Below are 57,035 nucleotides of genomic sequence, written 5' to 3'. Positions count from 1 at the left end.
GTTGCGCGCCTTGCTCGTCGAGTCTGCGATAGTTGTCCGGGTACCAGCTGTCGTTGCCGATCAGCACGCCGAGGCGCCCGGCCGGGGTATCGATCACATTGATCCGGGAGACATCGTTGGAGGGTGTCGTGTCATCCTGATCGAAGATCGGGCGCATCTGCCGCTGTGGCTGACCGAGCGGGGCGCCGTCACGACCGAACACCACGCTGGTGTTGTACAGCGCGCCACTGCCGACCTTGAGCCGGCCGTCGATGATGTTCGGTTCCGGCAGCACGATCGAGCCGGCCACCAGGGTGATGTGGAATTCCTTGGCCAGACCGCCGAACAGCAACTGATAGTCCTTGGCCATGTCTCGGGATTTCATCCGCAAGTGGGCGTCATCCAGACGGCTGCTGCCCCTGGCGGTGAGCCAGGCGCGGGCGAACTGCAACGGGTTGCTGGCGGCCAGCCAGTTCATCGCTTCGGCGAGGGTGGGGGCCTGGTACAGCTCGTCTTTCTCGCCGCTGATCATCAGCCAGGTGCCGACATGCTCGGGCAGCACCACGATGGTTTTTTCATTGAGCAAACCCTGATCCTGAGCCTGCTGCAAATAAGCGGCGAGCTTGCGGTGCAGGCGTTCGGAGCTTTGATAGTCGGTCGGGAACAGTTCCGGCTGAATCCCCAGCAGGTTGCCACGGTCGGCTCGGGTGCCCTGATCGACCGCCAGTTTGATCCGCAGGTCCGACAGGTAATGACCGGCCGGGCGGTCAGCCGCCCACATGGCGTAGAAGGTAAGCGCGGCGACAAGCGCCATGGAAAAGGTCAGGTACAAAAGTTTGCGCATGAAATCCAACAACAGCCGGGTACAGGGTGTGCGACTAGGGTAGGGCCCATGCCTGCGCTTGCCAAGGGGCGCTGCGCATTTGGATCAATAACTTGTCAGTTACGGTCATTGAGTGACAGCGATGCGACTCTTAGTCTGTCGAACATGACTGACGGGGGACGCAGAGCTCCCGCATTTTCCGTGATCGCTCGCTGTGGAGTTACCGATGACCGCCACTTACCCGCACCTGCTGGCCCCGCTGGATCTGGGATTCACCACGTTGCGCAACCGCACCCTGATGGGCTCGATGCACACCGGCCTTGAAGAGAAGCCGGGTGGTTTCGAACGCATGGCGGCGTACTTCGCCGAACGTGCCCGTGGCGGCGTTGGCCTTATGGTGACCGGCGGTATCGGCCCGAACGACGAGGGCGGCGTGTACTCCGGTGCAGCCAAGCTGACCACCGAGGAAGAAGCGCTCAAGCACCGCATCGTCACCCGCGCCGTGCATGAGGCGGGCGGCAAGATCTGCATGCAGATCCTCCACGCCGGCCGTTATGCCTATAGCCCGAAACAGGTGGCCCCGAGCGCCATTCAAGCGCCAATCAACCCGTTCAAGCCCAAAGAGCTGGACGAGGAAGGTATCGAGAAACAGATCAGCGATTTCGTCACCTGCTCGGTACTGGCCCAGACCGCCGAGTACGACGGCGTGGAAATCATGGGTTCCGAAGGCTACTTCATCAACCAGTTCCTCGCGGCCCACACCAACCACCGTACCGACCGCTGGGGCGGCAGCTACGAAAACCGCATGCGCCTGCCGGTGGAAATCGTTCGCCGGGTGCGTGAAGCGGTCGGCCCGAACTTCATCATCATCTTCCGTCTGTCGATGCTCGACCTGGTCGAAGGTGGCAGCACCTGGGAAGAAATCGTCACCCTGGCCAAAGCCATCGAGCAGGCCGGCGCGACCATCATCAACACCGGTATCGGCTGGCACGAAGCGCGGATTCCGACCATCGCCACCAAAGTGCCGCGTGCGGCGTTCAGCAAGGTCACGGCCAAGCTGCGGGGTTCGGTGAGCATTCCGCTGATCACCACCAACCGCATCAACACCCCGGAAGTCGCCGAGCAGATCCTGGCCGAAGGCGATGCCGACATGGTGTCGATGGCGCGTCCGTTCCTCGCCGACCCGGACTTCGTCAACAAGGCCGCCGAAGGCCGCGCCGACGAAATCAACACCTGCATCGGCTGCAACCAGGCCTGCCTCGATCACACTTTCGGTGGCAAGCTCACCAGTTGCCTGGTCAACCCGCGTGCCTGCCACGAGACCGAGCTCAACTACCTGCCGGTCAAGCAGATCAAGAAGATTGCCGTGGTCGGTGCCGGCCCTGCCGGTCTGTCCGCCGCCACTGTTGCCGCCGAGCGCGGGCATCAGGTGACGCTGTTCGATTCGGCCGGTGAAATCGGCGGTCAGTTCAACGTCGCCAAGCGTGTGCCGGGCAAGGAAGAGTTCTACGAAACCCTGCGCTACTTCAAACGCAAGTTGCAGACCACCAACGTCGAGGTGTGCCTGAACACCCGAGTCGATGTGGCGAAACTGGTAGAGGGCGGTTACGACGAAGTCATCCTGGCGACCGGTATTGCGCCGCGCCTGCCGGCGATTCCGGGTGTCGAGAACGCCAAGGTGTTGAGCTATCTGGATGTGCTGCTCGAGCGCAAACCGGTCGGCAAACGGGTGGCGGTGATCGGCGCCGGCGGTATCGGTTTCGACGTGTCGGAATTCCTCGTCCATGAAGGTGTGGCCACCAGTCAGGATCGCGCTGCGTTCTGGAAAGAGTGGGGCATCGACACCCACCTCGAGGCCCGTGGTGGTGTGGCCGGGATCAAGGCTGCACCGCATGCACCGGCCCGTGACGTGTTCCTGCTGCAACGCAAGAAGTCCAAGGTCGGCGACGGTCTGGGCAAGACCACCGGCTGGATTCACCGCACCGGTCTGAAGAACAAGCAGGTGCAGATGCTCAACAGCGTCGAGTACCTGAAGATCGACGACGAAGGCCTGCACATCCGCATCGGTGAAACCGGCGAGCCGCAAGTGCTGCCGGTGGACAACATCGTCATCTGCGCTGGCCAGGATCCGCTGCGCGAGCTGCAAGAAGGGCTGGTGGCAGCCGGGCAGAACGTGCACCTGATCGGCGGCGCCGATGTGGCGGCCGAGCTGGATGCCAAGCGTGCGATCAATCAGGGTTCGCGTCTGGCCGCCGAGCTCTGATCCACCCTAGAATGCCGGCTCTTTGCACAGAGCCGGCCTTCATGTTTCTGCCTCCCACCGACTGGCTGGCCCCAGCCCCCCTCGAACCCCTTCATTTGGACTGGCTCACTGCCGCCGGCATTGAAGTCGCGATTCTGCGTCTGGACCGGATCGATCCGCTGATCAGCGGCAACAAGTGGTTCAAACTCGTCGAACACCTCAAAGCCGCCGACCGTGCGGGCGCCGAAGGCATCATCAGCCTGGGCGGTGCGCACTCCAATCATCTGCATGCACTGGCTGCTGCGGGCAAGCGCTTGGGATTCGCAACGGTCGGTTTGCTTCGCGGGCATCCGCAGGACACGCCGACGGTCAGGGATCTACAGGACTTCGGCATGCAGCTGCACTGGCTCGGTTTTGGTGGCTACCGGGCGCGGCACGAGCCGGGGTTCTGGCAGCCGTGGCTGGCGCAATATCCGACGCTGCATCCGGTGCCCGAAGGTGGCGGCGGATTGCCTGGCGCACAGGGTTGCGCATCACTCAAGGATCAGGTCAGTGAGCAACTGGGCAAGCTCGGTTGGGACGACCATGACGGTTGGTGGCTGGCGTGCGGCACTGGCACCACGCTCGCGGGACTGGTTCTGGCGGAGGCGGGTAAACACCCGGTGTATGGCGCCATGGCCGTGCCCGACGATCACGGCGTCGCTGCAAACGTCGAAGCGATTGTCGGTGACATCGCAGGCTACGAACTGATCGACGCCAGCCGTGGCGGTTTCGCCAAAGTCGATGCGCCGTTGCTTGAGTTCATCGCACAGGCTGAACAGGCCAGCGGCATTCCCCTCGAATCGCTCTATACCGGCAAGGCTTTGCTGGCACTCAAACAGCAGATCGAGGCGGGCCGCTTTGCCCGTGGAACGCGACTGATCTTCGTCCACACCGGCGGCTTGCAGGGCCGGCGTGGATTCGATGGCTAAACCTGGTTGCGCTTGGGCATCATCCGCAGCAGTGTGTTATCGCCCACCACATAATGGTGATACAGCCCCGCCAGCGCATGCAGGCCAATCAGCCAGTAGCCGATATTGCCGATCAACACGTGCCAGTGTTCAACCTGTTTGGCGAAGGCTTTGTCCTCTTGCACCAGCAACGGCAGGTCGAAACCGTAGAACATCACTTGATGACCTTCGGCGCTGGTAATCAGCCAGCCAAGGATCGGCATGCTGATCATGAACAGGTACAGCGCCCAGTGCATCAGTCGGGCCAGTGCGGTCTGCCATTGCGGTGAAGCCGGGAAGATTTTCGGTGCCGGGCCGATGCTGCGGGCCAGCAGGCGAAACCACACCAGCACGAACACGGTCAGGCCGAGCATGTAATGCGCTTCACGGATCAGCGAGCGGCCACCACTGCCCTTGGGAAAGATGCCTCGCAATTCCATGCTGGCATACACCAGCACCAACAACACCAGCATCAACCAGTGCAACAGGACTGACACGGTGCTGTAGCGTGATTCGGAACTTGTCCACGGCATACGGTATTTCCTCACGGATCAGGGTCGAAACGTGCCGTTCTTGAGCGACGGCATGCTTTAACTGTAATCCGCTTTGGCCGATTTGCGCGTGTCTAAAAACTCTTTCATTGCGCGAAATCAGGGGTTTGCCCATAAAAAAACGCCAGTGTCGCGCAGACACTGGCGTTTCTGTTTGCCGCAGGCTGCGTTATCAGCTGCTTTGCGGCATTTCACCGTTGGCCAGACGCTTGTTGATGTCGGCGATCACTTCCGGCAGATCGGTGATGGTGTCGATCATGTAGTGCGGACGCGAACCTTCGAACAGCGCGTGAATGCGCTTGCGTTCGCTGGCCAGCGCGTCGCTGCCCAGTGCGCGGTAGCCTTCGTAATCCAGGCCCAGCGCGTTGCCGGAGCAGATCAGCGCCACGGTCCACATCCCGGCGCGACGACCTTCAAGAATCCCCGGCACGGTGTCGTCGATCTTCACGCAGGCGGCGACATCGTCGATGCCCAGCGCAATCACGTTGGCCAGGGCCTGTGCCGGCCATGGGCGGCCGTTCGGCACTTCGTCGGTGGCCACGACGTGGTCGGCGATGTAGCCGTTGCTGGCGGCCAGTGCCACGACTTTGTCCATCACTTGCTTCGGATAGCCCGAGCAGGAGCCGATCTTGATCCCTTGCTGACGCAGGTTGGCGATGGTCTCCAGTGCGCCGGGGATCAGCGCCGAGTGCTCGGCGATTTTCTCGATCTGCAGCGGCATGAAGCGGTTATAGATTGCGGTGACGTCGTCATCGGTCGGGGTGCGGCCGAACGCCTTGCGATAGCGCTCGGCAACCTGCGGCTGATCGCACAGGGTGCGGATGTGATCCCACTTGCCCATGCCCATCGGGCCGCGAGCTTCTTCGATGGAGACCTGGACGTCGAATTCGGCGAAGGCTTCGACGAAGATCTGGGTCGGTGCGAAAGAACCGAAATCGACCACGGTGCCGGCCCAGTCGAGGATGGCAGCTTGCAGTTTGCTTGGGTTGTTGTAGTTCATGGCAATCAAATTCCTGAGTGGGCAATGCAATTCAAATGGGGGAGCGGGCCGGATGAATCAGATGTCGAGCACTTCCATCTCGCGCAGCACTTCACCCACTGCCGAGACGGCTTCACGCATCTGCGCCGGGGTAACGTGGCCGATGCAGCCGATGCGGAAGGTTTCGACTTGGGTCAGCTTGCCGGGGTAAAGGATGTACCCCTTGGCCTTGACCCGTTCGTAGAAGTCCTTGAACTGGTAGCGCGGATCCTTTGGCGCATGGAACGTGGCGATGATCGGTGCCTGGATGGCGGCGGGCAGGAAGCTGCGCAAGCCGAGTTTGCCCATCTCTTCCATCAGCGCCTGGCAGTTGGCGGCGTAACGCGCATGCCGTGTCGACAGGCCGCCTTCTTCGTTGTATTGCAGCAGGGCTTCGTGCAGCGCCGCGACCACGTGGGTCGGCGGGGTGAAGCGCCATTGGCCGGTCTTCTTCATGTAGCTGTGCTGGTCGAACAGGTCCATCGCCAGCGAATGGGAGTTGCCGGCGGCTGCGGCCAGGGATTGCTTGCGGGCAAACACGAAGCCCATGCCCGGCACGCCTTCCAGGCATTTGCCGGAAGCGGCGATCAGTGCATCGAACGGGACTTTTTGCGCATCCACCGGCAAGGCGCCGAACGAGCTCATGGCATCAATGATCAGGCGTTTGCCGTGTTGCTCGACGACCTGGGCGATCTCCGGCAGTGGATTGAGGATGCCGGTGCTGGTTTCGCAGTGGATCAGCGCGACGTGGGTGATGTCGCTGTCGGCGCGCAGCAGGCGGTCGACGTCGGCGGCGGTGGTCGGTTCATCTTCAGCGGTTTCAAAGGTGCTGAACGAGCGGCCCAGCACTTCGCAGATTTTCGCCAGACGCTTGCCGTAGGCGCCGTTGATCAGCACCAGCACCTTGCCGTCGCGGGGGACGAGGGTGCCGATCGCGGCTTCGACGGCGAAGGTGCCGCTGCCCTGCAAAGGCACACAGTGGTGGCTGTCGGCGCCGTTGAGGATGGCCAGCAGTTGCTCGCACAGGCTGGCGGTCAATTGGTTGAAGCGGTCATCCCATGAACCCCAGTCGACCATCATCGCCTGGCGGGTGCGGGCCGAGGTGGTCAACGGGCCGGGAGTGAGCAGGATGGGTGCGGCAGTACTCATTCGTGTGTCCTCGCGATAGCGCTGTGGGATGAAGCTACGGGGCATACGTTGCAATTCGGCGGATCATCAATCAAATTGTTTGTTGTTATGCCAGCCATCAGTGAGGGTTATTCATGAACCTGTTCCAGCTCCGCGCCTTCGACGCCGTGGCCCGGGAAGGCAGCTTCACCCGTGCCGCCGCACGCCTGTTCATCAGCCAGCCGGCGGTCACCGGGCACATCAAGGCGCTGGAGGAGCATTACCAGATCACGCTGTTGCGACGGACGGCACGCCGGGTCGAGCTGACCGAGGAGGGCACCAAACTGGCGGCGATCACCCGGGCGATGTTCGGCATGGCCGAAGAGGCCCAGGCGCTGCTTGAAGCCAACCGGCAGTTGCTCACCGGGCGACTTGAGGTGGCGGCGGACGGTCCGCACATGGTCATGCCGATGCTCGCCAGCCTGCGGGCACGGTACCCCGGGATCACGGTGAACCTGCGGTTGGGCAACGCTCAGGAAACGTTGGCGGCGTTGTTGTCCGAACATGCGGACGTGGCGGTGCTGACCGAAGTCGAGCCGCGCAAGGGCCTGCACCTGCAAGCGCTGAGCGAATCGCGGATCTGCGCACTGGTGCCGGCCGGGCATCCGTGGGCGAAACGCAGTGGCGAAGTCAGGCTCAAGGAGCTGGATCAGGTGATCATGGTCTTGCGCGAGCCGAGTTCGATTACCCGACGCACCTTCGATCAGGCCTGTGCGCAGGCGTCGGTCAATCCACGGGTGTTGCTGGAACTCGACAGCCGCGAGGCGGTGACGGAAGCGGTGGCGGCTGAGTTGGGGGTTGGCGTGGTGTCATCGGTTGAAGTCAGCCACGACCCCCGTGTCGTCGCGATTCCCATCGCGGGAGAAGGGCTGGTGAACCGGCACATGATCGGCTGTGTGGAGCGGCGGCGGGAGTTGCGCTTGATTCAGGCGTTTTTCGGATTGGCGCCGGTCTGAACAAGACTCTCGCGCACCATCTCGAGAAACGTCGCCACCACCCGACGCGAACTCTGCTCCCGCAGGCACACCAATGTCTCGGTCAAACGCCGGGTGCAATCGGTGATCGGTAGCGCACAAACCCTTGAGTCAGCGCCAAACTCCGCCGCCGACACCACGCCCACGCCAATCCCCACGACCACCGCTTCCCGCGCGGCTTCCCGGCCCTCGACCTGGATCGCCGGGCGGATGCGGAAACCGGCGCGGGCCATTTCTTCTTCCAGGGTCTGGCGGGTCACCGAGCCGTGTTCGCGCAGCACCAGCGGCGTGTCGTCGAGATCTTCCAGGCAGATCGATTCACGCTTGGCCCACGGATGATGGCGCGAGACGAATGCCACCATCGGATCGTTGCGCAGCGGCACGCACAGCAGGCGTTCATCGCTGACATCGCGCCCGAGCAACGCCAGATCAGCCTGATAGTTGAACAGGCGAAACAGCGATTCATCGGTGTTGCCGGTTTCGATCTTCACGCTGATCCCCGGGTAGCGCTCGCAGAACCGGGCGATCTGCGGCAACACATGCACCGGCGCATCCACGGCCAGAATCAGGCTGCCGGTCTGCAGAGCCTGGGATTCCTGGAGCAGCTCCTGGGCTTCGGCCTCGACCACGAACAGGCGCTGGGTGATTGCCAGGAGGCGTTCGCCCAGATCCGTCAGGCGCACCGAGCGTTTGTTGCGATGGAACAGCAACACGCCGAAGCGCTCTTCCAACTTGCGCACTTGATCGGAAATCGCCGGTTGCGTCAGATAAAGCCGCTCGGCGGCCTTGGTGAAGCTTCCGTGCACGGCCACGGCGTGAAAGGCTTTGAGCTGGGCGTGGGAAACAGACATCGCAGACTCCATTAACAAGCTGAGCTTATGTGTGAAATACGATAAATCGATTTTATTTATTAAACAGTAATTGCTTTGATCGGCTCACGCCAACGCTGACTGCCCGGTCGGGCAGCGACGCTGGCCATGAGCCTGTGCGTGCAACACCAGGACTCATCTGACCGGTATCGCCGAAGGGACGGGGTGATATCGCAGTGCTCAACAATAAAAAACACAGGCGTTTACTTAACGATTCTGCCGGCACACTCACACCCTGAGGTCAGAACCACAATGAACAAGCACATCGGCACCCTTGCGCGTTGGCGCATGCAGATCTTCGCTGTTACCTGGCTCGCTTACGCCGCGTTCTATTTCACCCGCAAAGCCTTTTCGGTGGCCAAACTGGGCATCGCCGAAGACCCCACCTTCATGCTCGACAAAATGGCCATGGCCAACCTCGACGCGATTTACCTGGCGGCCTACGCCATTGGCCAGTTCACCTGGGGCATGCTCGCCGACCGCTTTGGTCCAAGGGTCGTGGTGCTCGGTGGGTTGCTTATTTCCGCTGCGGCGGCGTTGGTGATGGGCAGTTTTGCGACCTTGCCGATCTTCGCCACCTGCATGTTGATTCAGGGCCTGGCGCAGTCCACCGGTTGGTCGGGGTTGTGCAAGAACCTCGGCAGTTTTTTCCCTTCGGAACAGCGCGGGCGAGTGCTCGGGTTGTGGAGTTCCTGCTACGCCTTCGGTGGATTGGTGGCCTCGCCGTTCGCCGGTTGGTGGGCGTACACGCTGGTCGGCACCTGGCACGCGGCGTTCATTTCCAGTGCGGCGGTGGTCGCGGCGGTGGCGGTGTTGTTCTTCATCTTTCAGCGCAACAAACCTGAAGATGTCGGCCTGCCGGCGGTGGAACCGGAGCCGGTCATCAGTGCCGAGGAAGCCGAAGCCAACAGCAAACTCAGCGTCTGGGAACCGCTCAAGGAAATCCTCCGTAACCGCACGGTGCTGGTGCTGGGGCTGGCGTACTTTCTGCTGAAACCGGCGCGCTACGCGATTCTGTTGTGGGGCCCGGTGATCGTCTTCGAGCAGATGCCCACCGTGGGCAAGGTCGGCGCGGCGATCATTCCGACCTCGTTTGAACTGGCAGGTCTTTTAGGTCCGATCATGATCGGCATGGCCTCGGACAAACTGTTCGGCGCCCGACGCATGCCGGCCTGCGTACTGAGCCTGCTGGCGCTGACCGTAACCCTGGCGCTGTTCATGGGCGCCTTGCACACCGGCAGCGTGATGCTGGTGGTGGCGCTGCTGTTCGTGATGGGCCTGACCCTGTACGGCCCTGACTCGATGATCAGCGGCGCGGCCGCGATCGATTTCGGCAAGGCCAAGGCCGGCGCCACCGCCGCCGGATTCGTCAACGGCTGCGGCTCGGTCGGTGCGGTGCTCGGTGGTTTGCTGCCGGGCTACTTCGACTCGGTGACGGTGTTCATCGTGTTCGCCGGTTGCGCGCTGTTCTCGGCGCTGGTGCTGATTCCACACTGGAACAGCCGCCCGGTCGGCGTCATGGAACCGCGTGCCTACGTGCCCAATCGGGCCCTGGCGATCAAACCCCTGCGTAACTGAACAATCCCTGCCTCGCGGCCTGCTGCGGCATTCGCGGCAGGCTGTGCTGTGGCCGACTGACTGGAGAATTTTCATGAGACCGTTTTGGCTGGAGCAGGCCTTGCAACTCGATTCGTCCGAACCGTGCCCGCCGCTGCAAGGCGAAGTGCGCACCGACGTGTGCATCGTCGGGGGCGGTTACACTGGTTTGTGGACGGCGATCATGCTCAAGCAACAGAACCCCGAACTCGAGGTGTTGCTGATCGAGGCCGACATCTGCGGCGCCGGTGCCAGTGGGCGCAATGGCGGTTGTGCGCTGTCATGGTCGGCAAAGTATTTCACCCTCGAGCGGCTGTTCGGCGTCGAGGAAGCGGTGCGGCTGGTCAAGGAATCCGAACGCAGCATCCACGCCATCGGCGAGTTCTGCGAGCAGTACGGCGTCGATGCCGATTACCGGTTGGACGGCACGCTTTATACCGCCACCAACCGAGCGCAATGCGGTTCGACCGATGCGGTGATTGCGGCGCTTGAGCGCAACGGTATCAACTCGTTCACCCAACGTCCGGTTGCCGATGTTCAGCGCATGGCCGGTTCCGACAAGCATCTGGAAGGCTGGTTCTCGCCGGCTGCCGCCAGTGTGCAGCCGGGCAAGCTGGTGCGTGGGCTGCGGCGAGTAGCATTGCAACTGGGCGTAAAAATCCACGAGAGCACAGCGATGACCGGACTGGAGGAAGGGCGTCCGGCGCGTCTCCAGACGGCCAGCGGCAGTGTGGTCGCCGACCGCGTGGTGCTGGCGATGAATGCCTGGATGGCCCGTGCATTTCCGCAGTTCGAACGCAGCGTGGCGATTGTCTCCAGCGACATGCTGATCACCGAGCCGCGCCCGGAGCTGTTGCAGGAAATCGGCTTGACCAGCGGCGTGACCGTGCTTGATTCGCGGATTTTCGTTCACTACTACCACAACACCCCGGACGGCCGGATCATGCTCGGCAAAGGCGGCAACACCTTCGCTTACGGCGGGCGGATGCTGCCGGTGTTTGATCAACCATCGCCTTACGCCGGGTTGCTCAAGCGCAGCCTCGACGATTTTTTCCCGGCCTTCGCCGATGTGAAGGTCGACGCAACGTGGAATGGCCCGTCGGATCGTTCGGTCACCGGCCTGCCGTTTTTCGGCCAGATGAGTGCCAGCGGCAACGTGTTCTACGGGTTCGGTTATTCCGGCAGTGGGGTTGGACCGTGTCACATGGGCGGGCAGATTCTCGCCTCGCTGGTGCTAGGTCTCGACAACCCGTGGACGCGTTCGCCGCTGGTTAACGGGCCGTTGGGTTACTTTCCGCCTGAGCCTATCCGCTATCTCGGTTCGCTGATGGTGCGCAACGCCATTCGCCGCAAGGAGCGCGCCGAGGATCACGGGCGGCGACCTCGGCACCTCGATGTACGCCTGGCGAAATTCGCCGCCGCCGCCGGCAAGGCTGACAAGGGTTGAACGTCAGGACGAAGGCGGGGTGCGATTGAGCAGCCAGTCGAGCAACAAGCCGTTGTCGTGCGGTTCCGGGGTTTTGCGCGCCGGGCGAGGTTGGCTGACGTCCAGGCACAGGATCGGTCGATCCGGATCGCTGTCGAGAAAACTCACCCATACTTCGCTGCCAGCACGCGGCAGCGCTTCCCTGGCGATCCGGCCGCCCGCACCGACCATGGCAATTGCCAGCCATAAGCCGTCACTGTCGGCTTTCTGTGCCGGCCCGGGCCATAACCGGACGGCGATTCGGCCCAGATCGTCCAGCTGCGGCGGTTGCCCGGGCGAGCCCAGGACTTGCGCCGGGTGATAGCCCGGAATGCTTGGGCGCGGTTGCCGCAGCGGCGGGCGATACTCCGTCGACCAAGGCTGTGCGGTGAAGTCGTTGTGATAACGGCGAGGTGTGGACATCGGGTCGAGAATCGACGGCTGCTGCCCCTGATGGCGCAATTCGGTGATCAGCCACTGCTCGTTGAACGCACCCACCGGATGATCCGTAACCTGCAACAGATGGCCACTGAGCAATTGCGTGCAATCGCTGCGACCCTGAATGCAACGGTATTGACAGCGCTGGCGTTCCAGTTGGCGACGGCTGCGTTGATCGGCGTGGCGTTGCCCGGAGGGCGGGAATCCTCGCAGGGGGATGACGCCTGTCACCGCGTGATTGGCCGCCTCATCGTCGTTGCTCGGTTGCCCGCGTTCACGGACGGTGGGTGACACCTGCGCCGTGACGGCGTCGTGACGCAGGAACAGCGTACTGAGAGTGGGCGCGCGCGCCTCGTTCTCTGGACAGAAGGGCACGGGTATCGGGGGCTGCGGCAGGTTCAGACTGTCGTCGGCGAACACCACGACATGGCCATCCGGCCGGTGCTCGAAGTGATAGTGGATGCCTTCTTCCTCGCACAGTCGATGCAACAGTGCGAGGTCGGTCTCGTCGTACTGGATGCAGAACGCACGCGGTGGATAGTGTCCCACCGTCAGGTCGAGCCGGTAACCGTGTGCGGGCAGGCGATGTTCGGTGAGCAGTCTTTCGAGAATGTCCGGCACGCTCAACCGGGTGAACACCCGGCGCCTGGGCTGCTGCTCCAACCTCTGCAGGTGCGGCACCAGCACCACTTGGTAACCGATCCGATGGGCACCGCGATGTTCGCAACTGGCGCTATGAAGGGTGCCGTGAAGGCCATGACCTTCACTCAACTGCAGGAAGGCCGACCGATGCAACAGGGTGGCGGGGGCGAGGGCCGGGGCCAGGCCAAGGACTTCTATCTCGAAACGATAGGGCCGGTTCAGGCCTTCGTGGCCGCTGAAACGCAGTACCGGCAGGCACAGGCCACCCTCGAGGAGGGTCAGCGTAAAGGGACTTTCCTTGTCATTGAGCATTCGGACGGGCTCTGTCGGGTCATACGGGCCACAGAGGGTACGAAACCGCAGTGCGAAATGGTCATGACAAACCGGTTTTTCAGAATCGCCCTACAAGGTGTGTAGAAGATGTCGACACGTGACGGAATTTTTGGTCGATTGCCGACTTTAGGCCGTATAAACTTGGCGCCACGCGTCGGCCAATAGATGTCTCGGCGCCACAGATCAAGAGAGTGAGTAATGGGCGCACAGTGGAAGGTTAAACACAAAGAAGCGGCAGCCAACGCCAAGGGCAAGATCTTCGGCAAACTGGTGAAAGAAATCACCATCGCTGCCCGCAACGGTGCCGATACCGCCACCAACGCACACCTGCGTCTGGTGGTCGAACAGGCCAAGAAAGCCTCGATGCCCAAGGAAACCCTGGACCGCGCGATCAAGAAAGGCGCGGGCCTGCTGGGTGAGACCGTTCAGTACCATCGCGTGACTTACGAAGGTTTCGCTCCGCACCAGGTTCCGTTGATCGTCGAGTGCGTCACCGACAACATCAACCGCACCGTGGCGGAAATCCGCGTGGCGTTCCGCAAGGGCCAACTGGGCGCTTCCGGTTCGGTCGCGTGGGACTTCAACCACGTCGGCATGATCGAAGCCTCGCCGGACACCCCGGACGCCGATCCGGAAATGGCCGCGATTGAAGCCGGTGCCCAGGATTTCGAGCCGGGCGAAGAGGGCGCAACCCTGTTCCTGACCGACCCGACCGACCTGGATTCGGTGCAGAAAGCCCTGCCTGAGCAAGGTTTCACCGTGCTGTCGGCCAAGCTGGGCTACCAGCCGAAGAACCCGGTCAGCGGCCTGAGTGACGAGCAGATGGCTGAAGTCGAAGCGTTCCTCGAAGGCCTCGACAACCACGACGACGTGCAGGACATGTTCGTCGGCCTGGCCGGCTGATCCGCTGCGTCAATGATGCCGCCATCGCGAGTTCGCTCGCGATGGCGGTGTAGCGGCTACAACGCTTCCAGCTGCTGCACAACCTCACTGAATCCCGGTCGCGCCAGCACATCCGGCTGACAGCAGCGCTGTTCCAGCGCCTCCAGCACCTCACGCCGATCCGCACTCAGACCCGAGTCGATGCGTGCCAGCAATTCCCCCAGCAAAATCCCGAACGCTCGCACTTCGATGCGTTGCAGTGCGCGGGTTTCCAGGTTGTCCGTGGTGGCATGGAATGACGCCGCGCCAAAGTCCCCCAGCAGACAGTCGCCCTGATCGTTCAACAGAATGTTGTGCCCATAGAGGTCGCCATGGGTGATGCCTTGTTCGTGCAGATGCTCGGCGACCGACGCAATCCCCTTGGCGATGCGCAAGGCGACATTGGCACTGAACCGGCAGTCATCGGTGTAGATATCCCGCGAACAGGAGGCCAGGCTCGGCAAGGCGGCGAGGTTGCGATAGCTCGGATCGATCAGTTGCATCACCAGTCCTTGCTGGCCATCGGGGTGATTGCCGATGCGGCCCTCGACCCGGATCAGGTTCGGGTGCAGCCCGGCGGTGATGCAGGCGTTCATCTCGTGCAACGGCGAGCCGTCGCTGGTCATTTCGCCCTTGTAGAGTTTGACCGCCACCGAGCGCTCAGGCTGGCCGACCGGCTGCCACGACGCACGGGAAATCACCCCGGACGCGCCTTCGCCCAGCCGTTGCTCCAGGCGCAAGGTCGACCAGTCGATCAGCGGCGTGGCTTCCAGTGCGGCGGCGTCGGCCTCGGTTTCCAGCGGGTTGCCGGCGTAGGCCAGCCACGTCAGGCTCGGCAGGGTCAACAGCCATTGCGGCAGTTCCGTCAACTGGTTGGCGGCGATGCGGATCAGCTCCAGTCGATGGCACTGGCTCAACGATGGCGGCAGCGCGCACAGACGGTTACCGGCGAGCATGAGTTTTTGCAGGAGCGGGCGCTCACCCAGTTCGGCGGGCAGGGTTTCGATGAGGTTGTCGGTCAGGATCAGCCAGCGCAAGCGCGGTGGCAGGGCGGTTCCGGAGACCTGGGCAATCCGGTTGGCCTTGAAGCCGATCATTGTCAGTGCTTGGCACTGACCCATGGATTCAGGCAGTTCGGTGAACCGGTTATCGGAGCAGAACAGCACGCGCAGATGGCGCAGGCGATGCAAGTCGTCAGGCAGGCTGCTCAGCGCGTTGCCGCTGAGGTTGAGCACCTCCAGCGTGTCAGCCAGGTCGAAGATCTCGGGTGGGAACTCGGTCAAGCCTTCGACCAGGTCCAGCCGGGTGATGCCCGACAGTTCGCCGGCGCGCAATTGAGCAAGGGTGTGCATGTAATGGGTCGCTATCAAAGAGGGCGCAGTGACGCCGGGAATGGGCGGCATGATAACGGCAAATCAGGCCGGTTCACGCACTTCCGGTAATTGCCCCAGCCGGCTGCGGGTGCGGGCCAGGTCAATGGCGTTGCCGGCCAGGCTTTCGTGCAGAGGCAACTGCCCGAGCAGCGTCAGGTGTTTGTCCTGATCGTAGAGCACGTCGATCAGGTTGATGAAGCGCTGCTGGACGGCAATCGAGCATGCGTCCAGTTCCGGCAGTTCATCGATGATCCACTGGTCGAAGCGCCGGCACAGTTCCAGATAATCCATCACGGCCGTGGGCTGCTCGCAAAGGTCATTGAAGGTAAAGGCGACGCGGCGGCCTGTGCACAGACGCGCCTGTAAAACCCGGTTGCCGACCGCTAACGGCTGCGGCGCGGTATCGCGTGGCGGCAAGTCCAGCGCCAGACGTTGTGCCGGCGTGGCTGGCCAAACGTAATGGCCCTGGGTGAACAGCTGATGCGCGTGGTTGCGCGCCTGGCTGCGGTAGTCGTGGGGGCCGCCGACTTCCATGACCTGCATGCGGGCATTGATCAGGTCGATCACCGGTTTGAACCGCGCGTGGTACAGCGGGTTGGGCAACAGTCCTTCCGGCGGATAGTTGGAGGTCACCAGCAACAGGATTCCGCGCTGGAACAGGGCTTTATACAGGCGGGTGATGAGCATCGCGTCACCGATGTCATGCACATGGAACTCGTCGAAGCACAGCACCCGGCAGTCCTGCAGCAACTCATCGAGGGTGGCGCCGAGGGCGTCCTCCTGTTCGCGATGCTTGAACATGCCCTGGTGCAGGCGGGCGAAGAACTCATGGAAGTGCAGGCGCTGTTTCTGCTGGATCGGCAACGCCTGGAAAAAACCGTCGAGCAACCAGCTCTTGCCGCGCCCGACGGCGCCGTGCAGGTAAAGACTGGGCGGGGTTTGCGCCGAAGGGCCGAACAACAGGCCGGCCTGCTGTGCCATGCAGTCGATCACCCGCTGCTGGCTGTGACTGAGGGTGTAGCCCTGGCCATGGGCCTTGTGCCGGAAATAATCGCGAATCGACTGGGCGCTGGCGCAATGGCCGGCACTGGCCAGGTTTCGCTTGCCGAACAAGCGGCGTAATCCTGAAAGGCGTTGTGACAGACGCGAACGTTCGGGCGGTCGGGCGGGCACGGTGAGGTCACTCCGTCATCGTCAGGCCGGCTCCCCCCGAGCGCGGCGGCGTAGTGTAACCAGACGGATAGTTTTCCTTCCACTGCGCTTTATCGGCCGGCGACTTTTCTGGACAGCATTCTGCGGCGCGTACAGGTTTTTTCAGCGTCCTGGCGTGCCGGATCGCCAATCTTTCGAAACAAATCCCGCCCGATCAGTGGATCCAATCGACTGGCGCAATCGGCGTCCGTTGCTAACCTGAAACACTGTAACGACACAGACGCTGTCGCCATCAAGGAACGGGCAGTGAATGCAGGGATGGTCTGGGCATTGCTGGGCGGGTTCGCAACAACGGTGCAGGCGGCTGACTTGCAGGTTGAGGTGCGCGTCGATGTGCAGCGCGGTTGCCAGTTGATCGGCCAGCAGCGCGAAGCCGGTATCGAGCAACTGGGCGTGCTCGACTTCGGCAGCACGGCGCGCCTCGACGATCCGGCCGGGCCGCTCGGGGCGGCGCTGATCAATTCGCGATTGCCGCGCCTGGAATGCAACCCGGACACGCCGTATCAGTTGCGCGTCGATGGCGGCCTGCACGGCGGGACGGGCGAAGTGCGCTACATGGCAGGCGAAGCGGGTGGCAAAGCCATTCCTTACCGTTTGTATCAGGACGCCGCGCGGCGAGTGCCGCTGGTGGTGGACGTGCCGGTCACCGGGAGGGTGCCGGACAGCGGTTCGGTTGAGTTGCCGCTTTACGGGCGGATCGAGCGGATGGCCGAAGTCCCGCGTGTCAGCCGGTATTCGGATCTGGTCAAGGTAACGGTCACCTGGTGATCGAGCCGGATGCAACAGGAAATCGACGTTCAATGACGAACGCAGAGGTCGAGTGATGCTGAAGGATCAGAAGGAGTAGGGACGCAATGACAGGCAAGCACTGGCTGGTAGTCGCCACAGGCGCATTGCTGTTGCTCACCGAGGACGCGCAAGCCGCGATCAACGGGCAGATTCATGCGCGGCTGATTCTGATCGCCGGCTGCGAGGTGACCAATTCGTCCAGCATCGCCAGCCCGGTGGGCGATTTCGGCAAACTCGATTTCGGCCAGCAGGGCCCGACCTGGAATGCGCCGATCAAGGCCAGCCTGGCCAATGACAGCAGCGGCCGGCTCAACGTGGCCTGCAATCCGTCGGTGACCGGTTTCACCGTGACCATCGACGGTGGCGCCCATGGCGACGGCAGCACCCGGCGCTTGAGCAACGGTCGCCAGACCATTCCCTATCAACTGTTTCTCGATGCCTCGGGCAGCCAGAGTTACAGCATCGGCCAACAACACAATTTCGCTGTCACCAGCGGCGCGCAGATACCCATCCCGGTATTTGGCTCGGTGGTGGCGAACACCCGTGCGGTACCGGTGGGTGTCTACACCGACACCCTGACGGTGACGCTCGATTGGTAAACCGTAGAGGAAGGACACCATGCGTACGATTGCATCAAGGATAGGTTTGTCGTTGCTCGGCCTGACGCTGGCCTCCAGCGTCAACGCCGCTACCACGGTCACCGGTCAGATCACCTCCAGCCTGATCCTGATCAGCAGTTGCCAGGTCAATGGTTCCGGCGGGTCCTCCGGCCTGAACTTCGGTGCCTTGAACTTCGGCACCGCCAACAGCCTGTTCACTACGGCCACCGGGCAAGTGCTGGGCGGCGGTGGCGGGGCGTTGTCGATTCTCTGCTCTGCCGGCACCACGCCGACGGTCAAGGTGCGGGCTGGTGCCCATGACGGGTTGTCGCCCGGTGGCACCCGCGCGCTGTACGACGGTGTCGCCAACTATGTGCCTTACGACTTGTACACCGATGCCGGGCACTCGCAATTGCTGGCCATCGACGGCGTGATCAACCTCGCCGCCAGCACCGGTGTGGCGCAGACCGTGAACATCTACGGTCAGGCGGTGGGCAAGGCCGGCCTGCCGGCGGGCACTTACACCGACACCATTTCCGTTGAACTGACGTTCTAGTGCCATGGGCCGGCATGGCTGTGCGGCGCTGCTGGTGCTGTGCGCGGGGGCTGTGCCGTTGCCGCTGGCGGCGGTGACCAGCCAGAGCTTTCAGGTCAGCGCGACGATCACACCGGGCTGCCTGGTGGTGGGGGGCGTGTCGAACTATGGCGGGCTGAATTTCGGCTCGAGTTCCGCCCTGGCCACCGGCACGGTGCAAGTGGCATTGACCGGTGGCGTGCAGTTGCAATGCACGCCGGGGGTGACGCTGAACATGACGGTCGATGGCGGTCAGTACAACAGCGGCGGGCGACGAATGCAGATCAGTGGCGGCAGTGCGAAGGTGGCGTATGCGCTGTTTCGCGATGCGGCCTACAGCCAGAGTCTGGGCATCGGCCAGACCGTGGCGGTGGCCTATAGCGACGCCAACAACATCAGCCTGCCGATCTACGGTCAGGTGCAATTGCCGGGCAATCAGCCTGGGGGGACATACAGCGACGTGTTGCAGGTGCAGCTGTCGTGGTGATGCAAGGCACAAGGAGCGGGTTTATGGGGTTTATCACGTCACGGCCATGGCTCGTGCGTTGCGCGATGTTGATGTGGGCTCTGCTCGCTGCGGTCAAGGCGCAGGCGGCCAGTTCGGTGCTGATCTGGCCGATCGATCCGGTGCTCGAAGCCGATCAGCAGGCCAGTGCGCTGTGGCTGGAGAATCGTGGCAGCGAAACCGCCAACCTGCAGATCAGGGTGTTCGGCTGGAGCCAGAACGGTTTCCAGGAGCAATACCAGAACCAGCGTGACGTGATCGGCAGTCCACCGGTGGCGAAGATCGAGCCGGGGCAGAAGCAACTGGTGCGCCTGACCCGGACCAGAGAAGTCCCGCCCGGCCAGGAACTGGCCTACCGGATCATCATCGACGAAATTCCCTCGGCCCAGCCTCCTGCCGCCGACGCCGGGAAAACCGCCGCCGCGATCCGCTTCCAGATGCGCTATTCGGTGCCCCTGTTCGCCTACGGCGCGGGGCTGTGGAGCAAGGAAGACACGACCCGTCAGCGTGATCCCAAAGGCATCGGCCTGCCGCAATTGAGCTGGCGCACGGTGGCGGTGGATGGCCGGCCTTATGTGGAGGTGCGCAATCAGGGCGCGGTGCATGCGCGCTTGACCGATGTTGCGCTCAAGCAGGGCGGGCAGAGCAAGCCGCTGGCGGAAGGGCTGTTGGGTTATGTGTTGCCCGGCGCGGTGATGCGCTGGCCGGCGCCGGGACCTGTGGCGGGGGAACTGGCGGGACGGATCAATGGCGCAGCACAAGTGCAGAGCATCGCTCCGGCGAAGTAGCGATGGCGGCCTGCGGGTCGGGTAGTGCGGGGCCGCCAGGCAAGCGATTGGCCGGCGGGCAACAGCGGTTTCAGGAGGAACCAGTCCATTGACGGACGAAACACGCTAATGAGTCCGGGATGGGCTCGCCGTATTCAGCGTCCGTTGTGGCTTGTCACCGGCGCGTGTTGCCTGATGTTCATTCATCCATCCGGGGCCGGCGAACTGCCGCCGCCTCCCAGCGGCATGGAGGCCGTCAGCGATGCTCAGTTGTTTCTGGAACTGGTGGTCAACCAGATGAATACCGGTCGGGTGGTGGCGGTGGAGCAGCGCGGCGGGCGGTTGTTCCTGCCGGCCAGTGTGTTGCGTGACACCGGTATGAAACTGCCCGAGAGTGCGGGGGCTGAAGTCGATCTCGATGGTCTGCCGGGGCTGCACAGCGACTACGACAGCGTCAGCCAGCGACTGCTGCTCGACGTGCCGCCGGACTGGCTGCCGGAGCAATTCATCGGTAACCGTCAGGTCTACCCGCGCACCCCGGCGCTGAGCAGTTTCGGCGCGTTGTTCAACTATGACCTGTACCTCAACGACACCGATGACGCCGGGACTTATCTGGCGGCATGGAACGAGGTGCGGGTGTTCGACAGTTGGGGCACGCTGTCCAACACCGGGCAGTACCGGCGCACCTTGTCGGGGGATTCGGTCAGCACGCTGAGCAACGGGTATCTGCGCTACGACACCACATGGCGCTTCTCCGATGATGAGCGGATGCTGACCTACGAGGCGGGGGACGTGGTCAGCGGCGCCTTGCCGTGGAGCAGCTCGGTGCGTCTGGGCGGCGTGCAGTTCTCCCGGGATTTTGCGGTGCGCCCGGACCTGGTGACCTACCCGTTGCCGCAGTTCGCCGGTGAAGCGGCGGTGCCGTCCTCGGTGGACCTGTTCATCAATGGCTACAAGTCCAGCAGCACCGATTTGCAGCCGGGGCCGTACACGCTGACCAACATTCCGTTCATCAACGGTGCGGGCGAAGCCGTGGTGGTGACCACCGATGCGCTGGGTCGGCAGGTATCGACCACCGTGCCTTTCTATGTCACCAGCAGCCTGTTGCAAAAGGGCTTGAGCGATTTCTCGGTCAGCGCCGGTACGCTGCGACGTGATTACGGGTTGAAGGATTTCAGCTACGGGCCGGGCGTGACGTCGGGCAGCCTGCGTTATGGCATCAGCGACAGCTTCACGTTGGAAAGCCACGCCGAAGCGGCCGATTCACTGACCCTCGGCGGGCTCGGTGGCAATCTGCGGCTGGGCAATTTCGGGGTCCTTAACAGTGCGATCAGCCAGAGCCGTTTTGACGGTGACGGTGGTCAGCAACTCAGTCTCGGTTATCAGTACAGCGCTCAGCGTTTCAGCTTTTCCTGGCAACGGTTGCAACGCCGCGACCAGTACGCCGACCTCACGGTGGTCGACAGTCCTTACACCAGCCTCAGCAAGCGTAGCGAGCAGGCGACCCTGAGCCTGAACCTTGAGCGGTGGGGCAGTCTGGGTGTCGGTTATTTCGATATCCGGGCGGCGGACGAAACCCGCACGCGGTTGCTCAACCTGAGCTGGAGCAAGCCGTTATGGCACAACAGCAGTTTCTACCTGTCGGCCAACCGCGAAATCGGCGATGCCAACTGGGCGGTGCAGGCGCAACTGGTGATCCCGTTCGATCTGCGCGGCAGCCTGGCCATCAGCAGCGAGCGCAGCAAGACCGGGCAGACGCAACAACGCGTCAACTACAGCCGTGCCGTGCCGTCCCAGGGCGGGGTAGGTTTCAATCTCGGTTATGCCAACGGCGACGGGCCTGATTACCGTCAGGCCGATGTGACTTGGCGTCTGCAATCGGTGCAGTTGCAGGCCGGTGTCTACGGCACCTCGGATGCGGAAACCCGCTGGGCCGATGCCAGCGGTTCGCTGGTGTGGATGGATCATCAAGTGTTTGCGGCCAACCGCATCGACGATGCCTTCGTGGTGGTCAGTACCGATGGTTATGCGGATGTTCCGGTGCGTTACGAGAATCAGCAGGTCGGTCAGACGGATCGCAACGGCCACTTGCTGGTGCCGTGGAGCAGTGCCTACTACCGCGGCAAATACGAAATCGATCCGTTGAACTTGCCGGCCAACGTGCGCAGCCCGAATGTCGAACAGCGCATTGCCGTGCGCCGTGGCAGCGGTTATCTGCTGGAATTTCCGCTGAGCCGGGTGATTGCCGCGAGCATCGTGCTGGTGGATGCGCAGCAGCAGGAACTGCCGCTGGGCAGCGGCGTATTGCACGAGGAAAGCGGCGCGCGGACGGTGGTGGGCTGGGATGGGCTGGTCTATCTGGAAAACCTGCAAGCACAGAACTCATTAAGGGTGACCCTGGCGGATGGCAAGACCTGTCAAGCGCAGTTCAATGTGGATCTGCAACAGGATCAGGTGCCGCTGATCGGTCCGTTGGTGTGCCAATGACGAGGGTTCGGCTCTGTCTGTGGCTGGTGCTGACGTTGCCGGGGGCGGCGCAGGCGCTGTGTTCGGTGGTCACCACCACACCGGCCGCGTTCGGCACGATCAGTTCGATTGCAGTTCGCACGACCTCGCAACCCAGTTCCACGCTGAACGGTGGTTTGAGCTGTACGGGCTCGCTACTGTCCTTGCTGAGCACCAGCGACCACTTCTGGGCCACGGTGACTTCGACCCAGAGTGGTTTGCTCGGGCCGACCGGCGACGTCATCGGCTACACGATCTACGCCAATAACAGCACCAGTTACCCGCTGACCCGCGGCACGGCCTACGACTTCGCCCGCAACGGCATCATCGATGCGCTTGGATTGCTCGGTGGTACGGTGCCGAAAACCGTGCCGCTGTACTTCGGCACCACCATCGGCAGCAACGTAGCAGCCGGGGTGTATACCGAAACCCTGAGCATTTTCTGGAACTGGAACTACTGCTCCGGGATTGGCATCGGCTCGGTGTGTCTGGGGCGCGATATCGGTAGCGGCACCACGACGCTGACGGTGAACCTGACCGTGGCCAACGATTGCACCATCACTGCGCCCAACATCGCCTTCGGCAGCGCTCCGGTGATCAGTGCGTTTACCCCGGTGACCGGTCAGACCATCAACCTGGCCTGCACCAAGGGCAGCGCCTATACCGTGGGTTTGAACGACGGACAGAACGCGATCAGTGTCGGCGGTCGACGACGAATGATTTCCGGCAGCAATTACCTGGCCTACGACATTTTCAAAAGCGCCGGCACCACTCGCTGGGGCAGTGTCGGTGCGGAGCGACGGGCCAGCAGCGATGCCGAGGTCAATCCTGGCAATGGTTTGGGCACCGGCAGCCAGATCTTCAACTACAACGCGAAGATCTACACCGATCAGACCACGCCGCCCGCCGGCACCTATCTGGACAACGTGGTACTGGATGTCGGCTTCTGATCCGATCAGAAGCGCACGGTCTGCTTGAGGAGCTGCGCTGCCGGGGTGTCGGTCGGGCTGACCATCGCGTAGTTGTAACCTTCGCCGGACCAGTATTCGGCCTGCAAATCCCCGTCGAGTCGGCTACCGCGTGGCAGGAAGGTGTTTTTCGGCCCGGGCGGGCGCACGTAGAAACTCACTTTGTGCCCGGCGCGATCCTCATACATCACCATCGCCGCCGGACCTTCTTCAGTGCTCAGAAGGCGTCCGCTGACCGGTCGGAAACCCGCCGCCGTCAGGTCCGGCAGGCGATTGGCCTGGGTGAAGTAACGGTCGAGCCAGCGCTGCATGTCACCTTCGCCGCCGACCTTGTAGTCCGCCGGCAGAATCCCTTGCTGGGCGATCAAACGGTACGCCTGCAAGGCATCGGTCATGGGCGCAACCGTGCGTACAAAGGTCATTTCCCGGGCTTGCCAGCCACTGATACCGCCGATGCTGACCGCTATCAGCAGCACGGCTGCGCTGGCCCATTGGCGGCGTGATCGATGCTTGAGCCGTTGGCGGATCAGTGCCGGGTCCAGATCCGGGTTGACCGGTTGTTGCAGGGCGCCACCGAGGGCGGCGCGCAGGTGCTGGGCATCCTGTTGCCAGGCGCGGATCAACGCAGCGTCGTCGGGGTGGCTGGCCAGCCAGTTTTCCAGCACACGCCGGTCGGCGTCGCTGAGCTGGTGGTCGATGTAGGCGTGCAAATCACGCTCGCTGGGGGGCAGGCTGATCATTTGAGTATCCGCAAGGAAGGGCTGCTGATTTCGCCGTCGCTGAGCTGGCGCAGAGCCTGGCGGGCGCGGGACAGGCGCGACATCACGGTGCCGGTGGGGACGTCGAGGATCTCGGCGACCTCCTTATAGGTCAAGCCTTCCACCGACACCATCAACAGCAGGGCGCGTTGCTCGGTGGGTAGACGATCGAAGGCTTGCAGGGTCGATTGGGCAATCACGGTGCGTTCTACCGAGGGTTCGGCGTCATCGCGGCCAGTGAAGAATTCGAGCATCCGCGCGTAGCGCCGAGAGCGTCGGTGCGCATCAAGGAACTGGCGATACAGAATCGAAAACAGCCACGCGCGCAGATCGCCCTCGGCGCGTTTGTCACCCCAACTGGACAGGGCGCGCTCCAGGCTGGCCTGCACCAGGTCATCGGCGCTGCTGCTGTTGCGCGTCAACGACACGGCAAAGCGCCGCAATCTGGGAATGATTTCTCTCAGTTGTTCGTCGAATTCGCTCATGAAGTTCTGCTAGTCACTACGCTGTGGACTAGGAAGACGCCCGGCATTCGAGGTTATTCCACGCTCGGAAAAATAAATACCGGGCCGTGGAATAAATCCTGATGGCGTGCGTCTTGCTGATTCTTCCTACTTGTGGCCGATGGCCCTGGAGTCTTTCATGGTTGATCGCAGCTCACCGCCCGGCGGGCCACAACGCCCGCCACTGAGTGCCGCGAGCCTGGTGTTGCGTCTTGGCGGTATCGCCGTGGTGGTCGCAGCAGTGGCCGGGGCGTTTGCCTACGTTCATGGCTCGTTTGACCCACAACGCCTGACGCCAAAGGCGTTGGTCGATGTGCTGGAAAAGAACAACGGCGTGCATCCCGGGTTTCGCCGCAACCACGCCAAGGGCGTGTGCGTGATCGGACATTTCGAGAGCAGCGGTGAAGCGCGGCCGTTCTCCGTTGCGCAGGTGTTCAACGAGCCACGCACACCGGTGGTCGGGCGATTTGCGTTGCCGGCGGGCAGTCCTTATGCACCGGACAGCGCCGTACCGATTCGCAGCCTGGCGCTGCGTTTCACTCAGGCCAACGGCCAGCAGTGGCGTACCGGGATGAACAGCATGCCGGTGTTCCCGGTCGGCACGCCCGAGGCGTTCTATCAATTGCAGCAGGCGCAATCGCCGGATCCGGCGACCGGCAAACCGGACCCGACCAAGGTCCCGGCGTTCTTTGCCTCGCACCCGGAAGCCGTACCGTTCCTGACCTGGATAAAGGGTGCCAAGCCTTCGGCCAGCTATGTCACGGAAACCTACAACAGTGTCAACGCGTTCTATCTGGTCGATGCCAGTGGCAAGAAGCAAGCCGTGCGCTGGAGCATGACGCCATTGGCGCAGGATCCCGCCGGGGCCACGGCGCCGGAGGGCAGCGACTTTCTGGAGAAGGATCTGGTGCAACACCTGGCCGAAGGACCGCTGCGTTTTCAGTTGAACATCACCCTGGCCAATGCCGACGATCCGGTGAACGACGCGAGCAAGGCCTGGCCTGCCGGTCGCAAAGTGCTGAACGCCGGCACCCTGGTGCTGGAAAAGACTCAGCCGCAGCTCAGCGGCGAATGCCGTGACATCAACTACGACCCACTGGTCCTGCCCGCCGGGATTGAAGGTTCCGACGACCCGCTGCTCGCCGCTCGTTCAGCCGGTTACGCCGATTCCTACCTGCGTCGCACCAGCGAAGTCAGCCAACTGCCCGCCGCCAAACAGGAGGCTCGCCCATGAGAACGCCACCGACGCATTTCAATCCGCTGGCGCGACTGCTGCACTGGCTGATGGCGCTGATGATCATCGCCATGCTGTTTATCGGCGCCGGCATGGTGACCTCGGTATCGGCGCGGCATGAATGGCTGATCAACCTGCACAAACCGCTTGGCATTGCGATTCTGTTGCTGGTGATCGTGCGCATTCTGGTGCGACTGGGCACGCGTCAGCCGCCGCTGCCGGAGGACTTGCCGGGTTGGCAGGTGATGGCGGCCAAGGCGTCGCATGTGTTGTTGTACGCGCTGATGCTGGTGTTGCCGCTGCTGGGTTGGGCGATGATCAGCGCGGCGGGGGATCCGGTGATGCTTGGCCATTCGTTGCAATTGCCGTCGATCCTGCCGGCGGATGCCCAGGTGTTTGCGCTGTTGCGCAAGGCACACGGTTATCTGGCGTATCTGTTGTTTCTGACTGTGTTGCTGCACCTGGCGGCGGCGCTGTTCCATGGTTGGGTGCGCCGTGACGAGGTGCTCGACAGCATGCTGCGGGGACGGAGTCGCGACTGACCACGGACGTTAATCTGGCGTGGCGAGGGAGCAAGTCTGCTCGCCACGTTTTTGCGGTGCGAGCGTTCGCCACCAGTACAACAACGCGACCATGTTGATTCCGGCACCCAACCAGCAGACACCCGGCCATCCTGCCCAGGCGTACATGGCCGTCGAGGCGATGGAGCCCACGGCGCTGCCAATCGAGTAAAACAGCATGTAGCCGGCGGTCAGTCGGCTCTGTGCCTGCGGGCGGACGCTGTAGATCATGCTCTGGCTGGTGACGTGCACAGCTTGCAGGCCCAGATCCAAAGTGATCACGCCGAGCAGCAGCGCCCACAACGAGGATTGGGTAAAGGCAATCGGCAGCCATGAGCCGAGCATCAGCAGCAAGGACAGGCCGCTGACCCATTGGCCGAACCCTCTATCCGCCAAGCGCCCAGCTCTTGCAGCCGCCAGTGCGCCAGCCGCGCCGGCCAGTCCGAACAATCCGATTTCACTGTGGGAAAGCGACAGCGGCGGGGCGGCGAGCGGTAGAACCATCGGCGTCCACAGGACCATGGCGCTGGCGAAGGTCAACAGGGCCAGAATCGCCCGTTGTCGCAGTATCGGTTCCTCTTGGAATAACCGGAACACCGAGGCGATCAGCACTGTATAGGATGTTGCCGGTTGCGGGCTCTCGTCCTTGGGCAGCACGCGAAACAGTAGCAACGCCATGACCAGCGTCAGCCCTGCGGACAACAGATAAATCGCCCGCCAACCGGCCAGATCCGCCATCCCGCCGGCCACAGTGCGCGCGAGCAAAATGCCGACCACGATGCCGCTGGTGATGATGCCGACGACGTGTCCGCGTTGCGCCGGGATGGCCAGGGTTGCGGCATAGGCCACCAGCACTTGAGTGACGACGGCGAGCAGACCGGTCAGGGTCATGCCGATCAGCAGCCAGGTGCTGCTGGTTGCCAGCGCGATCATCAGCAATGCCGCGGCGGACAACAGGGTTTGCGTGACAATCAAGCGCCGACGGTTGAGCAGATCGCCGAGCGGCACGAGCAGTATCAGCCCGACGCCGTAGCCGACCTGGGTCAGCGTGATGACGATGCCGATACTGGCGGGCGACAGGTTGAACGCTTCGGCCATGGCGTCCAGCAGCGGTTGAGCGTAATACACGTTACCCACCGCCAGACCGCAGGCAATGGCGAACAGCAACACCACGCCGCTGCCGAGTGTTTGAGCTTTCATGTCCCGGTTCCTTTTCAGGTTTTAAATTAAAACTGGATTGACGGTAAGTAATCTAGTTTTGTTTTGCAACCTGATTGGGTAAAAGTGCAGCGCAAAAAAAAGATCGCAGACACGCTGCGATCTTTCATGTGGCGAAAAATAGGGGGGGATCAGCGCAGGGTGTCGACCATGTCGGCGATGGTGGTCAGCACGTCTTTGCCCAATTGTTTCGAGCGTTGGCCCGACCAGCCGGTGAGCGGGTTCGGTGCGTCATCATGATCTTTGAACGGCATTTCCAGGGTCAGCGACAGGCAGTCGAACTTCTGGCCGACGCTGTTGCACGCCAGGGTCATGTTGGCCTGGCCCGGTTCGTCGCGGGTGTAGCCGTACTTTGTCTGGAAATCTTTGGTGGTGTGTTTCAGGTGGCTGCGGAAGTGTTCTTCGAGTTTCTCGATCCGCGGGGTGTAGCCCGGATTGCCTTCGCAGCCGGCAGTGAACACGTGGGGGATTTCTTCATCGCCGTGTACGTCGAGGAACAGATCGACGCCGTACTTTTCCATTTGCTGCTGTACGAAAAGGACTTCAGGGCTGACTTCCTGACTGGCGTTCTGCCAGGCGCGGTTCAGGTCCTGCCCCATGGCGTTGGTGCGCAGGTGGCCGTGGAAGGCACCGTCCGGGTTCATGTTCGGCACCAGGTACAGATCGGCACTTTCCAGCAACTTGTTCAGCACTGGATCGTTGTGATGCTCCAGACGTTCGATCACGCCTTCCATGAACCACTCGGCCATGTGCTCGCCGGGATGCTGCTGGGCGATGATCCAGATCTTGCGTCGACCTTCAGCGCCAGTGCCTTTGCGCAGCAGTTGAATGTCACGGCCTTCGACGCTTTTGCCAGTGGCCAATAGTTCGGTGCCGGCCTTGGTCAGCGCTTGCTCGATCAGCCAGTCATGACGGCCACGGCTGTAGGGTTCGAAGTAGGCGAACCAGGCGTGGGTCTGCTCGGCTTCAAGGCAGAAGCGCAGGCTGTCGCCTTCGAATTGGGTTGGAATGCGGAACCAGTTGACGTGGTCGTAGGAAGCGACGGCCTGATAGCCGGTCCAGGCTTTGTTGTAGGAGGACTGGCTGGCGTTGACCAGGCGGAACCAATGTTCCTGATGAACATGCAGGCCGCTGGCCTTGAAGTGGAACCACTGGAAGTGGGCGCTGCGGGTATCTGGCCGAATCGCCAGAACCGGGCTGAGCGGGTTGCTGATGTCGATGACTTGGATGTTGCCGCTGTCGAAGTTGGCGCTGATGTCGAACGAAGATTTGGCCACGGTCATAATCGGTTCCTGAATATGATTTTTATGGCGGCTACTTTACACGCAAGACAGGGGTGAAACCGAGGGAAATTGCGGGGTGTGGCGGGGGGCGTCCTCCATGACGCGGATGCAGCTTAGTAGCTGTGCGATTGATTCTCAAGTGCTAATTGGCATTACTTTTCCCTAACGCGGGCGGGGTTCTCTTGCCAAGCGATATTCTTTTGATATTATCCGCGCCATCGAATTTGCAGCACCCAAAGACTTCATTAGCCTGAAGCCACAAGCCAGAAAACTGGCAAAAAAAAAGACCCGGCAAAAAGCCGGGTCAAAAACCGTGATTAGCCTGATGAGGAGATAGTCCAGAAGACCGACCTAAGGTCTCTGGTCCATCGACTGATCTCGCGACCAGCTGCTTGCAATAATAATCATTATCATTTGCAAGTCAAACGTTTTTATCTGCGCGATTGGAAAATTCTTTCCCGTCCGTCTTCAGCGAACACCGCCATCGAGCGAGTGATCGACCATCGCTCGTGCCATGTCCACCATGTGCACGACCGAAAAAGCCAAATCCCGACTGACACCCTGCAAGCCGTCTGCTGCCTTGAATGCCGTGGCCGCTGCACATCGCAGCAAATCCGAGGCGTGGACCAGGGATTCTTCGCCACTCAGGTTGCTGTTCACGCCGAAAAAGCGTTCTTCCACATCCGGTTCTGAAACAGCCGGTTTCAAGTAATAGTCCAATGCCCGCTGCGCAGCGGCGCATCCTTGCGCAGACGTGAACGTGGTGTCCATTTGCAGGTCGGGCAGGTCTTTGCTGGTGATGTTCATGGTGAAAGGTCACTCCTTGGTCGATTCAAATCCGTGATCCAAGAATAGTACCTAGAGTATTTGTGACCAGAATTTAAATACTACAATATGTGTTTTGATGGCCCGGGACGGGCACGTATGGTGCCGCACATGGATAAATGGATTGAGTTGGTCAAGGCCAAAATGAGTGAACTCAACGTCACTCAAGTCGAACTCGGCGAGCGCGTCGGCATGTCTCAGGGCGGTATCGGCCATTGGCTGAACAAACGCCGTGAGCCCGGCATCACGCAGATGAACCGCGTGCTGAAAGCGCTGGGTATGGAGTTTCTCGAAGTCGCGGTAGTGATCCGCGAACCGCAAGTCGACAAGGACGACGAAATGCCTCTGGCGCAGAAGTACAACCCTTACTTCCGCTATCCGGTCAGCGACTGGAAAACCCCGATCGAGGCCCGTGAAGCCCAACCGGCCTATTCGAGCGGCAAGGACAAGCGACGTTTCGAACTGACGGATTACCACGCCCGTGGCCCGGCATTCTGGCTCACGGTAATGGGCAACTCGATGACTGCGCCCACCGGGCAGAGCATCGGTGAGGGCATGCTGATCCTGGTGGATCCGGCGGTGGAGGCGGAGCCCGGCAAACTGGTGATCGCCCAGTGGCAGGACAGTGATGAAGCGATTTTCCGCAAACTGATCGAAGAGGGCGGCCAGCGTTACCTGATGCCGCTCAATCCGACCTGGCCGAAAGCCGTGTTTACCGACGAGTGCCGAATTATCGGTGTCGTGGTTCAGGCATCGGCCAAGTACTAGTCAGATCGATCCTCACAATGTGTAGGATCGATCCACCTTTCAAGCCTCTTCCAGCTCGACCAGCGCGCAGCCTTCGCTGACCATTTCGCCTTCCTGGCAATACAGCGCCTTGATCACACCGGCATGGGGTGCGCGGATGCTGTGTTCCATCTTCATTGCTTCCAGCACCACCAATTGAGCGCCGGCTTCAACCGATTGCCCGGCCTCCACCAGAACCCGCACGATGCTGCCGTTCATCGGCGCAGTCAGACCGCCCTGATGGCTGTGACTGGCTTCGACAGCGCTGATCGGGTCGTACGTTTCAATGCGTCGTAACTCGCCATCCCATTGCAGATACAGAACTTCTCCACGACGAATCGCACGCAGTTGACGACGCAAACCATCGCGCTCGATCACCAGTTGCTCGCCGATCAATTTTGCATGGCCGCCAGCACCGAGCGTGAGCGCCCGATCCTGCCCCTCGCAACTCAAATGCAGAGTGATTTCACGTGGCAACCCCGCGCGCAAGCCGCTGTGAAGCGCCCAAGGCGAGGCCGGATCATCTTCCCGAGTCATCCCCGGCAAACTCTGCGCAAAAGCCTGCGCCGCCGCATCCCAGAATTCATCGCTCAGCGCGACAGGCGCTGGCAGTAGCTGTTCCTGATAGCGAGGAATGAACCCGGTATCCAGCTCGGCAGATGCAAATGCTGGATGACCGATAATCCGCCGCAGGAAGTTGATGTTGGTCTTCAACCCGCCAATCGCGAACTCATCGAGCATGCTCAGCAGCCGCAACCGCGCCTGCTCACGATCCTCGCCCCAGGCAATCAGCTTGCCGAGCATCGGGTCATAAAACGGCGAAATCTCATCGCCTTCCTCAACGCCCGCATCAACGCGGCGCCCCGGTCCAACGGTGGATTCGCGATACAGATCGAGGCGTCCGGTAGCCGGCAGGAAATCATTGGAAGGATCTTCCGCATACAGCCGCACTTCAATCGCATGCCCGTTCAGCGGCACCTGATCCTGAGTGATCGGCAACGCTTCGCCACGGGCGACGCGAATCTGCCAGGCCACCAGATCAAGGCCGGTGATGGCCTCGGTGACCGGGTGTTCGACTTGCAGCCGCGTGTTCATCTCCATGAAGAAAAACTCGCCGCGAGCGTCCAGCAAAAACTCCACCGTGCCGGCGCCGACGTAACCGATAGCCTGCGCCGAACGTACCGCCGCTTCACCCATCGCCCGACGCAGTTCCGGATTCAAGCCCGGTGCCGGTGCTTCTTCGACGACTTTCTGGTGCCGACGCTGAATCGAGCAGTCGCGCTCATTCAAATACAGGCAATTACCATGTTGATCGGCGAACACCTGGATTTCCACGTGGCGCGGCTTGAGCAGGTATTTCTCCACGAGCATCCGCGAATCGCCGAACGACGACTGCGCTTCACGCTGGGCCGAAGCCAGCGCTTCAGCCAGTTGGCTGACGTCTTCAACGACCTTCATGCCCTTGCCACCACCGCCGGCAGTGGCCTTGAGCAGCACTGGATAGCCGATGCGCTCGCAAGCATCGCGGAAGGTGTCCAGATCCTGGGCTTCGCCGTGATAGCCCGGCACCAGCGGCACGCCGGCCGTTTCCATCAGAGCCTTGGCAGCGGACTTGCTGCCCATCGCATCAATGGCCGAGGCCGGCGGGCCGAGGAAGATCAGGCCCGCCGCTTCGATGGCGCGGGCAAACCCGGCGTTTTCCGAAAGAAAACCATAACCCGGATGAATCGCCTGGGCGCCGCTGGCCTTGGCCGCCGCGATCAGTTTGTCGATTTGCAGATAACTGTCGGCCGCTTTGCTGCCGCCCAGATCGACGCGGATATCCGCTTCACGGCTGTGCCGCGCTTCCCGGTCGGTGGCGCTGTGCACGGCAACGGTGGTCAGGCCCAGCGCCTTGGCGGTACGCATGACCCGGCAAGCGATTTCGCCACGGTTGGCCACCAGCAGGGTGGTGAGAACAGGTGCGCTCATCAACGCGGCTCCTTGGTGGTGGTTGCGGCTTGCCAGTTCGGCGGACGCTTCTGCAGAAAGGCCCGCAGACCTTCCTGGCCTTCCGGGCTGACGCGGATGCGGGCGATGGCGTTTTCGGTGTAGCGGCGCAGGGCCGGGGTCAGGGCGCCGTTGCCGACTTCACGCAGCAGATCCTTGCTGGCACGCATGGCGGCGGGGCTGTTGAGCAGCAGGTTGTCGATCCATTGTTCGACGTTCTGCTCGAGTTCGGCCGCCGGATAGCTTTCCGACAATAAACCGATTTCCCGCGCCCGCTGACCGCCGAAACGCTCGGCCGTCAGCGCATAACGCCGCGCCGCGCGCTCGCCGATGGCTTGCACCACGAACGGGCTGATCACCGCTGGCGCCAAGCCAATGCGCACTTCCGACAGGCAGAACTGCGCGTCATCGGCGCCAATTGCCATGTCGCAGCAACTGATCAGACCCAGCGCGCCACCGAACGCCGCGCCTTGCACCACGGCCACGGTCGGGATTTTCAGTTTGGCGAGGTTGTACATCAGCTCCGCCAGTTCCCGGGCGTCGTCGAGGTTGGTGTGGTAATCGAGTTCGGCCGATTGCTGCATCCAGGCCAGATCCGCGCCGGCGCTGAAGTGCTTGCCGCGTCCGCGCACCAGCAGGAAACGCAGGCTGGCGTCGCTGGCGACTTTGTCCAGCGCCAGGATCAGTTCGCGGATCATCTCGGCGTTGAACGCGTTGTTCTTTTCTTCGCGGCTCAGCCACAGGGTCGCGAAACCCCGTGGATCGCTCTGTAATTCGAGGGTGTTGAAGTCGCTCATGAGGTTCTCCCGATCACATCCGGAACACGCCGAAGCGGCTCGGTTCGATAGGCGCGTTCAACGACGCGGACAAGGCCAGGGCGAGCACATCGCGGGTCTGCGCCGGGTCGATGACGCCGTCGTCCCACAGCCGTGCGCTGGAATAGTAGGGGTGACCCTGCTCTTCGTACTGGTCGAGAATCGGTTGCTTGATCTCGCTTTCCTGCTCGGCGCTGAACGCCTGGCCGCTGCGTTCGGCCTGCTCGCGCTTGACCTGAACCAGCACGCCGGCCGCCTGTTCGGCGCCCATCACGCCGATCCGCGCGTTCGGCCACATCCACAGGAAACGCGGATCGTAGGCCCGCCCGCACATGCCGTAGTTACCGGCGCCGAAACTGCCGCCGATGATCACGGTGAATTTCGGTACCTTGGCGCACGCCACGGCGGTCACCAGTTTCGCGCCGTGTTTGGCGATGCCGCCGGCCTCGTATTTCTGGCCGACCATGAAGCCGGTGATGTTCTGCAGGAACAGCAGCGGAATCCCGCGCTGGCAGGCCAGTTCGATGAAGTGCGCGCCTTTTTGCGCGGCTTCGGCGAACAGGATGCCGTTGTTGGCGAGGATCGCGATCGGGTAGCCGTGCAGATGGGCGAAACCGCAGACCAGCGTGGTTCCGAACAGCGCTTTGAATTCATCGAACACCGAACCGTCGACCAGTCGTGCAATCACTTCGCGCACATCGAACGGTTGCTTGGCATCCGCCGACACCACACCGTACAACTCGTCGCTGGCGTACAGCGGCGCAATCGGCGCGCGCTGCTGCACTTCGCCGAGCTTGCGCCAGTTGAGGTTGGCGACGCTGCGGCGGGCGAGGGCGAGGGCGTGCTCATCGCTTTCGGCGTAATGGTCGGCGACCCCGGAAGTCTTGCAGTGCACATCGGCCCCGCCGAGGTCTTCGGCGCTGACCACTTCACCGGTCGCAGCTTTCACCAAGGGCGGGCCGGCGAGGAAAATCGTCGCCTGATTGCGCACCATGATCGCTTCGTCGGCCATCGCTGGCACATACGCGCCGCCCGCAGTGCACGAGCCCATGACCACCGCAATCTGCGGAATGCCCATGGCGCTCATGTTGGCCTGGTTGAAGAAGATCCGCCCGAAGTGCTCGCGATCCGGAAACACTTCGTCCTGGCGCGGCAGGTTGGCGCCGCCCGAGTCCACCAGATAAATGCATGGCAGACGGTTCTGTTGGGCGATGGTTTGGGCGCGCAAGTGTTTCTTTACGGTCAGCGGATAGTACGAGCCGCCTTTCACGGTCGCGTCGTTGGCGACGATCATGCACTCGACGCCTTCCACACGGCCGATGCCGGCAATCACGCCAGCGGCCGGCACGTCTTCGCCATACACGGCGTGGGCGGCCAACTGGCTGATTTCCAGAAACGGCGAACCTGGATCGAGCAAGCGGTTGATCCGCTCACGCGGCAGCAGTTTGCCGCGCGAGGTGTGACGTTCCTGAGCTTTCGCGCCGCCACCCTGAGCCACTTGGGCAAGCAGGGTGTGCAGGGCGTCGACCTGTTCGAGCATCGCCGCGCTGTTGGCGGCGAACTCCGCTGAACGGGGGTTGAGCTGGGTATGCAGGATAGCCATGGACAGCTCCGTTTAGCGGGTTTCGTTGAACAGTTCGCGGCCGATCAGCATGCGACGGATCTCACTGGTGCCAGCGCCGATTTCGTACAGCTTGGCGTCACGCAGCAGACGGCCGGCCGGGAATTCGTTGATGTAACCGTTGCCGCCGAGAATCTGGATTGCGTCCAGGGCCATTTGCGTGGCGCGTTCGGCGGTGTAGAGGATCACGCCGGCGGCGTCCTTGCGCGTGGTCTCGTTGCGCTCGCAGGCCTGGGCCACGGCGTAGAGGTAGGCGCGGCTGGCGTTAAGCTGGGTGTACATGTCGGCGACCTTGCCCTGGATCAGCTGGAATTCGCCGATGCTCTGGCCGAACTGCTTGCGGTCGTGGATGTACGGCACGATCAGGTCCATGCACGACTGCATGATCCCGGTCGGGCCACCGGACAGCACGACGCGCTCGTAATCGAGGCCGCTCATCAGCACTTTCACGCCGCCGTTGAGCACGCCGAGGATGTTTTCTTCCGGCACTTCGACGTCGTCGAAGAACAGCTCGCAGGTGTTGGAACCGCGCATGCCGAGCTTGTCGAACTTGTTGCTGCGGCTGAAGCCTTTCCAGTCGCGCTCGACGATGAACGCGGTGATGCCGTGGGGGCCTTTTTCCAGGTCGGTCTTGGCGTAGATCACGTAAGTGTTGGCGTCGGGACCGTTGGTGATCCAGGTCTTGCTGCCGTTGAGGACGTAGCGGTCGCCGCGTTTTTCGGCGCGCAGTTTCATCGAGACCACGTCGGAACCGGCGTTCGGTTCGCTCATCGCAAGTGCGCCGACGTGTTCGCCGCTGATCAGTTTCGGCAGGTACTTGGATTTCTGTTCGTGGTTACCGTTGCGGTTGATCTGGTTCACGCAGAGATTGGAGTGGGCGCCGTAGGACAGCGCCACGGAAGCGGAGCCGCGGCTGATTTCTTCCATCGCCACGACGTGCGCCAGGTAACCCAGGCCAGCGCCGCCGTACTCTTCCGGCACGGTGATGCCGAGCAGGCCCATGTCGCCGAACTTGCGCCACAGATCGGCGGGGAACAGGTTGTCGCTGTCGATCTGCGCGGCGCGCGGAGCGACCTCCTTGGCGACAAAGGACTGAACCTGATCGCGCAGCATGTCGATGGTTTCACCGAGGGCAAAGTTCAGGGATGGGTAGCTCATGGGTCACCTTTTGGCTTTTTTGTAGGGTGGGGAGAAGGGCGTTTCAGTTCTCACCTTTACGTTAACGTAAGCCTGTGACGAATGGCTGTCAATCACCCTTTACGTTAACGTCAACTTGAGCGAGAGTAGGGCCAGTTCTGAATGGTCGGAGCTCATATGGCTCCGGTCCAACACCCACTAATAAAGACAATAGGGGTCGTCATGGATCAACCCAGTGCAAACCCGCAGCGCAGCTACACCCGTGGTTCCCAGGACAAAGCCTTGCTGGCGATGACCATCGGGCAGAAGTTCGACGAGACCGTCGCGCAGTACCCGGACGGCGAGGCGCTGGTGGTGCGCCATCAGCAGCAGCGTTACACCTGGCGGCAACTGGCCGACGCGGTGGACGTGCATGCCAGAGCCCTGCTGGCGTTGGGTTTGCAGGCCGGCGACAGGCTCGGCATCTGGGCACCGAACTGCGCGCAGTGGTGCATCACTCAGTTCGCCACCGCGAAGATCGGCGTGATCCTGGTCAACATCAACCCGGCCTACCGCAGCTCCGAACTCGAATACGTGCTCAAGCAATCCGGTTGCCAATGGCTGGTCTGCGCGGGCGCGTTCAAGAGCTCCAACTATCACGGCATGTTGCAAGGCTTGCTGCCGGAACTGGCCGGGCAATCCATCGGCGAACTGCGCAGCGAGCGCCTGCCGGAGCTGCGCGGTTTGATCAGCCTTGATCCCCAGCCGCCTTCGGGTTTTCTCCCGTGGTCGCAACTGGCAGATCTGGCCGCCAGTGTCTCTCCAGAACAATTGCGTGAACGCAGCGACAGCCTGCACTTCGATCAGCCCGTCAACATCCAGTACACCTCCGGCACCACCGGTTTCCCCAAGGGCGCGACCCTCAGTCACTACAACATCCTCAACAACGGTTACATGGTCGGCGAAAGCCTCGGCCTGACCGCCGCCGATCGCCTGGTGATCCCGGTTCCGCTGTATCACTGCTTCGGCATGGTCATGGGCAACCTGGGCTGTATCACCCACGGCAGCACCATGATTTATCCCAACGATGCCTTCGATCCGCTGCTGACCCTGGGCACCGTGGCTGAAGAAAAAGCCACCGCGCTGTACGGCGTGCCGACCATGTTCATCGCCATGCTCGATCAGCCGCAGCGCGCCGAATTCGACCTGTCGACCCTGCGCACCGGGATCATGGCCGGCGCGACTTGTCCGATCGAAGTGATGCGCCGGGTCATCAACGAAATGCACATGAGCGAAGTGCAGATCGCCTACGGCATGACCGAAACCAGCCCTGTCTCCCTGCAGACCGGGCCATCGGACGAGCTGGAACTGCGCGTCACCACCGTCGGCCGCACCCAGCCGCAACTCGAAAGTAAAATCATCGACGAGGCTGGCAACCCGGTGCCACGCGGCACCATCGGTGAACTGTGCACCCGTGGCTACAGCGTGATGCTCGGCTACTGGAACAACCCGAATGCCACCGCCGAAGCCATCGACGCGGCGGGCTGGATGCACACCGGCGACCTGGCGAGCATGAACGACGAGGGTTACGTCTGCATCGCCGGCCGCAACAAGGACATGATCATCCGTGGCGGCGAGAACATTTACCCGCGTGAACTGGAAGAGTTCTTCTTCACCCACCCGGCGGTGGCGGACGTGCAGGTGATCGGCATTCCCTGCTCACGCTACGGCGAGGAAATCGTCGCCTGGATCAAATTCCATCCCGGCCACAGCGCCACCGAACAAGAGCTGCAAGCGTGGTGCAAGGAACGCATCGCCCACTTCAAGACGCCGCGTCATTTCAAATTCGTCGAGGAGTTTCCGATGACGGTGACGGGCAAGATCCAGAAATTCCGGATGCGCGAGATCAGTATCGAGGAGTTGCGCGGTAACGAGGGCTGACAGAACCAATCTGTGGGGGCTTGGCTCCCACAGTTTCAACTTTCTATATCGATCAGAGCCTTCGAAGCCAGGGCGCGGACCCTGGCTTCGAAAGCAGCGCTTATTGCTTTACCTCTACATTTTCCAATGCCTGATTCACCGCCAATTCCCCCAACATCACCACTTGCGCAATGCCCAGCAGGGTCTTGCGGTTCGGCCCTTCCAGCATCCCGGCAAAGTCACCGAGCATGACCGTGGCTGACGCGAGGGATTCGCAGGCGTTGGCCAGCAAGGACTCCGTGTCGGTTTGCGGGTTGACCATGAACATGTCGTTCGGGGTGTAGGGCGTGGCCATGATCCGGGCTGCGGGAGTCAGGTAATAGTCGAGGGCGCGTTCGGCCGCGTCGTGGAGTTTTCTTGAATCGGGAAATTCGTAGGGGGACACCGGATCTTCTAACGGTGGAATGACGGTCTTGGACACCAAACGATGGGTGGCGGCCATACGCGGGTTGGTAGACCGGCTGCAATAGGAACCCGGCGCTCACGAATGAGCCCCACGCATGACCACCATAAAACAGAGCCCCAAAAAGGGACTGCATACGGTGTTGCCATACAGCTATTACAGACGGGCTACCAAACCCGATCACTGTTTTTCAGTGACAGGGAAACGATATAGCCCACCCCATAGCCGCGTAAGCCGGCGGATTCTGGCGTACGCGTAGGCAACGACGCAAGGTGTTGTAGCCCTTATGGCGTAACGGTTCGTGTACTTTAAACGCCCATGCGGCGTCGTGTTTACACACAGCGAAAGCCGTGAACCCTACGTGTTTTTGTTGGGATTACTTGTATGTGGGGGGCTGGATGTTGAGGCACAAGATCAATTGCCTCACTGAGATCTTGCCGAGTGAGCGCTTGCAGGAAGATCGAGATGGGGGGAGGAGATCAGTCGCGGACAATTTCAGAACGCCAGACAGCACAAAGGGGAGCCGAAGCTCCCCTTTAATTTTGTCGTCGCGTGCTCTTTTTTATTATTGAGGGGCGGTCTGTTGTTGTTTTTGGCAACCGTGGCCCTTTACCGCTGTTTTTGGCGACCCCCATCCGGGGTCAAGAGCAAACGTATTTTTTTGAGCGCTGATCTGCTTTCTCGCTAGGCGATCCAACCGATTCGGGAGCTACCTGAAGGTAGTTTTATTGTTCTCTGCCCGGTTGCGGGTCATTCCGAGGAACACCCTGAAAAGCACACCTTCTCCAAAAAAATCTGTTAGCTGCGTCTCTGCCGTGTTGTTTTTGTTATGTCAGAGTCGGTACGTCTTATTTTTATTGGTTTGCTGCTTTTTATTCTTGTTATGCCATAGAGATAGCAGAAGCCGTGCCAACTTTTCAAAACCCTTGTAAATCAAGGGTTTGAGATTTTTGAAGGATTTTTCCTTCAGGCAAAACCAGACAATTTGTTTCCGTGTTACTCGCTTGTGCCCACGTTTCGCGCTCGGCGGTAACACCATCCCCTCACTGTGCGCTACGAGCCTTGGCCACGCGCGAACCGGTTGGGCGACCCAGCACTGCACTGATCTGTTGGCCGGCAGCAATCAAGGCGTCGAGGTCGATACCGGTCTCGATGCCCAGGCCGTTGAGCAGGTACACCACGTCTTCAGTGGCGACGTTACCGCTGGCGCCTTTGGCGTACGGGCAGCCGCCGAGGCCGGCGATCGAGCTGTCGAACACCGCGATGCCTTCCAGCAGGCTGGCGTAGATGTTGGCCATGGCCTGGCCATAGGTGTCGTGGAAGTGGCCGGCGAGTTTCTCGCGAGGCACATACTTCGACACTACTTCGAACAGCCGGCGGGTGGCGCCAGCAGTGCCGGTGCCGATGGTGTCGCCCAGCGAAACTTCGTAGCAGCCCATCGCATACAACTCGCGGGCGACCATGGCGACTTGTTCCGGGGCGACCTCGCCTTCATAAGGGCAACCCAGCACGCAGGAAACGTAACCGCGCACGGTAACGCCGTGCTGTTTCGCCGATTCCATGATCGGTGCGAACCGCGCCAGGCTTTCGCTGATCGAGCAATTGATGTTGCGCTGCGAGAACGCTTCGGATGCCGCAGCAAACACCGCAACTTCCTTGACCCCGGCGGCCAGCGCATCTTCGAAACCGCGCAGGTTCGGCGCCAGTGCGCCATAGGTCACGCCGGGCTTGCGCTGGATCTGCGCGAACACGTCGGCGGAGCCGGCCATCTGCGGCACCCACTTGGGCGAAACGAAACTGCCGACTTCTATATAGCCGAGACCGGCAGCGCTCAACGCGTCGACCAGTTGCACCTTGTCGGCAACGCTGATGGGCTGGGCTTCGTTCTGCAGGCCGTCACGCGGGCCGACTTCGATCAGGCGTACTTGGGAGGGGAGGGACATGGCGTTGACCTGTTGTAATTGTCGGGAGACTACTGCGCGACTTGCTGACTCTTGAGCGTCTGCTCCAGCGCCTGCACGCAGCGTTCTTCGGCGGTGTCGAGCTCCAGTTTCATCTGTTCGATGTCCAGAAGTTGCTGCTCGAGCTGTTCCCGGCGTTCGCTGATTTTCGCCAGCATGCTGTTGAGTTGTTTGGTGTTACCGCTGGAAGGGTCGTAGAGCTCGATCAGCTCGCGGCACTCGGCCAGGGAAAAACCGATGCGCTTGCCCCGCAGGATCAGCTTCAGGCTGACCTTGTCGCGCGGCGAATAGATGCGTTCCTGGCCTCGGCGCTCGGGGCTGAGCAGGCCTTGTTCTTCATAGAAGCGGATCGCCCGGGTGGTGATGTCCAGCTCGCGGGCGAGATCGGAAATGCTGTAGGTCTGGCTGCTCATGAAAGCGCTCGAAATAAGGTCTTGGCGCTAAGCTAATGGCAGGTTGACGTTTACGTCAAGTGGCGGGCGTCTGCAGCTTGTCGAGCTTCTTCTCGTGCGCTGTCACTTGCTGGCACAGCTCGATCATCTGCTCGCGCATCCAGCGGTTGGCCGGGTCCTGATCGGTGCTTTCGTGCCAGTACAAATGGGTTTCCACCGGCGGCACATCGTTGACCGGCAGATTGAACGCATGCAGGTCATGGCGACGGGCAAAACGCTCCGGCACGGTCATCACCATGTCGGTCTGCTGCAACACCTGGGACGCCATCAGATAGTGCTGCGAGCGCAGCGCGATCTTGCGCTGGATGCCCATCTTGCCCAGCGCCAGATCGACATGGCCCAGACCACTGCGACGGCTGGAAATATGAATGTGGGTCAGCGACAGGTAATCGTCGAGGGTGAATTTTTCCTTGGTCGCCAGCGGATGACCCTTGCGCATGGCGCAGACGTAACGGTCTTCCATCAGCTTGACGTGGCGCACCTGCGGGTCGGTGTTGAGCGGCGCATCTACGGCAAAGTCGAGACGTCCGGCAGCCAGTTCCTTGGTGGTTTCCCGGCGTTTGGACAGGAAACTTTCGATGATCACCGTCGGCGCCAGGCGACGCAGGCGCTGGAACAGCGGCGGCAGAATCACCGCTTCGGTCAGGTCAGTCATGCTGATGCGGTAAGTCTTGACCGCTTGCGAGGGGTTGAAAATGCGGCTTTCCTGAACCGATACCCGCAACAGCGACAGCGCGTTGCGTACCGGGCCGATGATGTTCTGCGCCATGGGCGTCGGCACCATGCCCTGGGCCGTGCGTACGAAGAGCGGGTCGTTGAAGGTCTCGCGCAACCGCGCCAGGGCGTTGGACACCGCAGGCTGGGTGATGCCGACAATCTGCCCGGCGCGGGTCAGGTTGGCTTCGGTGTAGATCGCGTCGAAGACGATGAAAAGGTTGAGGTCGACCTTGCTCAGATTCATTACGCGGCTCTCTTGTTATAGGTGGAGGGTACAGGTCAGGGCTGCCCGGAAAATCAACCAATCATATATCGGTGATGAATGTTTATACACGCCGAGAATAGGCTAGGTAAATTATCAACGCTGTTCTAGCATCGATTGCATGACTTAAACAACCTGCCGAAAAAAGGTAATTGCTCATGGATTTCGCTTATTCGCCCAAGGTGCAAGAACTGCGTGAGCGCGTGACCGCGTTCATGGACACTTACGTTTACCCGGCCGAAGCCGTGTTCGAACGGCAGGTTGCCGAGGGCGACCGCTGGCAGCCGACCGCGATCATGGAAGAACTCAAACTCAAGGCCAAGGCTGAAGGGCTGTGGAATTTGTTTCTGCCTGAGTCGGAGCTCGGCGCCGGCCTGACCAACCTCGAATACGCGCCCTTGGCGGAAATCATGGGCCGTTCGCTGCTGGGCCCCGAGCCGTTCAACTGCTCGGCACCGGACACCGGCAACATGGAAGTGCTGGTGCGTTACGCCAACGAAGAACAGAAACAGCGCTGGCTCGAACCGCTGCTGCGCGGCGAGATTCGCTCGGCGTTTGCGATGACCGAACCGGACGTCGCATCCTCCGACGCCACCAACATGGCTGCTCGTGCCGTGCGTGATGGCGATGAGTGGGTGATCAACGGCAAGAAATGGTGGACTTCCGGCGCCTGCGATCCGCGCTGCAAGATCCTGATCTTCATGGGCCTGAGCAACCCTGACGCTCCGCGCCACGCCCAGCACTCGATGATTTTGGTGCCGGTCGACACCCCCGGCGTGAAGATCGTCCGTCCGCTGCCGGTGTTCGGTTACGACGACGCACCCCACGGCCACGCCGAAGTGCTGTTCGACAACGTGCGAGTGCCGTACGAAAACGTCCTGCTCGGTGAAGGACGCGGCTTCGAAATTGCTCAAGGTCGCCTTGGCCCAGGCCGGATTCACCACTGCATGCGTTCGATCGGCATGGCCGAGCGCGCACTGGAACTGATGTGCAAACGTTCGGTGAGCCGTACTGCATTCGGCAAACCGCTGGCGCGCCTGGGCGGTAACGTCGACAAGATCGCCGACTCGCGGATGGAAATCGACATGGCACGTCTGCTGACCCTGAAGGCGGCGTACATGATGGACACCGTGGGTAACAAGGTTGCCAAGAGCGAGATCGCGCAGATCAAGGTCGTCGCACCGAACGTCGCGTTGCGGGTGATCGACCGGGCGATCCAGATCCATGGCGGGGCTGGGGTGTCGAACGATTTCCCGCTGGCCTACATGTACGCCATGCAGCGCACCCTGCGCCTGGCCGACGGCCCGGACGAAGTGCACCGCGCGGCGATCGGCAAATTCGAGATCGGCAAGTACGTGCCGAAGGAAATGCTGCGCAGCGAGCGCTGATCCAGCACTTCACCCCTGATCGTTCCCACGTCTAGGCGTCAAGCCGGTGATCGTTCCCACGCTCTGCGTGGGAATGCATACCGTGACGCTCCGCGTCACAGTGGACGCGGAGCGTCCATGGCTGCGTTACCACGCAGAGCGTGGGAACGATCACTGGTTCGACGCTCAGTAAACCCACACCTCGACCCGCCGATTCTTGATCCTGCCTTCATCCCCGCTGTTGGTCGCCACCGGCATCAGCGCGCCAAACCCGCGCACCTCGCGCAACACCACGCCGTTCTTCACCAGCTCCCGACGTACCGCCATCGCCCGCAGCTTCGACAGCAAATCCGCCCGCGCCGGATCGTCCTTGGCGTCGCCGAACCCCACCAATGTCACTGCACGGTCGGTCTTCTCGTGGTGCTTTATATAGTCGAACACCCGGGCCAGATCCTGGCGGGCCTTGTTGTCGAGGCTGGCGCTGCCTTCTTCGAAGCGGAAGTTCACGGTCAGACGCTGGGCGTGCCGGCTGAGGGATTGATACCCCTCGGGCATCAGCGCATTCGGCGTAACCGAGATGGCGTGCACGGTTTGGGCGATAAAGCCATTGGCCGCAACAATCGCCTGGCCCTGACGGCTTTGCGCAAAATCCACCAACGCCCGGGCCCACGGGTTCAGGCTGTCGGGTGGCAAATAGAAGAACAACCGTCGCGACAGTGGATAGTCTTCGGTGGCGATCAGGCTGGCCAGCGGCAACATCGCCAGGGACTGTCCATCGACAATCGCCACGGCTTTGGCCTGGCGCACATAGGGCAGGCCGATAAAACCGATGGCTTGCGGATCGGCACTGACCGCGTCGGACAATTGCTCGCTGGATTCGAAACGTTTCGCCGAGTTGTTCAGAGTTTTCCCACGACGGCTGAGGACAAGTTCCTTGAACGTGTCGTAGGTGCCGGACTGATCATCCCGCGCATACAGATGAATCGTCCCACCCTTGCCACCGAGCTCTTCCCACGTCTTCGCCTCGCCGCTGAAGATGCGCGCCAGTTGTTCGGTGTTCAACTGATTCAGCGGATTGGCGGGGTGAAGGATGATCGCCAGGCCATCGATGGCGATGACTTGTTCGGCGCCGGGGCTTTTCAGGTCGCCGAGGGGTTGCAGGCTGGCGAGTTCGCTGTCCTTGATCGGACGAGAAGAGGCGGCCAGATCGGCGCTGTTGCTTTTGAGTGCCGTGAAACCGGTGCTGGAGCCATGGGCGGCGATTTCCACCACGACCCGTTTACCTTGAGCCGTCAGGCCGACGACTCGCTGTTCGTTGGCGGTGTCCGGGGTTTCGCTGTGGACTTTTGACAGTCCCTGTTCTTTGAGCAGGCCTTCCACCAGTGCCGGGCCGAGGGCCGCGCCGATGGTGTTGGAACCCTGGATACGCAGGACCGGGCCGTTCTCGGGAATGGGCAATGCAGCGGCCGAAACCTGCAGCCAGGCACTCAGGAGAAAGACGAACAGAACGCGCAGGGTCATGCCGGCACCGAATGCAGCCAAGGGGATTGCCGGGGAGATTAAGTCAGTGAGGTTTCTGAAAGATGACAAGGCAGAAGATCACAACCGCTGGCTGTGATCTTCTGCTTCAGGCTGGTCAGCTCAATTCAAGCCAGATCGGCGCATGGTCCGAAGGTTTTTCCATCCCGCGCAGTTCATAGTCCACGCCGGCCGCTTTCACCCGTGGCAGCAAGCCATGGGACGCCAGAATCACGTCGATGCGCAGACCACGCTTCGGCTCGTCTTCAAAACCACGGCTGCGATAGTCGAACCAGCTGAAGGTGTCAGTAACATCTGGGTTCAGGTGACGGAAGCTGTCGGTCAGGCCCCAGTTTTTCAGGCGGGCCATCCACTCGCGCTCTTCCGGCAGGAAGCTGCATTTGCCGGTTTTCAGCCAGCGCTTCATGTTGTCCGGGCCGATGCCGATGTCGCAGTCTTCCGGGGAAATGTTCACGTCGCCCATCACCACCAGCGGCTGTTCATTGTTGAACTGGCTTTCCAGCAGTGCTTGCAGATCGCTGTAGAAGCGTTGCTTGGCGGGGAATTTGGTCGGATGGTCGCGGCTTTCGCCCTGTGGGAAATAGCCGTTCATGATCGTCACCGGCACGCCGTTGGCGTCGGCGAAAGTGCCCCAGATAAAGCGCCGCTGAGCGTCTTCTTCATCGGTGGCGAAGCCTTTGTGCACGGCAATCGGCTCCTGGCGCGAGAGCAGCGCAACGCCGTAATGGCCTTTCTGTCCGTGGAAATACACGTGATAACCCAGGGCCCGCACTTCTTCCAGCGGGAACTGGTCGTCGTGGACCTTGGTTTCCTGCAGGCCGATGACGTCAGGCTGATGCTTTTCGATCAGCGCCGCCAGCTGATGCGGGCGGGCCCGCAGTCCGTTGATGTTGAAGGAAACGATCTTCATGGTCGGCAGTCCTGGCAAAAGGGCGATGCTAGCTGACATGTAGGATCTGGGCCAGCGTGGCGGTAGTCCATATGCGCTGCTAATGTCTTTCGGGTGTGGGAACGATCCCTTCAGCCCAAGGCTCGTATAACAAGAACGGGGCCTGTTGAGTCCCGTCCAGGGAGAATCACCGTCATGCCTGAAACCTCGACCGCCATCGCCGACATCCACATGCTCGACCGCGGCTATTCCCGTGAAGCGCGATCCTTGCTGTATCAGGCTTACCGTCATGAGCCGACCTTCGCTTATCTGTTCGAGGCCGAACGTCCGGGCTACGAACAACGGGTGCGTGCCACGGTGCGGGAACTGGTCAAACAGCATTTCCTGCAGGATCTGCCGGCCATCGGCCTGTTGGTCAATGATCGCTTGATCGGCATCGCCCTGATCGCACCGCCGCAACGTCGTCTGGGCGTCACCGAGAGTTGGGCCTGGCGTCTGCGCATGGTGTTGAGCACCGGTTTCCGCTGCACCCGGCGTTATCTGGAATATCACGCCGCCGTTGAAGCCTGCGTGCCGACCGATTCGGTACACATGCTGCCGCTGCTGGGTGTGCATCCACAATTTCAGGGCAAACACTTCGGCGAACAACTGCTGCAAGCGGTGCACAACTGGTGCGCGGTGGACGAAAGCTCCCAAGGGGTGATCCTCGATACCGGCAACCCGCGCTACCTGGAGTTTTACAAGCGTCAGGGCTATGAGGAAATCGGCGAAGTCGCCGTCGGACCGGTGCGCGAGCACGTGTTTTTCCACGCCAACCCGCAGGTGTTACAAACTGCAACGGGATAACCATCGAACTTTTTGGGAAATTTCCTGTTCTATCACGCTCCCAAGCCCGTGATAGCATCCGCGCCTATGAAGTTTCCAGGAAGATTTACCAGTGGCGTGCTCATGCTGTTAACCAGCTGTGCGGCGCTGGCGCAAAGTGAATTGGATGTGCGGATCAAACCGTCCAACGATGAACTCAAAGCCAATATAGAAGGCTATATCGGCAGCCTCGGCGATCGTGACGAAGAAGCCTTGCAGCGCTTCAGTCGCGGCGCCGAAGAGCAGGCGCGCAAGGCCGCCCAGGCTTTGGGCTACTACCAGCCGCACATCGAGAGTGACGTGAAGGGCGGCGAAAAACCGCGCCTGGTGCTGAACATCGATCCCGGCGAGCCGATTCGCCTGCGCAATGTCACCGTGCGGGTCGACGGACCCGCTGCCGCCCTCAAAGCCTTTCGTGTACCGAAAAGCGACGTGCTCAAGCCCGGCGCCGTGCTCAACCATGGTCGTTACGAAGACGCCAAGCGCTTGATCCAGAATCAAGCGTCGCGCTATGGCTTCTTCAGTGGCCGCTTCACCAGCCAGAAATTGATGGTCGATCCCCGCGCCGGGGTCGCCGATGTTGAATTGATCTATGAAAGCGGCCCGCGTTATGCGCTGGGCAAAGTCAGCTTCGCGGGCGACACGCCGTTCGACGAAGACTTGCTGCAACGCATGGTGCCGTTCAAGGCCGGCGAACCGTATGACTCGGAGCTGATCGCCGAACTCAATCGAGACCTGCAATCGAGCGGTTATTTCGAAGGCGTGCGGGTCGACGCCGCACCGACCGCCGCGAAAAACGACGTGATCCCGGTGGACGTCAAACTCGAAACCCGCAAGCCGCGCACTATGGGCCTGGGTCTCGGTTATTCCACCGACGTCGGCCCGCGAATCAAGGCTAACTGGACTCGCCATTGGGTCAACCCGCAAGGCGACAGTTATGGCTGGGAAGCCGAACTCTCGGCGCCACGGCAGAACGTCGGTCTGTTCTACGACATTCCGCTGGACCCACCGTTGACCGACAAGTTGCGCTGGGCCGGTGGTTATCAGTACGAAAACATCGACGGCTCCGACACCCTCAGCAAACTGCTGACCTTCGGCCCGGAATGGCACAGCAAGTTGCCCAGCGGCTGGCAGCGGGTGATTTCGCTGAAATGGCAGCGTGAGGAATATCAACTGGGCGACGACTCCGGTCTCAGCAACCTGTTGATGCCCGGCGTCAGTTATTCCTACCTCAAGAGCGACAACCGCATCGACCCGCACAATGGTTATCGCCTGACGTTTGAATCCAAGGTGGCCAAGGAAGGTCTGGCTTCGGACACCAACCTTTTATATGGCACCGCATTGATCAAAGGCCTGACCACGGTGTTCGACAATCACCGCTTCCTCGGGCGGGTGCAGGTCGGCGGCAGCGCCACCAACGGTTACAAATCGGTGCCGCCGTCGCTGCGCTTCTTCGCCGGTGGCGATCAGAGCGTGCGCGGTTACGACTATCAGAGCCTGTCCCCGGAAAACGCCGAGGGCGACCGCATCGGCGGGCGCTACATGATTGCCGGCAGCGTCGAATATCAATACTCGATCGCTGAAAAATGGCGGATCGCGACCTTCGTCGACCAGGGCAACTCCTTCAACAAACTCGAACTGCCGAACCTCAAGACCGGGGTCGGTATAGGTGTGCGCTGGGTTTCGCCGGTGGGGCCGATCCGCCTCGACCTGGCTCACGCGCTGGACGACGATGGCGGCATCCGGCTGCACTTTTCCATGGGGCCTGAGCTGTGAAGCGTGGTTTGAAAATTTCGGCGCTGGCGTTGTTGTCGCTGGTGCTGCTGATTGTATTGAGCATTACCGTTGTGCTCGGCACCCAGGCTGGCAGCCGTTGGGTGCTGGGGCTGGTTCCGGGATTGAGTGTCGATAATTTCCAGGGGCGTCTTGGCGGGCAGTGGAGCGCCGATCATCTGTTGTGGCAGCAGGACGGCAGCCGCGTCGAGCTGAGCAAGCCGATCTTCGAATGGTCGCCACTGTGCCTGACGCGCATGACGCTGTGCATCGAACAGCTCAAGGCCGATCAGGTCAGCCTGCAATTCCCGCCCGGCGAAGAAACCACCGACAGCGGCCCGATCAAGTTGCCGGATCTGCAATTGCCCGTGGCCATCGAGTTGGGCGACGTTCAGGTCGGCAGCCTGTTGTTCAATGGCAGCGAACAGCTCAAAGGCCTGCAACTCGCGGCGCACTGGACTGCCAAGGGCATGCAGATCGACAGCGTGAAACTGCAACGCGACGACCTGAGCCTGAATCTGTCCGGCCTGCTGCAACCGACCGGCAACTGGCCGCTGAACATCGCCGGCGATCTGACCCTGCCGTCTCCGGGCACCGGCCCATGGACGCTGGCACTCAAAGTCGACGGCGATCTGCTCAAGACCCTGAACCTGCACGCCGACAGCCGTGGCTACCTCGACGGCCAGTTGACTGGCGAGCTGCAACCGCTGGCGGAAAACCTGCCGGCCAAGGTGCGCATCACTTCGGAAGCGTTCAAACCGAGCGCCGACCTGCCGGACACTCTGCAACTCAATCAACTGGTATTGACCGGCGAAGGCGACCTGAAAAATGGTTACCAACTCCTCGGCAATGCGACGTTGCCGGCCGATAAAGGCCCGGTAGCGCTGTTGCTCAAAGGCAAGGTTGACGCCAAGGGTGCGCAAATCGCCGGCCTCGACCTGACGGCCAATGACAAACAAAGCCTCAAGCTCACTGGCAATGTCGATTGGAGCAAAGGCCTCAGCGCCCAGGCCAACATCAATTGGCAGGATTTCCCGTGGCATCGGCTCTATTCCGAGATCGACGAGCCGCAAGTCGCCTTGCGCACGTTCACCGGCGAAGTCTCCTACACCGACGGCCAATACCTTGGCAATTTCGCCGCCGCGCTGGATGGCCCGGCCGGGGCGTTCAGCCTGAGCAGCCCGTTCAGCGGCAATCTCAAACAGATCTTCCTGCCGCAATTCAAACTCGAAGCGGGGCAGGGCAAGGCCGAAGGGCACGTGAACGTGCAGTTCGCCGACGGCATTGCCTGGGACACTGCGCTGGAGTTGTCCGCGCTCAACCCGGCGTACTGGATGGCGGAGCTGCCGGGCACCCTGGCCGGGCCACTGAAAAGCACGGGCGAAATGAAGAACGAGCGCCTGAGCCTCAACGCTGACCTCGACCTCAAAGGCAAACTGCGTGGGCAACCGGCGGTGCTGCAAGCCAAGGCTGACGGCGCGGGCGAGCAGTGGAATCTGAATGCCCTGCAAATCCGCCTCGGCGACAACAGCATCAATGGCAAGGGCAGCCTGCAACAGAAGCTCACGGGGCAGATCGACATCAAGCTGCCGCGTCTGGCCCAGCTCTGGCCGCAGCTGCGCGGGCAGGTCAACGGTCGGGTCGATGTCGCCGGCACCCTGAAAGCACCGCAAGGCAAGCTCGATCTGCAAGGCTCGCAACTGGTGTTCCAGGACAATCGCCTGCAAAGCCTCAACCTCGACGCCACCCTCGACAGCGCGCAACGGGCGAAAATCGACCTCAAGGGCAGCGGCATTCAGGCCGGCGACACGTCGCTGGGCACCCTGACCGCCAGCGCTCAGGGCGATATCAAAAATCAGAAGCTCACTCTCGACCTGCTCGGGCCGAAGCTGAAACTTGCGCTGGGCCTGGACGGCAATCTGGACAAAGGCAACTGGCGCGGGCGTCTGGCCAGCGGCGACATTCAGGCCGGCGGTCAGGACTGGAAGCTGCAAAACCCGGCCAAACTCGAACGTCTGGCCGACGGCAAGATCAACTTCGGCGCCCATTGCTGGATGTCCGGCAATGCCAGCCTGTGCGGCGAAGACCAGCGGTTGATGCCGGAGCCGAAGCTGCGTTACCACCTCAAGCAATTCCCGATCGAAAGCCTGGCGCAGTGGCTGCCCAAGGATTTCGCCTGGCAGGGCAAGCTCAATGCCGACCTGCAACTGGACCTGCCGGCCAGCGGCCCGAACGGCCAGATCAGCGTCGACGCCAGCGGCGGCACCTTGCGCATGAAGGAAAAGGATCAGTGGCTGGACTTCCCGTACCAGACCCTCAAGCTCACCAGCAAACTCACGCCGAAACGCATCGACACCGACCTCAACTTCGTCGGTGGCAAGCTCGGTGAACTGATGGTGCAGGCGCAGCTCAATCCGCTGCCGAAGAACAAACCGCTGAATGGCTCGTTCCGCCTCAGCGGGCTGGACCTGTCGGTGGCGCGGCCGTTTGTGCCGATGGTCGAGAAACTCACCGGACGCCTGAACGGCAGCGGCACGATTTCCGGTGGATTGCTTGCGCCGCTGGTCAACGGCACTGTGCAGCTCAGTGACGGCGAAGTGTCCGGCCCGGAACTGCCACTGGAGTTGCAGGCACTGCAACTGCAAGCGGTGATCGCCGGGGAAACCGTGCAATTGAACGGCGGCTGGAAAAGCGGCAAGGCCGGGCAGGGCAGCCTCAGCGGCAACGTCGCCTGGGGTCAGGCGCTGGTGGTGGATCTGGCGCTCAAGGGCACGCAATTGCCGGTCACCGTCGAACCCTACGCCAAGCTTGAAGTGGCGCCGGACTTGAAGATTTCCATGGCTGGCGATGAGCTGGCGATTGCCGGCAAGGTGCTGGTGCCCAGAGGCGAAATCACCGTGCGCGAATTGCCGCCATCGACGGTGAAAGTCTCCGATGACACGATCATCGTCGGTGCGCAGACCGAAGAGGGCAAACCGCCGATGGCTATGAAGATGGACATCGATGTGGTGGTCGGTGAGGACAAGCTGAGCTTCGCCGGATTCGGCCTGACCGCCAACCTGCAAGGTCATGTGCACATCGGCGACAACCTGGACACCCGTGGCGAGCTGTGGCTCAACGACGGTAAATACCGCGCCTACGGCCAGCGCCTGACAGTGCGCCGCGCGCGTCTGCTGTTTGCCGGGCCGATCGATCAGCCGTATCTGGACATCGAAGCGATCCGCCAGACCGACGATGTGATCGCCGGTATTCGCCTGAGCGGCAGCGCCGAGCAGCCGACCACGCAGATCTTCTCCGAGCCGGCGATGAGCCAGGAGCAGGCGTTGTCCTATCTGGTGCTGGGGCGTCCGCTGAGTACCACCGGCGAGGACAACAACATGCTCGCGCAAGCGGCGCTCGGTCTGGGCCTGATGGGCAGTTCCGGGGTCACCAGCGGTCTGGCCAAGGACCTGGGGATTCAGGATTTCCAGCTCGACACCCAGGGCAGCGGCAACACCACCAGCGTGGTGGCCAGCGGCAATATTTCTGAGAAGCTCAGTTTGCGTTACGGCGTCGGCGTGTTCGAACCGGCCAACACCATCGCCTTGCGCTACAAGCTGAGCAAAAAGGTCTACCTGGAAGCCGCCAGCGGCGTGGCCAGTTCGCTGGATATCTTCTACAAGCGGGACTTCTAGACCGCATTCCTACAGAGCCGGATCGTGTCACCACGATCCGGCTCTTTTTTGATGTATTAGACTGACCTCAGCTTGATGGCTGCAAAGTGCGGCTGCCCGAAACGCCCCGGGGGCGCCTATGGTCCGTTTGAGTATGGTCTTGCTCGGTAACGACTTTGTCCGCCGGCGCTGGTCAGCACTGGCGCTGACCGGCGTTGTCTGGGGCGCGGCCGGCGTGGCCATTTTCATCGATGCGCTGGACGGCGTTCTGTATTTCCCGCTGCATGTGTTCGGCTATCTGTTGTTGCTCGAAGCCCTGATCATTCTGCTGGTGCCGGCCCCGCAAGCTGGCACCGCGGCGGTTTTGCGCAGGGCGCGGGGCCTGGCTTTTCTGCTGCTGGGGCTGCTGATCGTCGACCGGCAACATGTCGCCGGGGTGATTCTCGCGGTGCTGTTCGGTGTGGCTTTTCTGCTCGACGGCGGTTTTCGTCTGGCGGCTGCGGTGGTGGTGCGCTTTGTCGGTTGGCAGGTGTCACTGCTGGTGGCGCTGTTCGAGATTGGCTTCGCGTTGTTCCTCCTCGAACCGTACCCGACGCTTTACAAGGGGACAGTGCCGTTCTGCATTGGCATGAGCATCTTTCTCTCGGGTTGTGCCTTGTTGCAGCAGGCATTGCGGTTCAAGAACGGGCATACGCCGGTGACGCCGTCCCCGGTGTGCAATCCGGCCTACGGTGACGCGTTGGTCATCCATGTCTGGACACCCAGCGGCACCGTTGACGACACACTGGTGCGCAACCGGCTGCTCAACCGTTATATCGCCGCAGTCGACATCAACGGCGTCATCTCCGCCGGCCACGCGGCACTGGAATGTGGGCCGGACCTCTACATCAGCCATTACCCGCTGGACGACATCGATCGCTCGGCGGGGGATTTCGTGCGGTTGCTGCGGGCCACGCCGAACAACGATGTCCCAGGCAGGTTTCTGCAGGACTATGCGAGCGAGGTTGCCGACTGGTGTCCGTCCTCGGCTCAGGTCAGTTTCGTGCATTTCGACGCGGCACGGCTTCATGCGTTCTGGACGGATTATCGGCAGGACACCACCTACAACCTCACCAGCCGCAATTGTTCGAGTGCCGTCGCGCATAGCCTGGAAGCGGCGCTGGAAGGCGCGATGAACCGGGGCCATTCGAGCATGCTGGATTTTGCCCGGGTCATCATCAGCCCGGAATTCTGGGTCGCGGCCCAGGTGCGCAAGCGCGCCGAGGCGATGGCCTGGACGCCCGGGCTGGTGCTCGATTATGCGCTGGCATTGCATGCCGCCATCGAGCCGGCGCCGCCGGGCTGGCACGGCATTTACGCGGGAGCCAGGCGCGCCTGCGGGTATGTGGCGACCGCGTTGCGTGGGCGCGAAGTTCATCCCGTTCAGCCGCCATCGATGAATCATCCCACTGACAAATCTTGAGCGTAATCGGCGTGCAATGCGCCCTAGTTCAGCCACGCTCGCCCAGCCATTTATCCGCCAATTACAAAGCAACCTAACTATTACGTTGACATTCGCTGCCTAGGCAGTAACATCTCGACATACATTCACTGCCTAGGCAGTTATTAGGTGAGCACATGAAGCATTTCACCCCAGACGAATTCAAGCATTGCCATCTCGGCCTGTTGCTCGGCCGTGCGGCCTTGCTCAAGGACAAGATCATCGACACCCACATGGAACCCCACGGCATCACTGCCGCGCAGTTCAAGGTGTTGATCATCATGGCCCAGTTCGGCGTCGATACCCCGGCCGAGCTGTGCCGGCACCTGTCGCTGGACAGCGGTTCGATGACCCGCATGCTCGACCGCCTGGAACAGAAAGGTTTCCTGATTCGCCAACGCAGCGAAGGCGATCGCCGTCAGGTGCAACTGAAACTCACCGAACAAGGCCAGCAACTGGCCGATCGCCTGCCGCACATCGGTGCCGACGCCATGAACGAACTGGCCGGCGCCGTGACCCCGGACGAGTTGAAAACCCTGGAATACATCCTCAAGAAAATTTTGCTGGCGGCCGGTGACCCGATCACCATCCAGCGGTTAGGTGAACACAATGAGCGGTAAAACCTTGCGCAGCAGCCTGACACTGGTGCTGTCGGCGATGATCCTCGCCGGTTGCGCCAACTACAGTGGCCTCGATACCCAAGGCGCCAGCCTCGATGCGAAAACCCTGAAGACCGGGCAATCGCTCAATGGCGTCACTCTGTCCCAGGCCGCGTGGCCGAAGAGCGACTGGTGGACCAGCCTCGGCGATCCGCAGCTTGACGGTCTGATTCGCGAAGCCCTGCACGACAGCCCGGACATGCAGATCGCCGACGCCCGCGCCCATCAGGCCAGCGCCGCCGCGTATGCCGCCGATGCCGAGCGCTACCCGACCCTCGACGCCAGCGCCGGCATTACGCGCTCGCGCCTGGCCAAGGATCAGGACCCGCGAGGGCAGGGCGACGCCTACGCCACTACGCGCAATATCAGCGCCGGCTTCAATTACAACTTCGACCTCTGGGGCGGTCAGCGTGACGCCTGGGAAGCCGCACTCGGCCAGGCTCGCGCGGCTGAAGTCGACCGTCAGGCCGCGCAACTGACCCTCGCCGCCGACGTGGCCCGGGCCTACAGCGATCTGGGTCAGGCGCACATCGTTTATGACCTGGCGACCGAAGATCTCAAGCGCACCAAGCAGATGCTCGATCTGAGCCAGCGCCGTTTGAGCTCCGGGATCGACAGCCAGTACCAGTTCCAGCAGACCCAAAGCCTGGAAGCCAGCTCCGAAGCCAGCCTGATCGACGCCGAAAAGCGCCTGAACAGTGCCAAAATCGCTCTGGCCGTGTTGCTCGGCAAAGGCCCGGATCGCGGCAACGAAATCGCCCGACCGAAAGTCCTGCAAGCCAGTGCCGTAGCGCTGCCGTCTGTTCTGCCGGCGGAACTGCTGGGTCGTCGCCCGGATCTGGTCGCCGCGCGCTGGCGTGTCGAGGCCGCGAGCAAGGACATCGACTCGGCCAAGACCCGCTTCTATCCCAACCTGAACCTTACGGCGTCCGCCGGTGCCGAATCGTTATTGGGTGACGCGATGTTCGGGTCCGCCAGCCGCTTCTTCAACATCGCTCCGACCATTTCGCTGCCGATCTTCGACGGTGGACGCTTGCGCGCCAACCTCGATGCACGCGACGCCGACTACGACCTGGCCGTGGCGCAGTACAACAAAAGCCTGGTGAAAGCCTTGGGCGATGTCAGCGACACGATCAACCAGTTGCGTGACATCGGCCGGCAGATCGGCGCCCAGCAGCACGCGACCGACATTGCCCAGGATTCTTACAACACCGTGGTCCAGCGTTACGGTTCCGGCATCGGCAACTACCTGGACGTGCTCAGCATCGAGCAGCAATTGCTGCAGGCCCAGCGTCAGCTGGCCAACCTGAATGCCGAGCAGATCGACCTGTCGATTCAACTGATGCAAGCGCTGGGTGGCGGCTTTCAGGGGCAAACCCTGACCACCGCCAACGCCAGCCCAGCCACCACGCACAACTAATTCAAGGTATTTGTCATGGCCACTGCCGAAAACACTCAAGCTCAAGACAACACCCCCGACACCGGCAATCCGCGCAAACGCAAAGTGATGCTGGTGGTGTTGGCCGTTGTGGTTGCCCTCGCCGGTGCCGGCGTCTGGGCGTATCACGAATTCGTCGGGCGCTGGAACGAAAGCACCGATGACGCCTACGTCAACGGCAACGTCGTTGAAATCACCCCTTTGGTGACCGGCACCGTGGTCAGCATTGGTGCTGACGACGGCGATCTGGTTCACGAAGGTCAGGTGCTGATCAACTTCGACCCGAACGACGCCGAAGTCGGTCTGCAAAGTGCCCAGGCCAAACTGGCGCGCACCGTGCGTCAGGTTCGCGGCCTGTACAGCAACGTTGACGGCATGAAAGCCCAGGTCAACGCGCAACAGGCTAACGTGCAGAAAGCCCAGGACAACTTCAATCGCCGGAAAAACCTCGCCGCCGGCGGCGCGATTTCCCAGGAAGAACTGTCCCACGCTCGCGACGACCTGACCTCGGCGCAAAACGCCCTGGCCAACGCCCAGCAGCAACTGAAAACCACCAGCGCACTGGTCGATGACACCGTGGTCTCGTCGCACCCGGACGTGATGTCGGCCGCTGCCGATCTGCGTCAGGCTTACCTGACCAACGCTCGCAGCACGCTGATCGCGCCGGTTACCGGTTACGTTGCCAAACGCACCGTGCAACTCGGCCAGCGCGTGCAGCCGGGCACCGCGCTGATGGCAGTGATTCCGCTGGATCAGCTGTGGATCGACGCCAACTTCAAGGAAACCCAGCTGCGTGACATGCGCATCGGTCAGCCGGTGGACATCGAATCCGACATCTACGGCAGCGACGTGAAATTCAGCGGCACCGTGGACAGCCTCGGTGCGGGCACCGGCAGCGCGTTCGCACTGTTGCCGGCGCAGAACGCCACCGGTAACTGGATCAAGATCGTGCAACGAGTACCGGTGCGGATTCACGTCAATGCCGAAGAACTGGCCAAGCACCCGCTGCGCGTCGGTCTGTCGACCAATGTCGAGGTCAACCTGCATGACCAGAGCGGCCCGGTACTGGCCCAGCAACCGCCGCAACAGGCCTCGTTCAGCACCAGCGTCTACGACCGCCAACTGGGTGAAGCCGACGCGATGATCGCGCAACTGATCCACGACAACAGCGCTGCGGTCAGCAAGACCGCGCAACGCTGATTCGCCAATCCTTTCGCCGCGCTCCCTGACGGGCGCGGCGCCTGCCCTCGCTCCAAAAAATTCAGCTCCAAAGGATTCGCGATGAGCAATAACGCCTCTTTTTCGCCGCCCAGCCTGTTGCTCAGCACCATCGGCCTGTCGCTGGCGACCTTCATGCAAGTGCTCGACACCACCATCGCCAACGTGGCGCTGCCGACCATTTCCGGCAACCTCGGCGTGAGTTCGGAGCAGGGCACCTGGGTCATTACCTCGTTTGCCGTGAGCAACGCCATCGCGCTGCCGCTCACCGGCTGGTTGAGCCGGCGTTTCGGCGAGGTGAAGCTGTTTCTCTGGGCCACCATGCTGTTTGTGCTGGCCTCGTTCCTCTGCGGTATTTCCACCTCGATGCCTG

49 protein-coding genes (2 of these 49 running past the window's edge) are annotated in these 57,035 nt (G+C 61.7%); 26 read left to right on the top strand and 23 right to left on the bottom strand.

What is annotated here, in order from left to right; genetic code table 11:
• Window positions 1-823, bottom strand: the 5' portion of a protein-coding gene (locus AC07N4_RS05940) for a nitrilase-related carbon-nitrogen hydrolase (protein WP_493065161.1). 308 nt of this gene lie to the left of the window's left edge; only the first 823 of its 1,131 coding nucleotides appear in the window; it begins with the start codon at window positions 821-823; its stop codon lies beyond the left edge, outside the window.
• Between the two features lie 205 nt (window positions 824-1,028).
• On the opposite strand from AC07N4_RS05940, the gene AC07N4_RS05935 reads away from it, so the two are divergent.
• Both AC07N4_RS05935 and AC07N4_RS05930 read left to right on the top strand, forming a co-directional pair.
• A complete protein-coding gene (locus AC07N4_RS05935) occupies window positions 1,029-3,065 on the top strand; it encodes an oxidoreductase (protein WP_493065160.1) in 2,037 nt (678 codons plus the stop codon).
• 41 nt (window positions 3,066-3,106) lie between these two features.
• Window positions 3,107-4,015, top strand: a complete 909-nt coding sequence (locus tag AC07N4_RS05930; protein WP_493065159.1) for a 1-aminocyclopropane-1-carboxylate deaminase/D-cysteine desulfhydrase — start codon at window positions 3,107-3,109, stop codon at window positions 4,013-4,015.
• Here AC07N4_RS05930 and AC07N4_RS05925 read toward each other — a convergent pair.
• The 3 genes from AC07N4_RS05925 to AC07N4_RS05915 all read right to left on the bottom strand — a co-directional run bounded on the left by AC07N4_RS05925 (window position 4,012) and on the right by AC07N4_RS05915 (window position 6,751).
• Window positions 4,012-4,566 (bottom strand): cytochrome b, encoded by a 555-nt coding sequence (locus AC07N4_RS05925; protein WP_096822327.1) that lies wholly within the window; start codon window positions 4,564-4,566, stop codon window positions 4,012-4,014. The genes AC07N4_RS05930 and AC07N4_RS05925 overlap by 4 nt on opposite strands.
• 190 nt (window positions 4,567-4,756) lie before the next feature.
• Window positions 4,757-5,584 carry a phosphonoacetaldehyde hydrolase gene (gene phnX, locus AC07N4_RS05920; protein WP_493065158.1) on the bottom strand — a complete coding sequence of 276 codons (828 nt, stop codon included), beginning with the start codon at window positions 5,582-5,584 and terminating at the stop codon, window positions 4,757-4,759.
• A 57-nt stretch (window positions 5,585-5,641) separates the two neighbouring features.
• Window positions 5,642-6,751: a 2-aminoethylphosphonate--pyruvate transaminase gene (locus tag AC07N4_RS05915; RefSeq protein ID WP_493065157.1), complete on the bottom strand. Its 1,110-nt coding sequence runs from the start codon at window positions 6,749-6,751 to the stop codon at window positions 5,642-5,644.
• Window positions 6,752-6,864: 113 nt separating this feature from the next.
• Between AC07N4_RS05915 and AC07N4_RS05910 the strand changes: the two genes are divergently transcribed.
• Window positions 6,865-7,725 carry a LysR substrate-binding domain-containing protein gene (locus tag AC07N4_RS05910; protein ID WP_102621726.1) on the top strand — a complete coding sequence of 287 codons (861 nt, stop codon included), beginning with the start codon at window positions 6,865-6,867 and terminating at the stop codon, window positions 7,723-7,725.
• Here AC07N4_RS05910 and AC07N4_RS05905 read toward each other — a convergent pair.
• The gene (locus AC07N4_RS05905) at window positions 7,695-8,594 is read right to left on the bottom strand and encodes a LysR family transcriptional regulator (RefSeq protein WP_096822323.1); all 900 of its coding nucleotides are present in this window, start codon (window positions 8,592-8,594) and stop codon (window positions 7,695-7,697) included. The genes AC07N4_RS05910 and AC07N4_RS05905 overlap by 31 nt on opposite strands.
• A 270-nt stretch (window positions 8,595-8,864) precedes the next feature.
• Between AC07N4_RS05905 and AC07N4_RS05900 the strand changes: the two genes are divergently transcribed.
• Both AC07N4_RS05900 and AC07N4_RS05895 read left to right on the top strand, forming a co-directional pair.
• Window positions 8,865-10,190, top strand: a complete 1,326-nt coding sequence (locus AC07N4_RS05900) for an MFS transporter (protein ID WP_493065156.1) — start codon at window positions 8,865-8,867, stop codon at window positions 10,188-10,190.
• A 67-nt stretch (window positions 10,191-10,257) separates the two neighbouring features.
• Window positions 10,258-11,655, top strand: a complete 1,398-nt coding sequence (locus AC07N4_RS05895) for an FAD-dependent oxidoreductase (RefSeq protein WP_493065208.1) — start codon at window positions 10,258-10,260, stop codon at window positions 11,653-11,655.
• 3 nt (window positions 11,656-11,658) lie between these two features.
• Here the strand turns inward: AC07N4_RS05895 and AC07N4_RS05890 are convergent, their stop codons facing one another.
• Window positions 11,659-13,065 carry a type VI secretion system Vgr family protein gene (locus tag AC07N4_RS05890; protein ID WP_493065155.1) on the bottom strand — a complete coding sequence of 469 codons (1,407 nt, stop codon included), beginning with the start codon at window positions 13,063-13,065 and terminating at the stop codon, window positions 11,659-11,661.
• A 219-nt stretch (window positions 13,066-13,284) separates the two neighbouring features.
• On the opposite strand from AC07N4_RS05890, the gene AC07N4_RS05885 reads away from it, so the two are divergent.
• Entirely contained in the window at window positions 13,285-13,989 is a 705-nt protein-coding gene (locus AC07N4_RS05885; protein WP_007951538.1) for a YebC/PmpR family DNA-binding transcriptional regulator, read from the top strand.
• A 56-nt stretch (window positions 13,990-14,045) separates the two neighbouring features.
• On the opposite strand, the gene AC07N4_RS05880 is transcribed toward AC07N4_RS05885, so the two are convergent.
• Window positions 14,046-15,359, bottom strand: coding sequence for a protein kinase (locus AC07N4_RS05880; protein ID WP_493065154.1), 1,314 nt, complete (start codon window positions 15,357-15,359; stop codon window positions 14,046-14,048).
• Window positions 15,360-15,422: 63 nt separating this feature from the next.
• Window positions 15,423-16,553, bottom strand: a complete 1,131-nt coding sequence (gene zapE, locus AC07N4_RS05875; protein WP_493065153.1) for a cell division protein ZapE — start codon at window positions 16,551-16,553, stop codon at window positions 15,423-15,425.
• Between the two features lie 297 nt (window positions 16,554-16,850).
• Here zapE and AC07N4_RS05870 point away from each other — a divergent pair, with 297 nt between their 5' ends.
• The 7 genes from AC07N4_RS05870 to AC07N4_RS05840 all read left to right on the top strand — a co-directional run bounded on the left by AC07N4_RS05870 (window position 16,851) and on the right by AC07N4_RS05840 (window position 23,281).
• Entirely contained in the window at window positions 16,851-17,360 is a 510-nt protein-coding gene (locus tag AC07N4_RS05870) for a Csu type fimbrial protein (protein WP_493065207.1), read from the top strand.
• A gap of 86 nt (window positions 17,361-17,446) precedes the next feature.
• The gene (locus tag AC07N4_RS05865) at window positions 17,447-17,980 is read left to right on the top strand and encodes a Csu type fimbrial protein (RefSeq protein WP_102621734.1); all 534 of its coding nucleotides are present in this window, start codon (window positions 17,447-17,449) and stop codon (window positions 17,978-17,980) included.
• A 19-nt stretch (window positions 17,981-17,999) separates the two neighbouring features.
• Complete coding sequence (locus AC07N4_RS05860) at window positions 18,000-18,536, top strand: Csu type fimbrial protein (RefSeq protein WP_102621735.1); 537 nt, start codon at window positions 18,000-18,002, stop codon at window positions 18,534-18,536.
• A gap of 4 nt (window positions 18,537-18,540) precedes the next feature.
• A complete protein-coding gene (locus tag AC07N4_RS05855) occupies window positions 18,541-19,041 on the top strand; it encodes a Csu type fimbrial protein (RefSeq protein ID WP_096822314.1) in 501 nt (166 codons plus the stop codon).
• Window positions 19,042-19,064: 23 nt separating this feature from the next.
• A complete protein-coding gene (locus tag AC07N4_RS05850; RefSeq protein WP_192558441.1) occupies window positions 19,065-19,847 on the top strand; it encodes a fimbrial biogenesis chaperone in 783 nt (260 codons plus the stop codon).
• A 108-nt stretch (window positions 19,848-19,955) separates the two neighbouring features.
• Entirely contained in the window at window positions 19,956-22,313 is a 2,358-nt protein-coding gene (locus tag AC07N4_RS05845) for a fimbria/pilus outer membrane usher protein (RefSeq protein WP_102621738.1), read from the top strand.
• Complete coding sequence (locus AC07N4_RS05840; RefSeq protein ID WP_493065152.1) at window positions 22,310-23,281, top strand: Csu type fimbrial protein; 972 nt, start codon at window positions 22,310-22,312, stop codon at window positions 23,279-23,281. Before AC07N4_RS05845 ends, AC07N4_RS05840 begins: the two co-directional genes overlap by 4 nt.
• A 5-nt stretch (window positions 23,282-23,286) precedes the next feature.
• Here AC07N4_RS05840 and AC07N4_RS05835 read toward each other — a convergent pair whose 3' ends face one another.
• Window positions 23,287-24,039 (bottom strand): anti-sigma factor family protein, encoded by a 753-nt coding sequence (locus AC07N4_RS05835; protein WP_102621739.1) that lies wholly within the window; start codon window positions 24,037-24,039, stop codon window positions 23,287-23,289.
• Window positions 24,036-24,542, bottom strand: coding sequence for an RNA polymerase sigma factor (locus tag AC07N4_RS05830; RefSeq protein ID WP_096822309.1), 507 nt, complete (start codon window positions 24,540-24,542; stop codon window positions 24,036-24,038). Before AC07N4_RS05830 ends, AC07N4_RS05835 begins: the two co-directional genes overlap by 4 nt.
• 157 nt (window positions 24,543-24,699) lie before the next feature.
• Here AC07N4_RS05830 and AC07N4_RS05825 point away from each other — a divergent pair, with 157 nt between their 5' ends.
• Together AC07N4_RS05825 and AC07N4_RS05820 are read left to right on the top strand one after the other, a co-directional pair.
• Window positions 24,700-25,794, top strand: coding sequence for a catalase family peroxidase (locus tag AC07N4_RS05825; protein WP_493065151.1), 1,095 nt, complete (start codon window positions 24,700-24,702; stop codon window positions 25,792-25,794).
• The gene (locus tag AC07N4_RS05820; RefSeq protein WP_096822307.1) at window positions 25,791-26,336 is read left to right on the top strand and encodes a cytochrome b; all 546 of its coding nucleotides are present in this window, start codon (window positions 25,791-25,793) and stop codon (window positions 26,334-26,336) included. The genes AC07N4_RS05825 and AC07N4_RS05820 overlap by 4 nt, the downstream gene beginning before the upstream one ends.
• Before the next feature lie 9 nt (window positions 26,337-26,345).
• On the opposite strand, the gene AC07N4_RS05815 is transcribed toward AC07N4_RS05820, so the two are convergent.
• The 3 genes from AC07N4_RS05815 to AC07N4_RS05805 all read right to left on the bottom strand — a co-directional run bounded on the left by AC07N4_RS05815 (window position 26,346) and on the right by AC07N4_RS05805 (window position 29,662).
• Entirely contained in the window at window positions 26,346-27,554 is a 1,209-nt protein-coding gene (locus AC07N4_RS05815; RefSeq protein ID WP_493065150.1) for an MFS transporter, read from the bottom strand.
• A 149-nt stretch (window positions 27,555-27,703) separates the two neighbouring features.
• A complete protein-coding gene (locus tag AC07N4_RS05810; protein WP_096822305.1) occupies window positions 27,704-28,855 on the bottom strand; it encodes a M14 family metallopeptidase in 1,152 nt (383 codons plus the stop codon).
• Window positions 28,856-29,323: 468 nt separating this feature from the next.
• Window positions 29,324-29,662, bottom strand: a complete 339-nt coding sequence (locus AC07N4_RS05805; protein ID WP_096822304.1) for a DUF6124 family protein — start codon at window positions 29,660-29,662, stop codon at window positions 29,324-29,326.
• Window positions 29,663-29,791: 129 nt separating this feature from the next.
• Between AC07N4_RS05805 and AC07N4_RS05800 the strand changes: the two genes are divergently transcribed.
• The gene (locus AC07N4_RS05800) at window positions 29,792-30,448 is read left to right on the top strand and encodes a LexA family protein (RefSeq protein WP_102621757.1); all 657 of its coding nucleotides are present in this window, start codon (window positions 29,792-29,794) and stop codon (window positions 30,446-30,448) included.
• Between the two features lie 39 nt (window positions 30,449-30,487).
• Here AC07N4_RS05800 and AC07N4_RS05795 read toward each other — a convergent pair whose 3' ends face one another.
• From AC07N4_RS05795 to AC07N4_RS05780, 4 genes are read right to left on the bottom strand one after another with little or no spacing between them, the layout of a single operon-like run.
• Window positions 30,488-32,437 carry an acetyl/propionyl/methylcrotonyl-CoA carboxylase subunit alpha gene (locus AC07N4_RS05795; protein WP_493065149.1) on the bottom strand — a complete coding sequence of 650 codons (1,950 nt, stop codon included), beginning with the start codon at window positions 32,435-32,437 and terminating at the stop codon, window positions 30,488-30,490.
• Window positions 32,437-33,252, bottom strand: a complete 816-nt coding sequence (locus tag AC07N4_RS05790; protein WP_493065148.1) for a gamma-carboxygeranoyl-CoA hydratase — start codon at window positions 33,250-33,252, stop codon at window positions 32,437-32,439. The genes AC07N4_RS05795 and AC07N4_RS05790 overlap by 1 nt, the downstream gene beginning before the upstream one ends.
• A 13-nt stretch (window positions 33,253-33,265) precedes the next feature.
• The gene (locus AC07N4_RS05785) at window positions 33,266-34,873 is read right to left on the bottom strand and encodes a carboxyl transferase domain-containing protein (RefSeq protein ID WP_074689008.1); all 1,608 of its coding nucleotides are present in this window, start codon (window positions 34,871-34,873) and stop codon (window positions 33,266-33,268) included.
• A gap of 12 nt (window positions 34,874-34,885) precedes the next feature.
• Window positions 34,886-36,049, bottom strand: a complete 1,164-nt coding sequence (locus AC07N4_RS05780) for an isovaleryl-CoA dehydrogenase (RefSeq protein ID WP_102621744.1) — start codon at window positions 36,047-36,049, stop codon at window positions 34,886-34,888.
• A gap of 201 nt (window positions 36,050-36,250) precedes the next feature.
• On the opposite strand from AC07N4_RS05780, the gene AC07N4_RS05775 reads away from it, so the two are divergent.
• Window positions 36,251-37,948: an AMP-binding protein gene (locus tag AC07N4_RS05775; RefSeq protein ID WP_493065147.1), complete on the top strand. Its 1,698-nt coding sequence runs from the start codon at window positions 36,251-36,253 to the stop codon at window positions 37,946-37,948.
• Window positions 37,949-38,048: 100 nt separating this feature from the next.
• Here the strand turns inward: AC07N4_RS05775 and AC07N4_RS05770 are convergent, their stop codons facing one another.
• The 4 genes from AC07N4_RS05770 to AC07N4_RS05755 form a co-directional block, all read right to left on the bottom strand.
• A complete protein-coding gene (locus AC07N4_RS05770) occupies window positions 38,049-38,429 on the bottom strand; it encodes a DUF6124 family protein (protein ID WP_493065146.1) in 381 nt (126 codons plus the stop codon).
• A 1,004-nt stretch (window positions 38,430-39,433) separates the two neighbouring features.
• The gene (locus AC07N4_RS05765; protein ID WP_273538127.1) at window positions 39,434-40,333 is read right to left on the bottom strand and encodes a hydroxymethylglutaryl-CoA lyase; all 900 of its coding nucleotides are present in this window, start codon (window positions 40,331-40,333) and stop codon (window positions 39,434-39,436) included.
• A gap of 29 nt (window positions 40,334-40,362) precedes the next feature.
• Complete coding sequence (locus tag AC07N4_RS05760; protein WP_007951507.1) at window positions 40,363-40,764, bottom strand: MerR family transcriptional regulator; 402 nt, start codon at window positions 40,762-40,764, stop codon at window positions 40,363-40,365.
• Window positions 40,765-40,819: 55 nt separating this feature from the next.
• Window positions 40,820-41,764: a LysR family transcriptional regulator gene (locus tag AC07N4_RS05755; protein ID WP_064380747.1), complete on the bottom strand. Its 945-nt coding sequence runs from the start codon at window positions 41,762-41,764 to the stop codon at window positions 40,820-40,822.
• Window positions 41,765-41,940: 176 nt separating this feature from the next.
• Here AC07N4_RS05755 and AC07N4_RS05750 point away from each other — a divergent pair, with 176 nt between their 5' ends.
• Window positions 41,941-43,170, top strand: coding sequence for an acyl-CoA dehydrogenase (locus AC07N4_RS05750; RefSeq protein WP_102621748.1), 1,230 nt, complete (start codon window positions 41,941-41,943; stop codon window positions 43,168-43,170).
• Between the two features lie 165 nt (window positions 43,171-43,335).
• On the opposite strand, the gene AC07N4_RS05745 is transcribed toward AC07N4_RS05750, so the two are convergent.
• Complete coding sequence (locus tag AC07N4_RS05745) at window positions 43,336-44,670, bottom strand: substrate-binding domain-containing protein (protein WP_273538139.1); 1,335 nt, start codon at window positions 44,668-44,670, stop codon at window positions 43,336-43,338.
• 115 nt (window positions 44,671-44,785) lie between these two features.
• The gene (gene xthA / locus AC07N4_RS05740; protein WP_096822294.1) at window positions 44,786-45,598 is read right to left on the bottom strand and encodes an exodeoxyribonuclease III; all 813 of its coding nucleotides are present in this window, start codon (window positions 45,596-45,598) and stop codon (window positions 44,786-44,788) included.
• A gap of 174 nt (window positions 45,599-45,772) precedes the next feature.
• Here xthA and AC07N4_RS05735 point away from each other — a divergent pair, with 174 nt between their 5' ends.
• From AC07N4_RS05735 to AC07N4_RS05700, 8 genes are all read left to right on the top strand, one after another.
• On the top strand, window positions 45,773-46,423 hold the full coding sequence (locus AC07N4_RS05735) for a GNAT family N-acetyltransferase (protein ID WP_085732178.1): 651 nt from the start codon (window positions 45,773-45,775) through the stop codon (window positions 46,421-46,423).
• A 66-nt stretch (window positions 46,424-46,489) separates the two neighbouring features.
• Window positions 46,490-48,217 carry an autotransporter assembly complex protein TamA gene (locus AC07N4_RS05730; RefSeq protein ID WP_096822293.1) on the top strand — a complete coding sequence of 576 codons (1,728 nt, stop codon included), beginning with the start codon at window positions 46,490-46,492 and terminating at the stop codon, window positions 48,215-48,217.
• Window positions 48,214-51,888, top strand: coding sequence for a translocation/assembly module TamB domain-containing protein (locus AC07N4_RS05725; RefSeq protein ID WP_493065145.1), 3,675 nt, complete (start codon window positions 48,214-48,216; stop codon window positions 51,886-51,888). Before AC07N4_RS05730 ends, AC07N4_RS05725 begins: the two co-directional genes overlap by 4 nt.
• A gap of 118 nt (window positions 51,889-52,006) precedes the next feature.
• Window positions 52,007-53,329, top strand: coding sequence for a hypothetical protein (locus AC07N4_RS05720; protein ID WP_493065144.1), 1,323 nt, complete (start codon window positions 52,007-52,009; stop codon window positions 53,327-53,329).
• 155 nt (window positions 53,330-53,484) lie between these two features.
• On the top strand, window positions 53,485-53,967 hold the full coding sequence (locus tag AC07N4_RS05715) for a MarR family winged helix-turn-helix transcriptional regulator (RefSeq protein WP_096822290.1): 483 nt from the start codon (window positions 53,485-53,487) through the stop codon (window positions 53,965-53,967).
• Window positions 53,957-55,426, top strand: coding sequence for an efflux transporter outer membrane subunit (locus AC07N4_RS05710; protein WP_102621751.1), 1,470 nt, complete (start codon window positions 53,957-53,959; stop codon window positions 55,424-55,426). The genes AC07N4_RS05715 and AC07N4_RS05710 overlap by 11 nt, the downstream gene beginning before the upstream one ends.
• A 15-nt stretch (window positions 55,427-55,441) precedes the next feature.
• Window positions 55,442-56,644, top strand: a complete 1,203-nt coding sequence (locus AC07N4_RS05705; RefSeq protein WP_096822288.1) for an HlyD family secretion protein — start codon at window positions 55,442-55,444, stop codon at window positions 56,642-56,644.
• A gap of 81 nt (window positions 56,645-56,725) precedes the next feature.
• Window positions 56,726-57,035, top strand: the beginning of a protein-coding gene (locus AC07N4_RS05700; protein ID WP_096822287.1) for a DHA2 family efflux MFS transporter permease subunit. The gene runs 1,220 nt beyond the window's last position; the window shows 310 of its 1,530 coding nt (coding positions 1-310); its start codon is at window positions 56,726-56,728; its stop codon lies beyond the right edge, outside the window.

The organism is Pseudomonas sp. GW821-FHT09E04, assembly GCF_059416185.1.
This window is presented reverse-complemented; position numbering and strand designations above follow the sequence as displayed.

Coding starts and splice junctions, on each gene's coding strand:
- AC07N4_RS05930 (WP_493065159.1), top strand. CDS start 3,107: ATGTTTCTGCCTCCCACCGACTGGCTGGCCCCAGCCCCCCTCGAACCC.
- AC07N4_RS05835 (WP_102621739.1), bottom strand. CDS start 24,039: ATGATCAGCCTGCCCCCCAGCGAGCGTGATTTGCACGCCTACATCGAC.
- AC07N4_RS05825 (WP_493065151.1), top strand. CDS start 24,700: ATGGTTGATCGCAGCTCACCGCCCGGCGGGCCACAACGCCCGCCACTG.
- xthA (WP_096822294.1), bottom strand. CDS start 45,598: ATGAAGATCGTTTCCTTCAACATCAACGGACTGCGGGCCCGCCCGCAT.
- AC07N4_RS05880 (WP_493065154.1), bottom strand. CDS start 15,359: ATGCACACCCTTGCTCAATTGCGCGCCGGCGAACTGTCGGGCATCACC.
- AC07N4_RS05915 (WP_493065157.1), bottom strand. CDS start 6,751: ATGAGTACTGCCGCACCCATCCTGCTCACTCCCGGCCCGTTGACCACC.
- AC07N4_RS05905 (WP_096822323.1), bottom strand. CDS start 8,594: ATGTCTGTTTCCCACGCCCAGCTCAAAGCCTTTCACGCCGTGGCCGTG.
- AC07N4_RS05865 (WP_102621734.1), top strand. CDS start 17,447: ATGACAGGCAAGCACTGGCTGGTAGTCGCCACAGGCGCATTGCTGTTG.
- AC07N4_RS05840 (WP_493065152.1), top strand. CDS start 22,310: ATGACGAGGGTTCGGCTCTGTCTGTGGCTGGTGCTGACGTTGCCGGGG.
- AC07N4_RS05710 (WP_102621751.1), top strand. CDS start 53,957: ATGAGCGGTAAAACCTTGCGCAGCAGCCTGACACTGGTGCTGTCGGCG.
- AC07N4_RS05855 (WP_096822314.1), top strand. CDS start 18,541: ATGGGCCGGCATGGCTGTGCGGCGCTGCTGGTGCTGTGCGCGGGGGCT.
- AC07N4_RS05890 (WP_493065155.1), bottom strand. CDS start 13,065: ATGCTCAATGACAAGGAAAGTCCCTTTACGCTGACCCTCCTCGAGGGT.
- AC07N4_RS05860 (WP_102621735.1), top strand. CDS start 18,000: ATGCGTACGATTGCATCAAGGATAGGTTTGTCGTTGCTCGGCCTGACG.
- AC07N4_RS05795 (WP_493065149.1), bottom strand. CDS start 32,437: ATGAGCGCACCTGTTCTCACCACCCTGCTGGTGGCCAACCGTGGCGAA.
- AC07N4_RS05910 (WP_102621726.1), top strand. CDS start 6,865: ATGAACCTGTTCCAGCTCCGCGCCTTCGACGCCGTGGCCCGGGAAGGC.
- AC07N4_RS05800 (WP_102621757.1), top strand. CDS start 29,792: ATGGATAAATGGATTGAGTTGGTCAAGGCCAAAATGAGTGAACTCAAC.
- AC07N4_RS05730 (WP_096822293.1), top strand. CDS start 46,490: ATGAAGTTTCCAGGAAGATTTACCAGTGGCGTGCTCATGCTGTTAACC.
- AC07N4_RS05720 (WP_493065144.1), top strand. CDS start 52,007: ATGGTCCGTTTGAGTATGGTCTTGCTCGGTAACGACTTTGTCCGCCGG.
- AC07N4_RS05885 (WP_007951538.1), top strand. CDS start 13,285: ATGGGCGCACAGTGGAAGGTTAAACACAAAGAAGCGGCAGCCAACGCC.
- AC07N4_RS05760 (WP_007951507.1), bottom strand. CDS start 40,764: ATGAGCAGCCAGACCTACAGCATTTCCGATCTCGCCCGCGAGCTGGAC.
- AC07N4_RS05735 (WP_085732178.1), top strand. CDS start 45,773: ATGCCTGAAACCTCGACCGCCATCGCCGACATCCACATGCTCGACCGC.
- AC07N4_RS05870 (WP_493065207.1), top strand. CDS start 16,851: ATGGTCTGGGCATTGCTGGGCGGGTTCGCAACAACGGTGCAGGCGGCT.
- AC07N4_RS05765 (WP_273538127.1), bottom strand. CDS start 40,333: ATGTCCCTCCCCTCCCAAGTACGCCTGATCGAAGTCGGCCCGCGTGAC.
- AC07N4_RS05775 (WP_493065147.1), top strand. CDS start 36,251: ATGGATCAACCCAGTGCAAACCCGCAGCGCAGCTACACCCGTGGTTCC.
- AC07N4_RS05850 (WP_192558441.1), top strand. CDS start 19,065: ATGGGGTTTATCACGTCACGGCCATGGCTCGTGCGTTGCGCGATGTTG.
- AC07N4_RS05715 (WP_096822290.1), top strand. CDS start 53,485: ATGAAGCATTTCACCCCAGACGAATTCAAGCATTGCCATCTCGGCCTG.
- AC07N4_RS05780 (WP_102621744.1), bottom strand. CDS start 36,049: ATGAGCTACCCATCCCTGAACTTTGCCCTCGGTGAAACCATCGACATG.
- AC07N4_RS05745 (WP_273538139.1), bottom strand. CDS start 44,670: ATGACCCTGCGCGTTCTGTTCGTCTTTCTCCTGAGTGCCTGGCTGCAG.
- AC07N4_RS05815 (WP_493065150.1), bottom strand. CDS start 27,554: ATGAAAGCTCAAACACTCGGCAGCGGCGTGGTGTTGCTGTTCGCCATT.
- AC07N4_RS05755 (WP_064380747.1), bottom strand. CDS start 41,764: ATGAATCTGAGCAAGGTCGACCTCAACCTTTTCATCGTCTTCGACGCG.
- AC07N4_RS05790 (WP_493065148.1), bottom strand. CDS start 33,252: ATGAGCGACTTCAACACCCTCGAATTACAGAGCGATCCACGGGGTTTC.
- AC07N4_RS05925 (WP_096822327.1), bottom strand. CDS start 4,566: ATGCCGTGGACAAGTTCCGAATCACGCTACAGCACCGTGTCAGTCCTG.
- AC07N4_RS05785 (WP_074689008.1), bottom strand. CDS start 34,873: ATGGCTATCCTGCATACCCAGCTCAACCCCCGTTCAGCGGAGTTCGCC.
- AC07N4_RS05770 (WP_493065146.1), bottom strand. CDS start 38,429: ATGGCCGCCACCCATCGTTTGGTGTCCAAGACCGTCATTCCACCGTTA.
- AC07N4_RS05805 (WP_096822304.1), bottom strand. CDS start 29,662: ATGAACATCACCAGCAAAGACCTGCCCGACCTGCAAATGGACACCACG.
- AC07N4_RS05900 (WP_493065156.1), top strand. CDS start 8,865: ATGAACAAGCACATCGGCACCCTTGCGCGTTGGCGCATGCAGATCTTC.
- AC07N4_RS05820 (WP_096822307.1), top strand. CDS start 25,791: ATGAGAACGCCACCGACGCATTTCAATCCGCTGGCGCGACTGCTGCAC.
- AC07N4_RS05935 (WP_493065160.1), top strand. CDS start 1,029: ATGACCGCCACTTACCCGCACCTGCTGGCCCCGCTGGATCTGGGATTC.
- AC07N4_RS05830 (WP_096822309.1), bottom strand. CDS start 24,542: ATGAGCGAATTCGACGAACAACTGAGAGAAATCATTCCCAGATTGCGG.
- AC07N4_RS05845 (WP_102621738.1), top strand. CDS start 19,956: ATGAGTCCGGGATGGGCTCGCCGTATTCAGCGTCCGTTGTGGCTTGTC.
- AC07N4_RS05810 (WP_096822305.1), bottom strand. CDS start 28,855: ATGACCGTGGCCAAATCTTCGTTCGACATCAGCGCCAACTTCGACAGC.
- phnX (WP_493065158.1), bottom strand. CDS start 5,584: ATGAACTACAACAACCCAAGCAAACTGCAAGCTGCCATCCTCGACTGG.
- AC07N4_RS05705 (WP_096822288.1), top strand. CDS start 55,442: ATGGCCACTGCCGAAAACACTCAAGCTCAAGACAACACCCCCGACACC.
- AC07N4_RS05750 (WP_102621748.1), top strand. CDS start 41,941: ATGGATTTCGCTTATTCGCCCAAGGTGCAAGAACTGCGTGAGCGCGTG.